At 58.1% G+C, this 57,671-nt stretch carries 48 protein-coding genes and 1 pseudogene; 37 read left to right on the top strand and 12 right to left on the bottom strand.

Annotation, left to right across the window (positions count from 1 at the left end; translation table 11 throughout):
• Window positions 1-536: 536 nt before the first annotated feature.
• From H6B30_RS11295 to H6B30_RS11265, 7 genes are all read left to right on the top strand, one after another.
• Window positions 537-1,049 carry an RNA polymerase sigma factor gene (locus H6B30_RS11295; RefSeq protein ID WP_205110668.1) on the top strand — a complete coding sequence of 171 codons (513 nt, stop codon included), beginning with the start codon at window positions 537-539 and terminating at the stop codon, window positions 1,047-1,049.
• 153 nt (window positions 1,050-1,202) lie between these two features.
• A complete protein-coding gene (map, locus tag H6B30_RS11290) occupies window positions 1,203-2,063 on the top strand; it encodes a type I methionyl aminopeptidase (RefSeq protein WP_239483916.1) in 861 nt (286 codons plus the stop codon).
• Between the two features lie 11 nt (window positions 2,064-2,074).
• Window positions 2,075-3,109 carry a tRNA (adenosine(37)-N6)-threonylcarbamoyltransferase complex transferase subunit TsaD gene (gene tsaD, locus H6B30_RS11285; RefSeq protein ID WP_205110666.1) on the top strand — a complete coding sequence of 345 codons (1,035 nt, stop codon included), beginning with the start codon at window positions 2,075-2,077 and terminating at the stop codon, window positions 3,107-3,109.
• Window positions 3,110-3,151: 42 nt separating this feature from the next.
• Complete coding sequence (locus H6B30_RS11280) at window positions 3,152-3,682, top strand: CinA family protein (protein WP_205110664.1); 531 nt, start codon at window positions 3,152-3,154, stop codon at window positions 3,680-3,682.
• Between the two features lie 201 nt (window positions 3,683-3,883).
• Window positions 3,884-4,147 (top strand): 50S ribosomal protein L28, encoded by a 264-nt coding sequence (gene rpmB / locus H6B30_RS11275; RefSeq protein ID WP_205110662.1) that lies wholly within the window; start codon window positions 3,884-3,886, stop codon window positions 4,145-4,147.
• Between the two features lie 6 nt (window positions 4,148-4,153).
• Window positions 4,154-4,342: a 50S ribosomal protein L33 gene (rpmG, locus tag H6B30_RS11270; protein ID WP_205110661.1), complete on the top strand. Its 189-nt coding sequence runs from the start codon at window positions 4,154-4,156 to the stop codon at window positions 4,340-4,342.
• Between the two features lie 21 nt (window positions 4,343-4,363).
• Complete coding sequence (locus H6B30_RS11265) at window positions 4,364-4,522, top strand: DUF4295 domain-containing protein (RefSeq protein ID WP_205110659.1); 159 nt, start codon at window positions 4,364-4,366, stop codon at window positions 4,520-4,522.
• 7 nt (window positions 4,523-4,529) lie between these two features.
• Here the strand turns inward: H6B30_RS11265 and H6B30_RS11260 are convergent, their stop codons facing one another.
• Complete coding sequence (locus H6B30_RS11260) at window positions 4,530-4,724, bottom strand: hypothetical protein (protein ID WP_205110657.1); 195 nt, start codon at window positions 4,722-4,724, stop codon at window positions 4,530-4,532.
• 115 nt (window positions 4,725-4,839) lie between these two features.
• On the opposite strand from H6B30_RS11260, the gene ftsY reads away from it, so the two are divergent.
• From ftsY to H6B30_RS11170, 18 genes are all read left to right on the top strand, one after another.
• Window positions 4,840-5,796, top strand: a complete 957-nt coding sequence (gene ftsY, locus H6B30_RS11255) for a signal recognition particle-docking protein FtsY (protein WP_205110656.1) — start codon at window positions 4,840-4,842, stop codon at window positions 5,794-5,796.
• Between the two features lie 2 nt (window positions 5,797-5,798).
• Window positions 5,799-7,103 (top strand): 30S ribosomal protein S12 methylthiotransferase RimO, encoded by a 1,305-nt coding sequence (rimO, locus tag H6B30_RS11250; protein ID WP_205110654.1) that lies wholly within the window; start codon window positions 5,799-5,801, stop codon window positions 7,101-7,103.
• Window positions 7,104-7,114: 11 nt separating this feature from the next.
• Entirely contained in the window at window positions 7,115-7,399 is a 285-nt protein-coding gene (locus H6B30_RS11245; protein ID WP_205110652.1) for an HU family DNA-binding protein, read from the top strand.
• Window positions 7,400-7,410: 11 nt separating this feature from the next.
• Window positions 7,411-8,928, top strand: coding sequence for an HU family DNA-binding protein (locus tag H6B30_RS11240; RefSeq protein ID WP_205110650.1), 1,518 nt, complete (start codon window positions 7,411-7,413; stop codon window positions 8,926-8,928).
• A gap of 381 nt (window positions 8,929-9,309) precedes the next feature.
• Window positions 9,310-10,305 (top strand): AAA family ATPase, encoded by a 996-nt coding sequence (locus tag H6B30_RS11235; protein ID WP_205110648.1) that lies wholly within the window; start codon window positions 9,310-9,312, stop codon window positions 10,303-10,305.
• Between the two features lie 2 nt (window positions 10,306-10,307).
• Window positions 10,308-11,177, top strand: coding sequence for a DUF58 domain-containing protein (locus tag H6B30_RS11230; RefSeq protein WP_205110715.1), 870 nt, complete (start codon window positions 10,308-10,310; stop codon window positions 11,175-11,177).
• A 57-nt stretch (window positions 11,178-11,234) separates the two neighbouring features.
• On the top strand, window positions 11,235-12,305 hold the full coding sequence (locus H6B30_RS11225) for a BatD family protein (protein WP_205110646.1): 1,071 nt from the start codon (window positions 11,235-11,237) through the stop codon (window positions 12,303-12,305).
• A gap of 47 nt (window positions 12,306-12,352) precedes the next feature.
• Complete coding sequence (locus H6B30_RS11220; protein ID WP_205110644.1) at window positions 12,353-13,351, top strand: vWA domain-containing protein; 999 nt, start codon at window positions 12,353-12,355, stop codon at window positions 13,349-13,351.
• A 33-nt stretch (window positions 13,352-13,384) separates the two neighbouring features.
• Window positions 13,385-15,076, top strand: a complete 1,692-nt coding sequence (locus H6B30_RS11215) for a VWA domain-containing protein (RefSeq protein ID WP_205110642.1) — start codon at window positions 13,385-13,387, stop codon at window positions 15,074-15,076.
• Window positions 15,077-15,088: 12 nt separating this feature from the next.
• On the top strand, window positions 15,089-17,659 hold the full coding sequence (locus H6B30_RS11210; RefSeq protein ID WP_205110639.1) for a BatD family protein: 2,571 nt from the start codon (window positions 15,089-15,091) through the stop codon (window positions 17,657-17,659).
• A 13-nt stretch (window positions 17,660-17,672) separates the two neighbouring features.
• Entirely contained in the window at window positions 17,673-18,371 is a 699-nt protein-coding gene (locus tag H6B30_RS11205; protein ID WP_205110637.1) for a phosphatase PAP2 family protein, read from the top strand.
• Between the two features lie 125 nt (window positions 18,372-18,496).
• Window positions 18,497-19,711, top strand: a complete 1,215-nt coding sequence (locus H6B30_RS11200; protein WP_205110635.1) for an S-adenosylmethionine:tRNA ribosyltransferase-isomerase — start codon at window positions 18,497-18,499, stop codon at window positions 19,709-19,711.
• A 19-nt stretch (window positions 19,712-19,730) separates the two neighbouring features.
• Complete coding sequence (locus H6B30_RS11195) at window positions 19,731-20,810, top strand: DUF2027 domain-containing protein (RefSeq protein WP_205110633.1); 1,080 nt, start codon at window positions 19,731-19,733, stop codon at window positions 20,808-20,810.
• 7 nt (window positions 20,811-20,817) lie between these two features.
• Complete coding sequence (locus tag H6B30_RS11190) at window positions 20,818-22,758, top strand: NAD(+) synthase (protein WP_205110631.1); 1,941 nt, start codon at window positions 20,818-20,820, stop codon at window positions 22,756-22,758.
• Window positions 22,759-23,050: 292 nt separating this feature from the next.
• Complete coding sequence (locus H6B30_RS11185) at window positions 23,051-23,755, top strand: sigma-70 family RNA polymerase sigma factor (RefSeq protein WP_205110629.1); 705 nt, start codon at window positions 23,051-23,053, stop codon at window positions 23,753-23,755.
• The gene (locus H6B30_RS11180; RefSeq protein ID WP_205110722.1) at window positions 23,748-23,945 is read left to right on the top strand and encodes a hypothetical protein; all 198 of its coding nucleotides are present in this window, start codon (window positions 23,748-23,750) and stop codon (window positions 23,943-23,945) included. The genes H6B30_RS11185 and H6B30_RS11180 overlap by 8 nt, the downstream gene beginning before the upstream one ends.
• A gap of 19 nt (window positions 23,946-23,964) precedes the next feature.
• On the top strand, window positions 23,965-24,363 hold the full coding sequence (locus tag H6B30_RS11175) for a rhodanese-like domain-containing protein (RefSeq protein ID WP_205110627.1): 399 nt from the start codon (window positions 23,965-23,967) through the stop codon (window positions 24,361-24,363).
• Window positions 24,360-24,674, top strand: a complete 315-nt coding sequence (locus H6B30_RS11170) for a nitrous oxide-stimulated promoter family protein (protein ID WP_205110625.1) — start codon at window positions 24,360-24,362, stop codon at window positions 24,672-24,674. Before H6B30_RS11175 ends, H6B30_RS11170 begins: the two co-directional genes overlap by 4 nt.
• Window positions 24,675-25,367: 693 nt before the next feature.
• On the opposite strand, the gene H6B30_RS16680 is transcribed toward H6B30_RS11170, so the two are convergent.
• Both H6B30_RS16680 and H6B30_RS11160 read right to left on the bottom strand, forming a co-directional pair.
• Window positions 25,368-25,790, bottom strand: coding sequence for a DUF3127 domain-containing protein (locus H6B30_RS16680; RefSeq protein ID WP_205110623.1), 423 nt, complete (start codon window positions 25,788-25,790; stop codon window positions 25,368-25,370).
• Between the two features lie 50 nt (window positions 25,791-25,840).
• The gene (locus H6B30_RS11160) at window positions 25,841-26,242 is read right to left on the bottom strand and encodes a DUF3127 domain-containing protein (RefSeq protein ID WP_205110621.1); all 402 of its coding nucleotides are present in this window, start codon (window positions 26,240-26,242) and stop codon (window positions 25,841-25,843) included.
• Window positions 26,243-26,413: 171 nt separating this feature from the next.
• Here H6B30_RS11160 and dnaN point away from each other — a divergent pair, with 171 nt between their 5' ends.
• From dnaN to H6B30_RS11130, 6 genes are read left to right on the top strand one after another with little or no spacing between them, the layout of a single operon-like run.
• Window positions 26,414-27,535 (top strand): DNA polymerase III subunit beta, encoded by a 1,122-nt coding sequence (gene dnaN / locus H6B30_RS11155; protein ID WP_205110619.1) that lies wholly within the window; start codon window positions 26,414-26,416, stop codon window positions 27,533-27,535.
• Window positions 27,536-27,548: 13 nt separating this feature from the next.
• Entirely contained in the window at window positions 27,549-28,403 is an 855-nt protein-coding gene (locus tag H6B30_RS11150) for a 3'-5' exonuclease (RefSeq protein WP_205110617.1), read from the top strand.
• Window positions 28,404-28,412: 9 nt separating this feature from the next.
• A complete protein-coding gene (coaBC, locus tag H6B30_RS11145; RefSeq protein WP_205110615.1) occupies window positions 28,413-29,606 on the top strand; it encodes a bifunctional phosphopantothenoylcysteine decarboxylase/phosphopantothenate--cysteine ligase CoaBC in 1,194 nt (397 codons plus the stop codon).
• Window positions 29,607-29,619: 13 nt separating this feature from the next.
• Window positions 29,620-30,528 (top strand): type IX secretion system protein PorD, encoded by a 909-nt coding sequence (porD, locus tag H6B30_RS11140; RefSeq protein ID WP_205110613.1) that lies wholly within the window; start codon window positions 29,620-29,622, stop codon window positions 30,526-30,528.
• Between the two features lie 3 nt (window positions 30,529-30,531).
• Complete coding sequence (gene recN / locus H6B30_RS11135; protein WP_205110611.1) at window positions 30,532-32,190, top strand: DNA repair protein RecN; 1,659 nt, start codon at window positions 30,532-30,534, stop codon at window positions 32,188-32,190.
• Window positions 32,187-33,860 carry a trypsin-like peptidase domain-containing protein gene (locus H6B30_RS11130; RefSeq protein ID WP_205110609.1) on the top strand — a complete coding sequence of 558 codons (1,674 nt, stop codon included), beginning with the start codon at window positions 32,187-32,189 and terminating at the stop codon, window positions 33,858-33,860. The genes recN and H6B30_RS11130 overlap by 4 nt, the downstream gene beginning before the upstream one ends.
• Before the next feature lie 561 nt (window positions 33,861-34,421).
• On the opposite strand, the gene H6B30_RS11125 is transcribed toward H6B30_RS11130, so the two are convergent.
• A complete protein-coding gene (locus tag H6B30_RS11125) occupies window positions 34,422-35,426 on the bottom strand; it encodes an NAD-dependent epimerase/dehydratase family protein (protein WP_205110607.1) in 1,005 nt (334 codons plus the stop codon).
• Window positions 35,427-35,571: 145 nt separating this feature from the next.
• Here H6B30_RS11125 and kbl point away from each other — a divergent pair, with 145 nt between their 5' ends.
• Window positions 35,572-36,762: a glycine C-acetyltransferase gene (gene kbl / locus H6B30_RS11120; RefSeq protein ID WP_205110605.1), complete on the top strand. Its 1,191-nt coding sequence runs from the start codon at window positions 35,572-35,574 to the stop codon at window positions 36,760-36,762.
• A 503-nt stretch (window positions 36,763-37,265) separates the two neighbouring features.
• Here kbl and dnaB read toward each other — a convergent pair.
• From dnaB to H6B30_RS11085, 7 genes are all read right to left on the bottom strand, one after another.
• On the bottom strand, window positions 37,266-38,813 hold the full coding sequence (gene dnaB, locus H6B30_RS11115; protein ID WP_205110603.1) for a replicative DNA helicase: 1,548 nt from the start codon (window positions 38,811-38,813) through the stop codon (window positions 37,266-37,268).
• A 282-nt stretch (window positions 38,814-39,095) separates the two neighbouring features.
• Window positions 39,096-39,734, bottom strand: a complete 639-nt coding sequence (locus H6B30_RS11110) for a nitroreductase family protein (RefSeq protein ID WP_205110601.1) — start codon at window positions 39,732-39,734, stop codon at window positions 39,096-39,098.
• Window positions 39,735-40,002: 268 nt separating this feature from the next.
• The gene (gene feoB, locus H6B30_RS11105; protein ID WP_205110599.1) at window positions 40,003-42,555 is read right to left on the bottom strand and encodes a ferrous iron transport protein B; all 2,553 of its coding nucleotides are present in this window, start codon (window positions 42,553-42,555) and stop codon (window positions 40,003-40,005) included.
• 97 nt (window positions 42,556-42,652) lie between these two features.
• Window positions 42,653-43,393, bottom strand: a complete 741-nt coding sequence (locus tag H6B30_RS11100; protein ID WP_205110597.1) for an ABC transporter ATP-binding protein — start codon at window positions 43,391-43,393, stop codon at window positions 42,653-42,655.
• 137 nt (window positions 43,394-43,530) lie between these two features.
• Window positions 43,531-46,872 (bottom strand): preprotein translocase subunit SecA, encoded by a 3,342-nt coding sequence (gene secA / locus H6B30_RS11095; protein WP_205110595.1) that lies wholly within the window; start codon window positions 46,870-46,872, stop codon window positions 43,531-43,533.
• A 531-nt stretch (window positions 46,873-47,403) separates the two neighbouring features.
• Window positions 47,404-48,978: an alkaline phosphatase family protein gene (locus tag H6B30_RS11090; protein ID WP_205110593.1), complete on the bottom strand. Its 1,575-nt coding sequence runs from the start codon at window positions 48,976-48,978 to the stop codon at window positions 47,404-47,406.
• On the bottom strand, window positions 48,975-50,183 hold the full coding sequence (locus H6B30_RS11085; RefSeq protein ID WP_338088983.1) for an Lnb N-terminal periplasmic domain-containing protein: 1,209 nt from the start codon (window positions 50,181-50,183) through the stop codon (window positions 48,975-48,977). Before H6B30_RS11085 ends, H6B30_RS11090 begins: the two co-directional genes overlap by 4 nt.
• A gap of 91 nt (window positions 50,184-50,274) precedes the next feature.
• Between H6B30_RS11085 and H6B30_RS11080 the strand changes: the two genes are divergently transcribed.
• The 4 genes from H6B30_RS11080 to H6B30_RS11065 all read left to right on the top strand — a co-directional run bounded on the left by H6B30_RS11080 (window position 50,275) and on the right by H6B30_RS11065 (window position 55,811).
• On the top strand, window positions 50,275-51,033 hold the full coding sequence (locus H6B30_RS11080) for a type III pantothenate kinase (protein WP_205110591.1): 759 nt from the start codon (window positions 50,275-50,277) through the stop codon (window positions 51,031-51,033).
• Window positions 51,011-52,297: a BamG family beta-barrel-assembly machinery protein gene (bamG, locus tag H6B30_RS11075; RefSeq protein WP_205110589.1), complete on the top strand. Its 1,287-nt coding sequence runs from the start codon at window positions 51,011-51,013 to the stop codon at window positions 52,295-52,297. Before H6B30_RS11080 ends, bamG begins: the two co-directional genes overlap by 23 nt.
• Window positions 52,298-52,338: 41 nt before the next feature.
• The gene (gene lptC / locus H6B30_RS11070; RefSeq protein WP_205110587.1) at window positions 52,339-53,001 is read left to right on the top strand and encodes an LPS export ABC transporter periplasmic protein LptC; all 663 of its coding nucleotides are present in this window, start codon (window positions 52,339-52,341) and stop codon (window positions 52,999-53,001) included.
• A 668-nt stretch (window positions 53,002-53,669) separates the two neighbouring features.
• Window positions 53,670-55,811, top strand: coding sequence for a peptidylprolyl isomerase (locus H6B30_RS11065; protein WP_205110585.1), 2,142 nt, complete (start codon window positions 53,670-53,672; stop codon window positions 55,809-55,811).
• Window positions 55,812-55,949: 138 nt separating this feature from the next.
• Here H6B30_RS11065 and H6B30_RS11060 read toward each other — a convergent pair whose 3' ends face one another.
• Entirely contained in the window at window positions 55,950-57,464 is a 1,515-nt protein-coding gene (locus H6B30_RS11060; protein WP_205110583.1) for a TlpA family protein disulfide reductase, read from the bottom strand.
• A 118-nt stretch (window positions 57,465-57,582) separates the two neighbouring features.
• Here H6B30_RS11060 and H6B30_RS16825 point away from each other — a divergent pair.
• Window positions 57,583-57,671 (top strand): annotated as a pseudogene (locus H6B30_RS16825) (transposase); the annotation flags it as partial.

Genomic DNA, 57,671 nt, shown 5'->3' with positions numbered 1-57,671 from the left:
CGTCGGCAGGCTGCTTGCCGCTTGCTTGTTCACACGGTGTGCCAGGCCGGCATGAAGGCGGGCGGCAGGTGGTTGTCGGGCCACGAGGCTGACGGCTGCCGCCGTGGCCCGAATCGGTTTCCGGGTGCCTCGGCCGGGGTGGGTCGGTGCCCGGGCAGCCGCCCCGCGGCGGCCGGTGCCGTATGGCCGGTCGATGGGGGCCGGACGGCCTTCACGTATGGCCCTTGCCGCGTTGCGGTTCGGCCCGTGCCGTGGCGCGTGGGTGGCTTGGTTGTCGCCGGGGGTGGTGTTTTTTCCGTCTGGAAAAGGGGAATTTTTGTTTTCTGCACAATTTTCCCCCGCCATTATTTGCATCTTGTCGTCTTTATGTGTTATCTTTGCAATAGATAATCAGCACCCGGGCAACCATGGGCCAGGCCCCCTTGGCGCCCGCTTGCGTTATCCACGCAAAAACAACGCCGGAAGCCTCGGCCGCCCGGCGCGTCCCGCTCCTGCGCGGCGGGGCATTACTGAAAAACTAAAACTATAACGAACCAATGACAGAAACCTCCAAGAACCTGATAGCCGAATACTACGCGCTCCATCTCGGCGAGTTAAGGGCCTTCGTGGCCAAGTGCACCGGCAGTCCCGCCGACAGCGAGGACATGGTGCAGACAATATTCCTGCGGCTGCTGCAGACCGACAAGATGATATCGGCCGTCACGCTGCCGTGCCTGGTCTACTCGGCGGCACGCAACATCGTGGCCGACTACTGGCGCCACCGCAAGTCGGTGGAGCGGCACGAGACTTACGTGAAGAGCCACTGCGACTGTGGCACCGACAGCGGGCCGGCATCGGTGTATGCGCCGGCCGAGATAATGCAACTGCTCGAGAGGGGCATGGCACGGCTGTCGCCCAAGTCGAGGCGCATCTACACAATGAGCGTGGTGGGCGGCATGCGGGTGTCTGAGATATCCGACACGCTCGGCGTGGCCTACAAGAGCGTTGAAAACAGGCTCGGGGCCGCCCGCAAGGAGATGAGGCGGTATATGAGCCGTATGCTTGCCTGAGGCATGCCCCCGGCGAGGGGCGCGGCCAGCGCCGGCAGTCGCCCCAAGGCCGGAAATATTGACCGGCAGGCAAAGAAATGGGCGAATGATGCCGCGGTTTGGCGGAAAAGTTGTACTTTTGCATTGTTTTAACGCTTTAGGACAACACAGATTATGTTTTCAAAGAAAAAAAGATGGCACGCCCTGCCCGGGCAGGAGCTCACCGAGCTTGACAAGCAGGTGATGTACTGGGAGAAGAAAGGCAAGCTCGTGCCAACGCGCGACCTGGTGAAGACGCCCGAGCAGATAGAGGGCATACGCCGCAGCGGCGTGGTCAACACGGGCGTGCTCGACGAGGTGGCCCGCCGGATTCACGCCGGCATGACCACGCTCGAGATAGACCGTATTTGCCACGACTATTGCGTGGGCCATGGCGGGGTGCCGGCATGCCTCGGCTACGAGGGATTCCCCAAGAGCGTTTGCGTGAGCATCAACGAGGTGGTGTGCCACGGCATACCCAAGGACACCGTGGTGCTCAAGGAGGGCGACATCGTCAACGTTGACTTCACAACCATACTCGACGGCTACTACGCCGACGCTTCACGCATGTATGTCATCGGAAAGACAACACCCGAGAAGGAGCAGCTCGTCAGGGTGGCCCGGGAGTGCCTCGAGATAGGGGCCGAGGCCGCCAAGCCTTACTGCTTCGTGGGCGACATAGGCCACGCCATACAGAAGCACGCCGAGAAATACCACTACGGGGTGGTGCGCGACCTGTGCGGCCACGGCGTGGGGCTTCAGTTCCACGAGGAGCCCGAGGTGGTGCACTTCGGCCACCGCGGCACGGGCATGCTGCTCGTGCCGGGCATGGTGTTCACCATAGAGCCCATGATCAACATGGGCACGTGGAAGGTGTTCATCGACGCCGACGACGAGTACGGCTGGGAGGTGATCACGGGCGACGAGAAGCCCAGCGCCCAGTGGGAGCACACTTTCCTCATGACCGAGCACGGGGTTGAGATACTGTCATACTGATTACGGATGCTATGGAAAAGAACAAAGACATATATATATTAGGCATAGAGAGCAGCTGCGACGACACCTCGGCTGCCGTGCTGCGCGACGGGGTGCTGCTGAGCAACGTCACCGCCAGCCAGGATGTGCACAAGGCCTACGGTGGCGTGGTGCCCGAGCTGGCCTCGAGGGCCCACCAGCAAAACGTGGTGCCGGTGGTCGACCAGGCCCTCAAGCGGGCGGGCATCACCAAAGACCGGCTGTCGGCCGTGGCCTTCACCCGCGGGCCGGGGCTCATGGGCTCACTGCTCGTGGGCGTGAGCTTCGCCAAGGGGTTCGCGCGCTCGCTGGGCATACCGCTCATCGATGTCAACCACCTGCAGGGCCATGTCATGGCGCATTTCATCAAAGAGAGCGACGACGACACTTCGGCGCCGCCGCTGCCATTCATCTGCCTGCTCGTGAGCGGGGGCAACTCGCAGATTGTCAGGGTCAACGCCTACAACGACATGGAGGTGCTGGGCCAGACCATCGACGACGCCGCAGGCGAGGCCATCGACAAGTGCTCGAAGGTGATGGGACTGGGATACCCCGGGGGGCCAATCATCGACAGGCTCGCAAGGCAGGGCAACCCGCAGGCTTACAAGTTTGCCGAACCGCAGATACCGGGCCTCGACTACAGCTTCAGCGGCCTCAAGACGTCGTTCCTCTACTCGCTGCGCGACTGGGTGGCGGCAGAGCCCGACTTCATAGAGCGCCACAAGGAAGACCTGGCCGCAAGCCTTGAGCACACCATAGTAGACATACTCATGAAGAAACTGCGCAAGGCTGTCAAGCAGACCGGGATAAAGCACGTGGCCGTGGCCGGAGGGGTGAGCGCCAACAACGGGCTCAGGGCCGCCTTCCGCGACCATGCCGAACGGTACGGCTGGACCATATACATACCAAAGTTCAGCTACACCACCGACAACGCCGCAATGATTGCCATCACGGGCTACTACAAGTACCTCGACGGGGTGCATTGCAGCATCGACGCACCGGCGTTCTCGAAGGTGACGTTCCAATAGACAAACAAACTTACTACACTCATACATACACAAAAGCACATCATGGAGTTTGAAAGCAAGATAATAAGCAGGGAGATAAGCCAGCTGCTTTGGGAGAGGGAGCAGACGCTCGGCACAGCCGAGAGCTGCACCGGCGGGCGCATAGCCGAGGCCATCATTTCGGTGCCCGGGGCGTCGAAGTATTTCAAGGGGGGCATCATTTCTTACGCCAACGAGATAAAGGAGCGCATGCTCGGGGTGCCCCACGAACTCATCGAAGAGAAGACGGCCGTTTGCGAAGAGGTGGCCGTGGCAATGGTCGAGGGGGCTTGCAGGGCCCTGTGCACCGACTTCGCCATAGCCGCAACCGGACTGGCCGGGCCCACAGGTGGGTCGAAGGAGATACCCGTAGGCACCATCTGGGTGGCGTGCGGATCGCCGGGCAGCGTCAGGACGCTCAAGGTCGAAGAGGACCACGGGCGTGACATCAACCTGGCCATAGCCACAAAGAAGTCCATGCAACTGTTCCTCGACTTCCTGCGGGAAGAAGATGCAGAGCAGGCCGGCGACAACGGCGGAGGGGCAGACGAGTGACCGCGCCGAGCCGCGGGCAGCACGGCAAACAATGGCTGCCGACACAACGCCAGCAAGGCCGGTACATGGTGACAGCGAAAGAAAAAAATCATTAAAACGCTGATTTTTAGGGCAAATATTTTGTTTTTAGAAAAAAATGCCGTACCTTTGCAACCTGTTTGGAATAAGTTACTAAAAAGAACAAAGAAAACTTAGATAGAAATGTCGAAGATTTGTCAGATTACGGGTAAGAAGGCACAGATAGGCAACCATGTGTCTCACTCAAAGCACCGCACAAAGCGCAGCTTTGACGTTAACCTTTTCAGAAAGAAGTTCTACTATGTTGAGGAGAACTGCTGGATAAGCTTGAAGATCAGCGCTGCAGGCCTCCGCTTGATTAACAAGGTAGGGCTCGACGCTGCATTGAAGCAAGCCGTCTCCAAAGGATACTGCGACTGGAAGGAAATAAAAGTGATAGGAGACTAATTCATTATGGCAAAGAAAGTTAAAGGCAACCGCGTACAGGTTATACTGGAGTGCACTGAGATGAAGAACAGTGGACTGCCCGGCACAAGCCGCTATGTCACCACGAAGAACCGCAAGAACACTCCCGACAGGATGGAGCTCATGAAGTACAACCCCATCCTCAAGAAGATGACTCTCCACAAAGAGATTAAATAATTTTTTTAAGGCACTTTACACATGGCAAAGAAAACCGTCGCAACCCTCCACGAAGGCTCAAAGGATGGTCGCGCTTACTCAAAAGTGATAAGGATGGTCAAGAGCCCGAAGACGGGTGCTTACATCTTTGATGAGCAGATGGTTCCCAACGAGGCCGTAAAGGACTTCTTCAAGAACTAAGATACTTTTATTCATAACATCCGGCAGGCCACCCCACGACAGGGTGGCCTGCTTGCTGTTTTGTATGGTGGCTGTCTCTCAGCTCTCCCAGCTCTCCCAGCCCTCCCAGCTCTCCCAGCTCTCCCAGCTCTCCCAGTCCTCCCAGCCCTCTCAGCTCTCCCAGCTCTCCCAACTTCCGGTATACCCCCTGTTTTATCCCCATAATCTTTCCGACTCTCGGTTTTTATTCGTATCTTTGCAGATGATAAGTGCATACCGGCGCCCAAGGGCCCGTGCCCCGCGCCGGCCGGCATTGTCTCAGCACAAAATATCGCGATATGGGAATATTCGGCTTTTTCAACAAAAACAAGAAAGAAACGCTCGACAAAGGTCTTGAGAAGACCAAGACAAGCGTCTTCGACAAACTGGCCCGTGCAGTGGCCGGCAAGTCGAAGGTTGACGACGATGTGCTCGACAACCTCGAGGAGGTGCTCATCACGAGCGACGTCGGAGTGGACACCACCCTCAAGATCATCAAGCGCATCGAAGAGCGCGTGGCGCGTGACAAGTACATCAGCACATCAGAGCTCAACGGCATACTCCGCGACGAGATATCGGCGCTGCTGGCCGAGAACAACTCCGACGACAACGACAACTGGGAACTGCCCGCCGACCATTCGCCATACGTGATACTCGTGGTAGGCGTCAACGGGGTGGGCAAGACCACCACCATAGGCAAGCTGGCTTACCAGTTCAAGAAAGCCGGCAAGAAAGTATACCTCGGCGCTGCCGACACCTTCCGTGCCGCAGCCGTAGAGCAACTGTGCATATGGGGTGAGCGCGTCGGCGTGCCCGTCATCAAGCAGCAGATGGGCAGCGACCCCGCGTCGGTGGCATTCGACACGCTCAGCAGCGCCAAGGCCAACGGGGCCGACGTGGTGCTCATCGATACCGCCGGCCGACTGCACAACAAGGTTGGCCTGATGAACGAGCTTAAGAAAATCAAGGACGTCATGAAGAAGGTGCTGCCACAGGCACCCGACGAGGTGATGCTCGTGCTCGACGGTAGCACAGGGCAGAACGCCTTCGAGCAGGCCAAGCAATTCTCGGCCGTCACCCAGATCACATCGCTGGCCATCACCAAGCTCGACGGAACAGCCAAGGGCGGGGTGGTCATAGGCATCAGCGACCAGCTCAAGGTGCCTGTCAAGTACATCGGACTGGGCGAGGGCATGGAAGACCTCCAGCTCTTCAGCAAGCGCCAGTTTGTGGATTCATTATTCAAGAAAGACTGACAGTGAAGAAGCCAACGGTAGACATCATAACCATGGGGTGCTCCAAGAACCTCGTGGACAGCGAGACGCTCATGGGGCTCTTCGAGGCCAACGGATACAGCTGCACGCACGACAGCGACACGCCCGAAGGCGACATAGTGGTTATCAACACGTGCGGATTCATCGAAGACGCCAAGCAGGAAAGCATCGACACCATTCTCGAGTTCGCCCAGGCCAAGGAAGAGGGGCGCATCAGCCGCCTCTATGTGATGGGGTGCCTGTCGCAGCGTTACAAGGCGGAGCTCGAGGCAGAGATACCACAGGTAGACAAGTATTACGGCAAGTTTGACTACAAGCAGCTCATTGCCGACATGGGCAACCCGGGCACCGAGGTGTGCGGCGCCACGCGCCATGTCACCACGCCCCGCCATTACGCTTACCTGAAGATCAGCGAGGGCTGCGACCGCACATGCGCCTACTGCGCAATACCCATCATGACCGGAAGGCATGCCAGCCGCCCCGTCGACGAGATAGTGGCCGAGGTGGAACAGCTCGTGGCCGGGGGCACCACAGAGTTCCAGGTGATAGCCCAGGAACTGACATACTACGGCGTCGACATCGACGGCAGGCAGCACATTGCCGAGCTCGTCGACAGGATAGCGTCGGTGCCGGGCGTGCAATGGGTGAGGCTGCACTACGCCTACCCGGCGCATTTCCCTTGGGATTTGCTCAAGGTCATGGCCGAAAGGCCCAATGTGTGCCGTTACCTCGACATTGCCCTGCAGCACATCTCTGACAACATGCTGTCGAGAATGCGCCGCAACGTCACCAAGGACGAGACATACAGGCTCGTCGAGCGACTGCGCGCCGAGGTGCCGGGCATACACATCAGGACAACGCTCATGGTGGGATTCCCGGGCGAGACCGACGACGACTTCGACCAGCTGATGGACTTTGTGCGCTGGGCACGGTTCGAGCGCATGGGAGCCTTTGCTTATTCAGAGGAAGACGGCACTTACTCTGCAGAACACTACGCCGACGACGTGCCGCCCGAGGTGAAGCAGCGGCGGCTCGACAGGCTCATGGCGCTGCAACAGGAAATCAGCGCCGAGGTGGAGGCTGCAAAGGTGGGCAGTGTCATGAAGGTGGTCATTGACCGCCGTGAGGGCGACTACTACGTGGGCCGCACGGAGTTCTGCTCGCCGGAGGTCGACCCCGAGGTGCTGCTGCCCGCAGCCGAGCGGAAACTGGCCGTGGGCCACTATTACGATGCCAAGATAACAGGTGCGGAGGAATTTGACCTCTATGCCACAACAATATTCGACTGACTCTGTTTCTCATGAACAACAAGGATTTTATAGCCGAACTGTCGCGGCGCACAGGATACACCGCAGCCGCAACTCAGAAGATGGTCAACACCATCGTCGACGCGCTCGGCGATGCTTTCCAGGACGGCACCGCGGTGGCCATCGACGACTTCGGAACCTTCGACGTGCGCAAGAAGATGGAGCGCATAATGGTCAACCCGAGCACGCAGCAGCGGATGCTCGTGCCCCCGAAGCTGGTGCTGGGCTTCAGGCCCGTAGACGACTGGAAAGACAAGGTTAAGACACAATTGCAATGACACTGCCGCCCATGAACATGATTACTGTGCAGGAGCTGGCCCGTGTGCTGGCCGAGAGAAAGAAGCTCGAGGAGAGCGTGGCACGCTCGTTCGTGTCAACGATGTTCGACGTGGTGCGTGTTGCCCTCGAACGTGACAAGCTGGTCAAGGTGAAGGGGCTGGGCACGTTCAAGCTCATCGAGGTGAGCGCAAGGGAAAGCGTCAACGTTAACAGTGGCGAGCGCATGCTCATTGGCAGTTACGGAAAGATTACATTCACGCCCGACTCCATAATGAAGGAGATTGTCAACAAGCCCTTCTCGCAGTTTGAGACCGTGGTGCTCAACGATGGGGTGGAGTTCGACGACATAGAGCAGCAGGGGGGGGAACCCGTGCCGGAACCGGCCGTAGAGACTGATGGCGACATTTCCGAAGGCTATGCCGACTCGGATGCCGAGCAAGAGGCTGAACCGGCGGCCGAAATCGATACCGAACCCGATGCCGGCGATGGCAGTGGCATGAACGGCAATGCTGCCAATGGCCATGGGCAGGAGGGCTTGTCTCGTGAGCCGGATGGTGGTCTTGCCGGGCCCGCCGCTGGCAACGGTGGCTCTTCCGGCCCAGACGCCGCAGATGCGGAGGCCGGGCCGGAAGCTACGGGCGCCACGTCCGTGGCCGGGCCTTCTGTCGGGGCTGTGACCGATGCCGGCGACAAACATGCCGCAGCTGTGTCTTTGGAAAACCACGCGCAACCTGCTGCCGTCAGCGTGGCTGGCCCCGATGCGGGGCAGTCTTCGGCTTCGGATGCCGAAGCCCAGGCAGAGGCAGACGCTGGCGAGACTGTCATTCCGGCCGTTGACCGTGTGGAAGAGAGCGCCGGCAGGACTGGCATTTCCCCTTCTTCGCCAACAGCTTGTGCGGAAAAGGCAGACGATGGCGAGGCAGTGCCCGAGCCGGAGGCCGGAGCCCGGGGGCGCGGCGTGCGCGCGGCTATGCTCAGCCTGCTGGTTGTGGTGCTCATGGCTGCATCGGCTTACGGCGGCTATCTGTTCGGGCTCTACAAAGCCTACGGCCCGGCCTTGGCCAAGGACGGCGGCCGCGGGCAGACCGCTACGCAGGCAAAGCCGGCGGTACAGCCGGTAAAGAGTGTGCAGCCTGCCGCAACAGCCGACTCGGCCGCGGCGAAGGCTGCACCTGCCGATACCGCCACGGCGGTGCCACCCGCTGGCAAGGCCGCTGCCCCCGCGGAGAAAGCAGCAGGCAATGATGAAGGTGGCAAGGCCCGGCCTACCGAGGCCAAGGCGTTCGACCCGGCAAAGTATGACGCCATGGACAGCAGGGTGCGCACAGGTGCATACCGCATAGTGGGCACCGACCGCGTGGTAAGAGTGAAGCAGGGCGAGAGCCTGCAGCGCATCAGCGACCGCATGCTCGGCCCGGGCATGGAGTGCTACATAGAAGTTTACAACGGCCTGCCTGCCAATGCCGACCTCAAGGAGGGGCAGGCGCTGAAGATACCCAAGCTTGAACTGCGCAAGAAACGGCGTTAGGGCCGCGGCGGTTTCCGGCAGTACAACACGGTTGGGTGTTGGCGGAAACCGCGCTCTGGTCACAGGCGCCGTTGTTAACAGACACAGGGCGGAACCGGCCGACTTGGGCATAAAGCCCGCCTGCGGAGCCCACGGGCGCCGTTGGCGGGCCTGAGTTGTGCCGGGGCGGTGCTACCGTTGCCGCATGGCTGCCGGCCACAGCCTTATTGCCCGTGTCTGACGCGCATTTTGCCTATTCTGAAAAGTTTCTTAAAATGTAGTGTCTGAAAAACGTTTTTAATATAATTTAGATAGCTATATTCCGTTTTCACCCACTTATTGAGTATTTTTGCACCTACTTTTAAGCAGCATAGAACATAAACAACAAATAGACACATAATTATGGCAGAAGCTATTGATATCCGCGAACTTAACCTGCGGATAGAACAACAAAGCGCGTTTGTTACCAACCTCACCTCCGGCATGGATAGGGTGATAGTGGGCCAGAAGCACCTGGTGGACACCTTGCTCATTGGTTTGCTCAGCGATGGGCACATACTGCTCGAAGGCGTGCCCGGACTGGCCAAGACGTTGGCAATCAAAACATTGGCCCAACTTATTGATGCCGACTACAACCGAATCCAGTTTACACCCGATTTGTTGCCTGCCGACGTAATCGGAACGATGATATACTCTCAGAAAGAAGAGAAGTTCCAGGTGAAGAAAGGCCCTGTGTTTGCCAACTTCGTGCTTGCCGACGAAATAAACCGCGCCCCGGCCAAGGTGCAGAGCGCGCTGCTCGAGTCGATGCAGGAGAAGCAGGTGACCATAGGCAGCGAGACGTTCGGGCTGCCCGAGCTGTTCCTTGTCATGGCCACGCAGAACCCCATCGAGCAGGAAGGCACCTACCCGCTGCCCGAGGCCCAGGTTGACCGCTTCATGCTGAAGGTGGTGATAAGCTATCCCACGATAGACGAAGAAAAGAAAATCATACGCGAGAACATTGCCGGCAGCCTGCCAAAGGTGATGCCCGTGACCACGGCCGCCGAGATACTGCAGGCGCGCAGCGTGGTGCGCGAGGTGTACATCGACGAGAAGATAGAGCAGTACATTGCCGACATCGTGTTTGCCACGCGCTACCCCGACCGCTACGGGCTCAAGGAGCTCAAGGACATGATAGCCTTTGGCGGCAGCCCGCGTGCCAGCATCAGCCTTGCAAAGGCGTCGAGGGCATACGCGTTTATCAAGCGCCGCGGCTACGTGGTGCCCGAAGACGTGCGCGCCATAGCCCACGACGTGCTCCGCCACCGCATCGGCCTGACCTACGAGGCCGAGGCCAGCAGCGTGACAAGCGAGGAAATCATCAGCCGGATAATAAATAAGGTTGAAGTGCCTTGACGATGGAAGCCCAGGAGATTATAAAGAAAGTACGCAAAATCGAGATCAAGGCCCGCGGGCTGAGCTCGAACATCTTCGCCGGGCAGTACCACACGGCGTTCAAGGGCCGTGGCATGGCTTTCAGCGAGGTGCGCGACTACCAGTTTGGCGACGACGTGCGCGACATCGACTGGAATGTCACCGCCCGCTTCCACCGCCCCTATGTCAAGGTGTTCGAGGAGGAGCGTGAGCTTACGGTGATGCTTCTCATCGACGTGAGCGGCTCGCTCGACTTCGGCACGCGCCGCCAGATGAAGCGCGACATGGTGACGGAGATTGCCGCCACGCTGGCTTTCAGCGCCATACAGAACAATGACAAGACCGGGGTGATATTCTTCTCAGACAAGATAGAGAAGTACATACCGCCCAAAAAAGGGCGCAGGCACATACTCTACATCATCCGCGAGATGCTCGATTTCAAGGGCGAGAGCCGGCGTACCGACATCAACGTGGCGCTGCAGTTCCTCTCGAGCGTCATCAAGAGGCGTTGTACCGCCTTCGTGCTCAGCGATTTCTACGTGCGCGACAGTTTCTCACAGTCGCTCACCATCTGCAACCGCAAGCACGACATCGCTGCCATACAGGTTTACGACCCCTTTGCCAAGGAGCTGCCCGATGTGGGCCTGCTCAAGGTGGTCGACGCCGAGACAGGCTTCGAGCAGTACATCGACACGGGCAGCAGGCGCCTGCGCCAGGCCCACCGCCAGTACTGGCTCAACCGCCAGGCCATGCTTCAGGATGCGTTCAACAAGAGCAACGTCGACAACATATCAATATCCACCGACGAAGATTTCGTCAAGTCGCTGCTGCTGCTCTTCAAGAAGCGCGGCTGACGGCTTTAGTCGTGGCGCCGCCATGGCTGCCATGAATGCAAACAAAGACACTCATTGATGAAGAAGATTGTAGCTTTTATATTACTGATGGCCACTGTGTTGCCGCTCTCGGCACAAGTGTCGGTAGAGGCCCGCATAGACTCTATCGAGATGTTCATCGGCGAGCAGGTGCACGTCACGCTGACGGTGACGGCCGGCGACAAGGCCAACGTGGCCTTCCCCGTGTTCAAGCCGCAGCAGATGGTCACGCCCGGGGTCGAGGTGCTCAGCTCGACCGAGACAGGCAAGGAGCCGCTCGACAACGGCATGGCCTCATACAGCCGCATATACACACTGACCTCGTTTGACGGAAAGCTGTATTACCTGCCACCGTTTGCCGTGACCGTCGACGGAAAGCAGTACAAGAGCAAGAGCCTTGCGCTGAAGGTAATCGAGGTGCCGGTAGACACGGCCAACGTCGACAAGTTCTTCGGGCCCAAGGGCGTGCAGGACAACCCGTTCTCATGGGGCGACTGGAGCCTGCCGTTCTGGCTCAGCGTGCTCATGCTCGTGCTCGGCGCGTTGGGCTATTACCTCTATGTGCGGCTGCGCACGGGCAAGCCCGTCATAGCCTCGATAAAGGTGGTGAAGCGACTGCTGCCCCACCAGAAGGCCATGAAGGCCATCGAGCACATCAAGGAGGAGAAGATGGTGCAGTCGGAAAACCAGAAGGAATACTACACACGGCTCACCGACACGCTCCGCAAGTACATAGAGGAGCGCTACGGCTTCAGTGCCATGGAGATGACCAGCAGCGAGATTATAGATCGGCTGATGGCCGTGGCCGACGACAAGTCGCTCGACGAGTTGCGCGCGCTCTTCCGTACGGCCGACCTTGTGAAGTTTGCCAAGTACTCCACGCTCATCAACGAGAATGACATGAACCTTGTCAATGCCATTGAGTTCATCAACCAGACCAAGCTCGAGAACATGCCCGCCGAAGAGGTGGTGCGCCCCCAGCTCACCACAGAGCAGGTGCGCACGGTCAAGACGAGGCGCGTGCTGCGCGTGGCAGTGTGGCTGCTGGCCGCCGCCTGCGCCGCCATACTTGTCTACGTGGTCTACGCCATGTACAGGCTGATGGCTTGAACGCCCGCGGGCATAGGCTGACATAAAGATAAAGAGGATACCGAAAGATGGAATTTGCCAATAAAGAATACCTTTTCCTGCTGCTGCTCGTCATACCCTACCTGCTGTGGTACCTGATGTACAGGAAGAAGAGCGAGCCCACGATGCGCGTGGCCGACACGTTTGCCTACAGGTTTGCCCCGAAGAGCTGGAAGGTGCGGCTCATGCCGCTGCAGATGCTGCTTCGCGTGGTGGCTTTCGTAATGCTGGTCATTGTGCTGGCTCGCCCGCAGACGCAGAACTCGTGGAAGAACAAGACCGTCGAGGGCATCGACATCATGCTCGCCATCGACGTCTCCACCAGCATGCTGGCCGAAGACCTCAAGCCCAACCGCCTCGAGGCTGCCAAGCAGGTGGCCGCCGAGTTCATATCGGGACGGCCCGACGACAACATTGGCCTTACCATTTTCGCTGGCGAGGCCTTCACGCAGTGCCCCATGACCACCGACCACTCGTCGTTGCTCAACCTGCTGCAGAACGTGCGCACCGACATAGCCGCGCGCGGCCTCATACAAGACGGTACGGCCATAGGCATGGGCCTGGCCAGCGCCGTGAGCCGACTCAAGGACTCTAAGGCAAAGAGCAAGGTGGTAATACTGCTCACCGACGGAAGCAACAACATGGGCGACCTGTCGCCAATGACCTCGGCCGAGATAGCTAAGAGCCTCGGCATAAGGGTCTACACCATCGGCGTGGGCACCAACAAGGTGGCGCCTTACCCGATGCCGGTGGCCGGAGGGGTGCAGTATGTCAACGTGCCGGTCGAGATAGACACGCGTACGCTCAGCGACATCGCCGCCACCACCAACGCCGACTTCTACAGGGCAACCAACACGGGCGAGCTGCACGAGATATACAAGGAGATTGACAAGCTCGAGAAGTCGAAGCTCAGCGTAACGCAGTTCAGCAAGCGCTACGACGCCTACCAGCCGTTTGCGGCCGCTGCAGCCCTGGCGCTGCTGCTGGAGCTGTTGCTGCGCATCACCGTCTTCAGGAGAATACCGTAACCTAATCAAGGATAAAGAAAACAGTGAGTAATCATGTTCAGATTTGAAGATCCCGCATACCTGTATCTTTTGGCCGCCGTGCCGGTGCTGGCGCTCATACGCTTCGTGCTTGCCCGCAGGCAGCGCAGGCGCTTGCGCAGGTTTGGCGACCCGGCGCTGCTGCGCCAGCTCATGCCAGGCGTGTCGCGCTGGCGGCCCGATGCCAAGTTCTGGCTTCTCGAAGCCGTGCTGGCGCTGCTCGTGGTCATGCTCGCGCGGCCGCAGATGGGAACCAAGATAAGCCACGAGAAGCGCACCGGAATAGAAACCATCATTGCCATGGACATAAGCAACTCCATGTTTGCCGAAGACGTGGAGCCGAGCCGCCTTGACAGGAGCAAGATGATGGTCGAGAACCTTGTCGACAACTTCACCGACGACAAGGTTGGCCTGATAGTCTTCGCCGGCGACGCTTTCGTCCAGCTGCCCATCACCAGCGACTATGTGTCGGCAAAGATGTTTCTCAGCGACATATCGCCATCGATGATAGCCACACAGGGCACCGACGTGGCAAGGGCCATCGAGATGGCCACCCACAGCTTCACCCAGCAGCAAGGCATAGGCAAGGCTATCATCGTCATCACCGACGGCGAAGACCATGAGGGTGGGGCCGTCGAGGCTGCCGAGGCCGCCCGCAAGAAGGGCATGCGCGTCTATGTGCTAGGTGTGGGCTCGCCCAAGGGTTCGCCCATACGCATGCCCGACACCGGCGACTACATAAAGGACAATGCGGGCAACACCGTCATGTCGGCGCTCAATGAAGACATGTGCAAGCAGGTAGCCGAAGCTGGAGGCGGGGCATACATCCACGTCGACAACAACAGCAACGCCCAGGAGCAGCTCAACTCTGAGCTCGACAAGCTGGCAAAGAAAGAGACATCGAGCACTATTTACAGTGACTACGACGAGCAGTTCCAGGCCTTCGGGCTCATAGCCCTGCTGCTGCTCATCATCGAGACATGCCTGCTCGACAGGAAGAACCCGCTGTTCCGCAACGTAAGGCTCTTTGCCCGCCGCAAGAAGGCCGTAGCCATGGCGGCGCTGCTCATCGCGTCAACGGCCACGGCCATGGCGCAGTCCGACCGCCAGTACATACGCGACGGCAACCGCCTCTTCCGTGCCGGCGACTATGCCGGGGCCGAGGTGGCCTACCGCAAGGCCATCGAGAAGAACCCGCGCAACCCGCAGGCTGAGTTCAACCTGGGCAACGCCCTGCTCGCACAGAAGAAAGACTCGGCGGCCATCACCTCGTTTGAGGCGGCCACGAAGCTCGAGTCAAACTCTTTGCGAAAGGCGCAGGCTTACCACAACATCGGAGTGGTGTGCCAGGGCCACAAGCTCTATGCCGAGGCCATCGAGGCCTACAAGGCTGCCCTGCGCCTAAACCCTAAGGACGACACCACCCGCTACAACCTCGAGCTGTGCAAGCGGCAGCAGCGCAAGCAGCAGCAACAGCAGCAGAACAAGCCCAAGGAAGACAAGGACAACAAGCAAGACGGGCAAGACAAGAACAAGAAAGACAAGGACAACAAGCAGCAGCAGCAAAAGCAAGACCCGGAGAAGATGAGCAAGGAGAACGCCGAGCAGCTGCTCAACGCTGCCGTGCAGCAGGAGAAGAGCACGCAGGAGCGGATGAAGAAAGCCATGCAGCAGCCGCGTTCGCGCAAGTTGCAGAAAAACTGGTGATAGAGTAACGTTATGAGAAGAGCATCTGTATTATTCGCATTTATCATGGCCGTGATTGTGGCAGCGGCACAGAGGCTGGTGGCCGACGCCCCGGCCGAGGTGGCCGTCGGCGAGCAGTTCCGCCTTACATATACCGTCAACACGCAAAACGTCAACGGCTTCCGCGTGGGCACCATACCGGCAGAGCTGGAGGTGCTCATGGGGCCGAGCACGTCGTCGCAGTCGAGCTTCCAGATGGTTAACGGGCACACCAGCTCATCGTCGTCAATCACTTACACATATATAATATGCGCCAACAAGGCCGGCACCTACTCGATACCTGCCGCCCACATCAGCGTAGGGGGCAAGACCATTGCCTCAAACCAGCTCCGCATCAAGGTTAGCGGAACCTCGAGGCAGGGGGCGCAGGGCCAGCAGGGCCAGGGCGAGGGCGGTTTGCGGCCGGCAGGCTCGCGCATCAGCGGTTCCGACCTGTTCATAAAGGTCAGCGCCAACAAGCGCAGGGTGCACGAGCAAGAGCCCATACTGCTTACGTACAAGGTCTACACGCTCGTCGACCTGACGTCGCTCAAGGGCAACATGCCCGACCTCAAGGGCTTCCACACCCAGGAGGTGCAGCTGCCGCAGCAGAAGAGCTACAAGATAGAGACTGTCAACGGGCGCCCATACCGCACGGTGACATGGAGCCAGTATGTGATGTTCCCACAGATTACCGGCAAGCTCGAGATACCGAGCATCACCTTCGACGGCATAGTGATACAGCAAAACCGCGATGTCGACCCGTTCGAGGCGTTTTTCAACGGAGGCTCGGGCTATGTCGAGGTGAAGAAGAAGATAAAGGCTCCGGGCCTCACCATACAAGTCGACCCGCTGCCGGCGCGCCCCGCAGGGTTCTCCGGCGGAGTGGGCAGCTTCACCATCTCGGCCCAGCTCAACAAGACCGACATCAAGGCCAACAACCCCGTCACGCTGCGTGTCATAGTCAGCGGCAGGGGCAACCTCAAGCTGATAAAGAAGCCCGAGGTGAAGTTCCCCAAGGACTTCGACACCTACGACGCCAAGGTGACCGACAAGACCAAGCTCACGAGCAACGGCGTGGAGGGCAACATGGTTTACGACTTCCTTGCCGTGCCGCGCAACCAGGGCAAGTATGAGATACCGCCCATAGAGTTTGTTTATTACGACACTGAGGCCAACGCCTATAAGACTGTAAAGACGCAGGCCTTCACCCTGAACGTGGCCAAGGGCTCGGGCAGTGCCAGCGTGAGCGACTATACTGGCGATGCTGCCGACGACCAGCTCAACAAAGACATACGAGGCATCAAGACAGGCGATGCCGACGTTCACGACATCGGCGACTTCTTCTTCGGCTCTACAGCCTACTGGGTGGCCATGTGCGTGCTCGCTGCCATCTTCGTGTCGCTGTTCGTCGTCTTCCGCCACCGCGCCATAGCCAACGCCAACATCGACCGCATGCGTGGCAAGAAAGCCAACAAGGTGGCCACAAAGCGCCTGAAGAAGGCCAACCGCCTGATGTTGGATGGCAAGGCTTCGCTGTTCTACGACGAAGTGCTGCGCGCCCTGTGGGGATATGTGGGCGACAAGCTCAGCATACCCGTCGAGAAACTGTCGCGCGAAAACATCAGCCAGCGGCTCGCCGAGCGCAGCGTGGGCGACGAGACCATAGCCCTGTTCATCGGGGCGCTCGACGAGTGTGAGTTTGAGCGCTACGCCCCGGGCGACGTCAAGGGCAACATGAGCAAGACGTTCGAAGCTGCCATGACAGCAATAATGAGAATAGAGGAGACAATGAAGAAACGCAAGAAGAGCGCCGCAGCCACGGCCACGGTGCTGCTGCTCGCCCTCATGGCGTGGCTGCCGTCTGACGCCGGGGCCATAACCAAGGCCAACGCCGACAGCGCCTACGCCCGACAGCAGTACCAGCAGGCCATCAAAGACTACGAGGAACTGCTGCACGACGGCGTCAGCGCCGAGCTTTACTACAACCTGGGCAACGCCTACTACCGCACCGACAACATCACCCGGGCCGTGCTCAACTACGAGCGAGCCCTGTTGCTCTCGCCCGGCGACGGCGACATACGGTTCAACCTGCAGATGGCACGCAGCAAGACCATCGACAAGATAACTCCCGAGTCGGAGATGTTTTTCGTGACATGGTACCACGCGCTGGTCAACATCATGAGCGTCGACGGGTGGGCGCGGACGGCGCTCGTCTCGTTTGCGCTGGCCATAGTGCTCGCGCTGGCCTACCTTTTTTCGGCCCGAATATGGGTGCGCAAGGTGGGCTTCTTCGGCGGGCTGGCCTTCATAGCCGTGTTCATATTGGCCAACCTCTTCGCCTACCAGCAGCGACAGGAACTCGTCAACCGCACAGGCGCCATCATCATCTCGTCGGCCGTGCCAGTAAAGAGCACGCCCTCGAAGAGCGGCACCGACCTGTTCATACTGCACGAGGGCACCAAGGTCGAGATAACCGACGGCACCATGCGCGGCTGGAAGGAGATACGTGTGGCCGACGGCAAGGAAGGCTGGATTGAGACTTCAAAGATTGAAATAATATAAATGACATCCGCTGATGGATTTTGAGCCGATAATACAGTTCGACAAGCAGCTGCTGCTGGCGCTCAACGGCAGCGACTCTCTATTTCTCGACGGCTTGGCCATGGCCCTGACCACGGCATCCACGTGGGTGCCGCTATATGTGGCGCTGTTCTACCTTGTGCTCAAGAACAACGAGAACGTGCGCCAGATACTGCTTGTGGTGGCCTGCGCGGCAGCCTGCGTGCTCCTTGCCGGCACCGTCGACGACACCCTCGTCAAGCCGCTTGTTGCCCGCTGGCGGCCCACCCACGACCCGCAGATAGGCATCCTGGTCGATGTGGTCGACGGCTACCGTGGCGGCAAATACGGTTTCTTTTCGGCTCATGCGGCCAACACGTTCAGCGTGGCCGTGTTCTTCTGCCTGCTCGTGCGTAGCAGGGCTCTCTCGGTGGCCCTGGTGGCGTGGTCGCTCACCAACTGCTGGACCCGCGTATACCTCGGGGTTCACTATCCCGGCGACATACTCTGCGGACTGCTGTGGGGCGGCCTTGTGGGCTTTGCCGTCTATTGGGCCTACTGCCGCATCTACGTGCGCATGAAGGTGGGCAAGGGCTTCATCTCTTCGCAGTACACATCCACCGGCTATCAGCATTCCGACATCAACGTAGTGCTGTCGGTGCTGGCCTTCACGCTGGTCTACTGCATCTTCCGCGGCTGCCTCACCCTGGCTTAGCCTGCCTGCAGGCCGCCGGCGGGGCACATGGCCCGGGCCCCGGCAAGGCCCCGGCGACCGTCATGCCACAGGCTTAGGCCGTATGTCGCGCCGTGCGGCGCGGCCATCATTAATTGACAAACAACATGGATACAAAACACATACGCATAAGCGATTACGACTATCCGCTGCCCGACGGGCGCATTGCAAAGTTCCCGTTGGCCGAGCGCGACCACTCTAAACTGCTCGTCTACGACCACGGGAGCATAGGCGACGACATTTTCTGCAACCTCCCCTCACATCTGCCCGCAGGGGCATTGATGGTTTTCAACAACACCAAGGTGATTCAGGCCCGCATACATTTCCGCAAGGACACGGGTGCGCTCATCGAGGTCTTCCTGCTCGAGCCAGCGGCCCCGGCCGACTATGAGCAGATGTTCCAGGCCACGGGCTGTTGCTCGTGGCTGTGCCTTGTGGGCAACCTCAAGAAATGGAAGGAGGGCCGGCTCAGCCGCAGCTTCACCGTCAGGGGGCACAACGTGACCCTGAGCGTGGAGCGTGGCCCCGAGCACCACACCAGCCACCGCATTGACTTCAGCTGGGATTGCCCCGAGGTGACCTTTGCCGACATTCTCGATGCCGTGGGCGAGCTGCCCATACCGCCATACCTCAACCGCAAGACCGAAGAGAGCGACAAGACCACCTACCAGACGGTGTACTCGAAGATAAAGGGCAGCGTGGCTGCGCCGACGGCGGGGCTGCACTTCACCGACAGGGTGCTCAAGGCCATCGACGAGCGAGGCATCGAGCGCGAGGAGCTCACGCTGCATGTGGGCGCCGGCACGTTCAAGCCTGTGAAGAGCGCCGAAATCGAGGGCCACGAGATGCACACCGAATATATATGCGTCCACCGCCACACCATAGAGCGGCTCATTGCCCACGGGGCGCAGGCCATTGCCGTGGGCACCACCAGCGTGCGCACGCTCGAGAGCCTCTACTACATGGGGCTGAAGCTGGCCGCAAACCCCGACCTGGGCGAGGAGCAGCTGCACGTGGGCCAGTGGGAGCCCTATGAGACCGACGCGGCCCTGACACCTGTCGAGGCGCTGGGCCACATACTCAGGTTTCTCGACCGCCACGGGCTGGGTTCGCTGCACTCGAGCACGCAGATAATAATTGCCCCGGGCTACAAATACAAGATAGTGAAGATGCTCGTCACCAATTTCCACCAGCCGCAGAGCACGCTGCTGTTGCTTGTCAGTGCATTTGTCAACGGCGACTGGAGGCGCATCTACGACTATGCTCTGGCCCACGACTTCAGGTTCCTGAGCTATGGCGACAGTTCACTGCTTATACCCTGACACGATAAAGAACAGATTTATGAAGATAGGAGACAAAGTACGCTTTTTGAGCGAAGTCGGCGGCGGGCGTGTCGCCGGTTTCCAAGGCAAGGACGTCGTCTTGGTCGAAGACGAAGACGGCTTCCAGATACCCACTGCCGTGGCCGACGTGGTTGTGGTCGACGACGATGACTACAGCACGCGCCGCATCGTTGAGAACAAGATGAAGCCGGCTGCCACCGTGGCCGACGACGACAGCGATTACGACCCGGCCGACAGGCCCGTCACCTTCAAGGCCCCCGCCGAGGAGCGCAAGGGTGGCGACATGCTCAGTGCCTACCTGGCCTTCGTGCCTGTCGACGTGAAGGCCATCACGTCGTCGCGTTTCGAGACATATTTCGTCAACGACAGCAATTACTACATGCACTACGTCTACTCTGTGGCCGAAGGCGCCGGGTGGCAGTTGCGCTCAACGGGCGAGGTGGAACCCAACACCAAGCTGTTCATAGAGGAGTTTGGCCGCGATGAGCTGGGCACCATGGAGCGCGTTTGCGTACAGCTGGTGGCCTACAAGCGCGACAAACCGTTTCTGATGAAGCCGGCGGTCGACGTGCAGCTGCGCATCGACCCGGTAAAGTTCTATAAGCTGCACACTTTCTGCGAGAACGATTTCTTCGAGCAGCCGGCGCTCGTGCTTGCCATCATTGAAAACGACAAGCCCGCGCGCCCGCTGGTGATCGACGCCAAGCGCCTCAAGCAGGAGATGATGGGCAAGGCGGCTGCCGACTCGCAGCCATCCCGTCCGCAGCCAAAGCATGCCGGGGCCGACGGCAAGGACGATCCGCTCGTGGTCGACCTGCATGCCGGCGAACTGCTTGAGACCACTGCTGGCATGTCGGCCGCCGACATACTGAACTATCAGCTGGAGACATTCCGCAACACCATCAGGCAGTATGAGAAGCAGAAGGGAAAGAAGATTGTGTTCATCCACGGCAAGGGCGAGGGCGTGTTGCGCCACGCCTTGGTCAACGAACTGCGCTACCGCTTCAAGAGCTGCCAGTATCAGGACGCCTCGTTTCAGGAGTATGGCTACGGGGCCACACAGGTTACAATAAAGTGATGGCATCATGAGACATGGTTTCGTTACAGTGGCCGCTGCCGTGCCATCGGTGCGCGTGGCCGACACCGACTTCAACCTGCGCGCCATAGAGTGCCAGATAGCCCGCGCCGAGGGCATGGGCGTCGAGGTGCTGTGCTTTCCCGAGCTCAGCCTCACGGGCTACACCTGCCAAGATTTGTTCCGCTCGCAGCTCCTCGTCGACAAGGCCGAGGAAGCCCTGCTGCAGTTGCTCGACTTCACCCGCAAGCTCGACGTCATATCCATTGTGGGCCTTCCGGTGGCCGTGGGCGGACTGCTGCTCAACTGCGCCGCTGTGGTGCAGAAGGGGTGCCTGCTCGGCATAGTGCCCAAGACATATCTGCCCAACTACAACGAGTTCTACGAGAAGCGCTGGTTTGCCTCGTCGCGCGACCTGCGCCCCACCGAGATTTACCTTGCCGGCAGTTCGGTTGTGCTGTCGCCCGACCCAAAAGTGTTTGTCACCGTCGACGGCACAAGGTTTGGCATCGAGATTTGCGAAGACGTGTGGGCACCCGTTCCGCCGAGCAACAACCTCGCACTGGCCGGAGCCGACATCGTGTTCAACCTCTCGGCCAGCAACGAGCTGATAGGCAAGCACGCCTACCTCAAGTCGCTGCTGGCACAGCAGAGCGCCCGCACCATCAGCGGCTATGTGTATGCAGGCAGCGGTTTCGGCGAGAGCACGCAAGACGTGGTCTACGGGGGCAATGCCCTTGTCTATGAAAACGGAGCCCTGCTGTGCGAGGGCGACCGCTTCTCGCTCGAGCCCCAGTTGCTGGTGGCGCAGGTCGATGTAGACAGGCTGCGCTCCGAGCGCCGCTCCAACACCACGTTTGTCAACGCCTCGCGTACGGCCGGTGCCACGGTGGTGCAGGCCAAGCCCGTTGAGGCCCGCGACTTCATGCTGTTGCGCGACGTCGAACCGTGGCCCTTTGTGCCGCAGGGCAGCGACAGCGAGGCAGCCCTCAACGAGGTGCTCGACATACAGACGCTGGGCCTCGCCCAGCGACTGGCCCACACCAAGTGCCGCCAGGTGGTGGTGGGCATCAGCGGCGGGCTCGACTCCACGCTCGCCCTGCTCGTATGCGTTAGGGCCTTCGACAGGCTGAAGATAGACCGACGCGGCATCGTCGGCGTTACCATGCCCGGCTTCGGCACCACCGACCGCACCCACGACAATGCCGTGGCGCTCATGCAGTCGCTGGGCGTGTCGTCGCGCGAGATAAGCATCAAGGCCAGTGTGGAGCGGCATTTCATGGACATAGGCCACGACATGGGCGTTCACGACGTGACCTACGAGAACAGCCAGGCGCGCGAGCGCACACAGATACTGATGGACCTGGCCAACGAACTGGGCGGATTCGTCGTCGGCACGGGCGACCTCAGCGAGCTCGCCCTTGGGTGGGCCACATACAACGGCGACCACATATCTATGTACGGCGTCAACGCCGGGGTACCGAAGACGCTCATACGCCACCTCGTGAAGCACATAGCCATGACGGAGGTCGACGGGACGTCGCGCGACACCTTGCTCGACATCATCGACACGCCCATCAGCCCGGAGCTGATACCGGCCGACGAGCAGGGCAACATAAGCCAGAAGACCGAGAGCCTGGTGGGCCCCTACGAGCTCCACGACTTCTTCCTCTACTATTTCGTGCGCTTCGGCTTCCGCCCGGCCAAGATTTACATGCTGGCCCGCCGCGCCTTCAACGGCTCGCACCCCGAGGCAGGCCACTTTGACGACGAGACCATACGCTACTGGCTCACTACTTTTTTCAGGAGGTTCTTCAGCCAGCAGTTCAAGCGCTCCTGCCTGCCCGACGGGCCAAAGGTGGGCAGCGTGAGCCTCAGTCCGCGCGGCGACTGGCGCATGGCCAGCGACGCTTCGGCCGACATTTGGCTCAAAGAGTGCTCCGAGCTGTAGGCCGGTAGGATGGTCACATGTTTTGCTTTTGCCGCCGTGCGGCCTGCACCACGTTTGTCGTGCAGGCCGTGCGGCGGCTTCCGTTGTGGCCGTATGTGTTGCCTGCCTGCCCGGCAACAGGGTCAGGCGGGATATGGATATGATGGAATAATGGGTTAAAAAGACTTAAAGCAATGCCGTTTTTTACTCAGCATGGCTCCGTGTTACAGTAAAAACCATTAACTTTACTCCCGTGTTGCGGGCGCCCCCGGCGTTGCAAGGGTGGCACCCACAGGTAAACCAAGAAAAAACTATGCAAGATAACGACAGAAATTCACTCGACAGGTATATCGAGGAGATATGCCGCGAGCAGGTGCTCACGGCCGACGAGGAGCGCGAGCTGGCCGGGCGCATAGCCCGGGGCGACGGCAAGGCCGCCGAGAAGCTCGTCACGGCCAACCTGCGTTTCGTCATTTCAATGGCCAACAAGTACCGCGGGCGCGGGGTCGAGGTTGAAGACCTCGTGAGCGAGGGCAACATTGCCCTGATGAATGCGGCCGCCAGGTTTGACGCTTCGCGCAGCCGTTTCGTGTCGTATGCCGTGCCGATGGTGCGCCGTGCCATGGAGCAGGCCGTAGAGTCGCAGGGCGCGCTCTACCGTGTGCCGCGTGGCGAGGCCACCGCAGCCGAGAAGCGCCGCAGCCGTGCGCTGTCGGTCGACGCCCCGCTTGGCGGCAGGGAAAACATCAACCTGCTCAGCCTGCTGGTCAATCCCAACGCCCCGGAGGCCGACGCCATGTTTGACGACAGTCCGCACGGCAGCCTTTTGGCCGATGCCCTCGGCGTGCTCGACGAGCGCGAGCGCAGGGTGGTGGCCGCCGTCTTCGGCATAGGCTGCGAGCGGCTCACCATGGCCGAGGCCGCTGCCGAGATGGGGCTGAAGCGCGAGCGTGTGCGCCAGATACGCGACAAGGCCGTGAGAAAACTGTCGAAGCAACTGAAGGCCCCCCATGGATAGTAATTCACCCAAGCGCCGACAGGGCGCCATGGCCTCAGGAAGCGGGCGCGTGAGCGAGACCGACAGTTACAGGCGCGACCACCTGATACGTGTCATCGAGCGTTGCGTTGAGGGCATGACGCTCAAAGAGCTCGAAGCCATGAGCTACGATATGTTCACCAAGGGATATATCGAGGCCGAAGATTTATGACCTTTCAAATCATTATGTTATGAATAAATTGTTTGTATGCATTGTGGTGCTGGCCGTTGTTGCCTTTGCCGCAGTGCTTCACGGGCAGTCGTCGCGCGAGCCGTTCTCTACGGTGGGCGTCGACGGTTTTGCGGCCCTGGCCGACTCGTCGGGCGTTCAGCTTGTCGACGTGCGCACCGATGCCGAGTATTCAGAGGGCCATCTGCCCGGGGCGATGCTCATCGACGTAAAGTCTGCCGGCTTTGACAGCGTGGCCACTGCCAGGCTCGACCGCAGCCGCGTGGTGGCAGTGTATTGCCGCAGTGGCAGGCGCAGTGCCGACGCCGCGCGCAGGCTGGCTGCATCGGGCTACCGGGTGGTAAACCTCGACGGTGGCATCATGGCGTGGCAGAAGGCAGCGCGCCCCGTGGTGAAATGAGGCTCCAATCCGGTGGGCGCAGCCGCATAGAGCGCGACAAGGCCACCGTGCGCCGCATGATTGAGCTGTATTGTCGCCGCAAGCTGGGGTTGCCCGGCATAGTAGGCGAGTATGCCGAACTGGCCGACTACGCCATGCGCAGGCTCGAGCGCTGCCGCTTTGGCGAGGGCAAGCCGGCTTGCAAGAACTGCCCCGTACACTGTTACTCGCCGGCCAGGCGCACGCAGATACGCCGAATCATGCGGTGGGCCGGGCCGCGCATGCTCATCTACGCCCCGTTGGAGGCGTTGCGCCACCTGCTGTCGCGCTGAGGCGCAAGCGGGCACCCAATAAACATGGGGGCATTTTAGGAGTTCAGGAGTACAGGAGTTCAGGAGTACAGACAATAGTTTTTGTTTGTAATGGAGTTGGAGGGAGGTAGAAGGAGTTACAAGGAGTTAGAGGACGATAGCATAGACTATCATCGCGCAGCCCTTTCTTAATTCTTAATTCTTTGCTCGGAGTACAGACAATAGTTTTGTGAGCAAGGGAACCCTTGGGGCATGGGGAAGTGTTGCAGAAAGAGATAGTCAATGCTATTGTGTTGCAGGAAGAGATAGCCAATGCTATTGTGTTACAGGAAGAGATAGTCAATGCTATTGTCCTCTAACTCCTTGTAACTCCTTCTAACTCCTCTACCTCCCTTTCCATTATACACAAAAACGTGAGGTTGCATGTGTGCTGCCGTTTTGCAGCGCAGTACGGCCTGTTCCGCCCTGCCGCATGGCCCTTCCTGGCCTTTGTTTCGGCCCGTGCCGTGTGGGCGTGAGGCCCGGCGTTGCATTTAGGTGCGCCGAGCCATGCATTTTTTACGACAAATCCGTTTTCCGCCGCGTGCCGGGGCCATTGCCAAGGCAGTGTTTGCTTGGCAGCTGCCATGACGCAACAGGTGCGCCCTCCGCGGAACTGTCCACGGCAGGCGCACCTGTTGCGCATCGCGTCTGCTTGTTTGTCGTTGCAGGGCGTCAGAAGGGCAGGTCGTCGGCGCTGGTGTCGCCGGCTGCCGAGTCGGATGCAAACGGGTCGTCGCCGACTGCGGCATTCTGTGCCGGCGGGAACGGTGCCTGTGCCACACCTGCGGCGGCTGCGCCCATGGCTGCTGTCGGCTGCTGCTGTGCCACTCGGTTGACGGCCCATGCCCTGAAGCTGTTGAACCATCGGTCGCGCCACTGTCGTGCGTCGATGTCGAACGACACGGTGAGCTCTTCGCCCATCTGTATGTTGAACTGCGATATCTTGTCGGCCCCAAATACCTCGAAGCACATCTTGCGGGGGTATTGGTCATGGTTCTCGATTACGTATTCTTGTGCCTTCCACTCGTTGCCCGTGCTTTTCGACGTGCCCGTCTTCGGGTTGAGTATGGCTATTATCTTTCCTGTAAAATCCATTTGCGTGTGTTGAGTTTGTTGTTAAACGGTTGTAGAGCTGCACCGCCCGTTCAGCTGAACGGCAGGTCGTCGGTGTTTGAGCCGGCGGCGAACGGGTCGTCGGAGGCAGCACCGGGCTGTGCCGGCGGGAACGGGGCAGCAGTGGCAAAGTCGGTGGCGGCCGTTGCTGCCGGCTGCATGGCGTTGCGGTTGACGGCCCACACCCTGACACTGTTGAACCAGCGGTCTTGCCACTGGCGCGCGTCGATGTCGAACGACACGGTGAGCTCTTCGCCCATCTGTATGTTGAACTGTGCTATCTTGTCGGTGCCGAACACCTCGAAGCACATCTTCTTGGGATACTGGTCGTGGCTCTCGATGACATACTCCTGCACCTTCCACTCGTTGCCCGTGCTTTTGGATGTGCCGGTCCTTGGTGGCATGACGGCGATTATTTTTCCGGTGAATTCCATAAGTTGCTGTAGTTTTTATTGTACAATGCTTTTAAGCGATTGCGAAATTACAAAAATAGTTTTAAATTGGGCAACTTTTCGTGCGATAATTTTGCTTTTCACATTGTTATTTTGTATTTTTGTAGACATTTTAATCAAAGGATAGATAACTAATTAAAGAAATAAGCACACATGAGATTTACTTTGTCGAGCACTGCGCTAAGCAGCAAACTCATTGCCCTGTCGAGGGTTATCAACAGCAAGAACTCATTGCCCATACTGTCAGACTTCGTGTTCGAGGTAGAGGGCAACACGCTGAAGCTGACCGCATCAGACAGCGAGAACATGATAAAGACGTCGGTGGAGCTCAACGAGAGCGACGAGGACGGCAGCTTTGCCATTGGCAACCATGACCTGCTCGAGGCCGTGAAAGGCTTTTCGGAGCAACCTCTGACATTCGAGGTGGACCGCAGCAGCAACCTGGCCAAGATTGTCTACCAGAACGGGCAGTTCTCGCTGTCTATTGAGAGCGCCGACGAGTTTCCGCAGGCATTGCAGGTGGGCGAGGGCGCAAGCACGATAACCATAGGCAGCGACCTGCTCGGCGACTGCATCAACCGCTCCATCTTCGCCACGGCCCAGGGCGAGCTGCGCCCCGTGATGAACGGCCTTTACTTCGACCTCACGCCCGAGTGCCTGTCGATAGTGGCCACCGACAGCCAGCGGCTCGTGCGCAACAAGGTGTTCGCCGTGAGCAGCGATGTGCCCGCGTCGTTCATCCTGCCCAAGAAGCCGGCCACGCTGCTCAAGAACATGCTCGGCAAAGACGTGAGCGAAGTGACCATAAGATTTGACGAGCGCAACGCCGAGATAACCTTCGACGACTGCATCATCATCTGCAGGCTCATCGAGGGCCGCTACCCCAACTACAACGCCGTGATACCGCTCAACAACCCCAACCACCTGACCGTTGACAGGGTGGCGCTGCTGAGCGCCCTGCGCCGTGTGCAGCCTTTTGCCAGCTCGAGCAACCTTGTGCGGTTCCACATAGAGAACAGCGTGCTGCAGCTCGACGCCGAGGACTACGACTTCTCGAAGACAGCCACCGAGAGGATGGCGTGCGACTACAACGGGCTGCCCATGAGCATCGGGTTCAACGGCTCTTCGTTCATCGACATGCTCAGCAACTTTGAGTGCCAGGACATAGTGATACAGCTGGCCGACCCGAGCCGGTCGGGCGTCTTGGTGCCGTCGGAGCAGCCCGAAGGCCAGGATGTGCTCATGCTGCTTATGCCAATGCTTTTAAACGAATAACAACGCTGGCAGGATGAGACTAAACCTTAACAAGCCCCTCGTGGTGTTCGACCTCGAAACCACGGGTCTGGATTTGGTGAAAGACCGGATCATACAGCTGTCTTACATAAAGGTGAGCCCCGACGGGCAGGAGAAGCGCGTCAACCTGATAGTGAACCCCGGCAAGCCCATACCGGCCGAAGTGACTGCGCTAACGGGCATCAGCGATGCCGACGTGGCCGGAAAGCCGTTGTTCAAGGAGATTGCGGCCAGGCTCTGCGAGGAGTTCCGCGGGTGCGACTTCGCCGGGTTCAACTCAAACCACTTTGACATACCCATGCTCGCAGAGGAGTTCCTGCGCGCCGGCATCGACTTCGACTTCTCAAAGTGCCACCTCATAGACGCCCAGACCATATTCCACAAGATGGAGAGGCGCAACCTGGCAGCGGCATACAAGTTTTACTGCGGGCGAGCAATGGAAGACGACTTCGAGGCACACAGGGCCGACCAAGACACCGAGGCCACCTACAGGGTGCTGATGGGCGAGCTCGACAAGTACAGTCCAGAGACCGAGCCCGACCCGGAGCGGCAGTTGCAGAACGACGTTGCCTTCCTGGCCGACTTCTCGCGGCAGAACAACAACGTAGACTTTGCCGGGCGTGTGGTCTGGGCCGACATGAAGGACGCGCAAGGCAATGTGGTGACAGGGCCCGACGGCAAGCCCCGCCAGGTGGAGGTGTTCAACTTCGGCAAGCACAAGGGAGAGCCCGTGGCGCAGGTGTTGCGCTACGACCCCGGCTATTACAGCTGGATACTCTCGGGCGACTTCACTTACAACACTAAACAGGTGCTCACCCGCATACGTCTGCGCGAGAGCAAATTAGGCTGACAACGAAATATGCTGAAAGGTAAAAAGATAGTGCTGGGCATCACCGGCTCGATAGCGGCCTACAAGGCTTGCTACATCATACGCGCCCTGGTGAAGGCCGGGGCCGAGGTGCAGGTGGTGATAACACCTGCCGGCAAGGAGTTCATAACGCCGATCACGCTGTCGGCACTGACGCAGAAACCCGTCATCAGCGACTTCTTCTCACAACGCGACGGCACATGGCACAGCCACGTGGCGCTCGGGCTGTGGGCCGACGCCATGGTCATCGCGCCGTGCACGGCATCGACCCTGGGCAAGATGGCGGGCGGGGTGGCCGACAATATGCTGGTAACCACGTATCTGTCGATGAAGGCCCCGGTGTTCATAGCCCCGGCCATGGACCTCGACATGTATGCCCACCCCTCAACACAGGCCAATCTCGAGAGGCTGCGCTCATACGGCAACCACATCATTGAGCCGCAGAGCGGATATCTCGCCAGCGGCCTTGAAGGCAAGGGGCGCATGGAAGAGCCCGAGGCAATTGTCAAGGCCGTCGACGACTATTTCCGCGGCAACACCGGGCAATTGGCCGGCAAGCGCATCATGATAACCGCCGGGCCTACCTTCGAGCGCATAGACCCGGTGAGGTTTGTGGGCAATTACTCCAGCGGCAAGATGGGGTTTGCCCTTGCAGGCGAGTGCGCCCGGCGCGGGGCCGACGTGACTCTCATTGCAGGGCCGGTGGCCCTGAAGGAGGGCAGGGGCATAAGGCGCATCGACGTTGAGAGCTGCGACCAGATGTACAGGGCCGCCGTGAGCGAGTTTGGGGGCTGCGACGCCGCCATACTCTGTGCCGCCGTGGCCGACTTCCGGCCCGACAGCGTGGCCGACAGCAAGATAAAGCGCGGCGACAGCGACCTGGTGCTGAGGCTCAAGCCCACCCACGACATTGCCTCGGAGCTCGGGCGGATGAAAAAGCCAGGCCAGAGGCTCGTGGGATTCGCGCTCGAGACCGACGACGAACAGGCCCACGCCATGGGCAAGCTGGAGCGCAAGAACCTCGATTTCATTGTGCTCAACTCGCTGCGCAACAAGGGAACGTGCTTCCGCTCCGACGAAAACCAGGTGTGCATACTGACACGCGAGGGGATGACCGAATACCCTAAGAAAAGCAAGGAGGGCGTGGCCGAGGACATCATAGGCAGGCTGGCCGAGATAATGTAAACCTAAAAATACAATGGACGCCAAGAGATTGTTGCTTGCGGCTGTGGCCGCTTTCATCGTGACGGCCTCGCACGGGCAGGAGCTGCAGGCCAAGATAAACATCAACCACAGCAAGGTGGGAGTGACAGACGTCAGCGTTTTCGACAACCTGCAGCAGACGCTGGAGCAGTTTGTAAACGACAGGCAGTGGACAGACCTGCAGTTTCAGAAGAACGAGCGCATTGTCTGCAATTTCAACATCACGGTAAACAAGTACGACAAGACCAACAACACCTTTGAGTGTACGGCCACGATACAGGCCAACCGCCCCGTGTACAACTCGCAGTACAACTCGACGCTCTACAACAACCAGGACGCAAACTTCAACTTTCAGTTCGCTCAGTTCGACCAGCTCAACTTCAACGAGGATGTCATCGACAACCAGCTGACGGCCCTCTTCGCCTATTACGCATACCTGATAATAGGCATCAACCTCGACAGCTTTGCCCCCATGGGCGGCACCGACGTGTTGCAGAGGTGCCTCAACCTTGTAAACAACGCGCAGAACCTTGAGTTTACTGGCTGGAAATCGTTTGAGGACAGCAAGAACAGGTTTGCCATCATCAACGACTACCTCGACGAAGCCATGAAGCCTTTCCGCCAGCTGCAGTACGACTACTACCGCACGGGCCTCGACGAGATGGCCTCGAACGTGGAGCGCGGGCGCACCAACATAACAGCCGCGCTCGAAAACGACTTGAAGAAGGCTCACGAAGACAAGCCGTTGAGCATGCTGCCGCAGATATGGACCGACTATAAGCGCGACGAACTGGCCAACATTTACAAGGGCAAAGGCACGCAGAAGGAAAAAGAGAGCGTTTACAACATTCTCTTCGGCATCAATGCCTCGCAAAGCAATTCGTGGAACAAAATCAAGGAATGAACAATGCTTAAGCAACTAATCATAAAGAACTTCACCCTCATCGACACGCTCGACATAAGGTTCAACCCCGGCTTCTCGGTCATTACGGGCGAGACGGGCGCCGGAAAGAGCATCATACTCGGTGCCATTGGTCTGCTGCTCGGTCAGCGGGCCGACACCAAGGCCATCAAGGCAGGGGCGTCGAAGTGTGTCATCGAGGCCCATTTCGACCTCTCGCGCTACGACATGGAGGAGTTTTTCAGCCAAAACGACATAGAGTACGACCCCGACGACTGCATAGTAAGGCGCGAGCTGGCCGCATCGGGCAAGAGCCGGGCTTTCATCAACGACACCCCGGCGCCACTGGCCCTGCTCAAGGAACTGGGCGAGAGACTCATCGACGTGCACAGCCAGCACCAGAACCTGCTGCTCGGCAAGCAGGACTTCCAGCTCGAGGTGGTGGACATCATTGCCGACGACGCCGCTGAGCTGGCCCTTTACCGCGAGGCTTTCTCGGAATACACCGACTCGGTGAAGGCCCTCGGCGAGCTTAATGAGAAGATAGAGCGCGACAGGGCCAACGCCGACTTCATAAGGTTCCAGTACGACGAGCTCGACTCGGCCAGGCTCGCGGAAGGCGAGCAGCAGGAGCTCGAGCAGAAAGCGTCGACCATGAGCCATTCGGAGGAAATAAAAAGCGCGCTCTACGAGGCCGACAACATGCTGGCTGCCGAAGGCGCCGGGGCCGTGGGCAACCTGCGCTCGGCCGGCGGTGCCATGGAGGCCGTGGCAAGCATGCTGCCCCAGGCCGCCGAACTGGCAGAGCGGCTCAACAGCGCATACATAGAGCTCAAGGATGTGTCGCAGGAGATAAGCCGCCTGCTTGAAAGCATAGACTTCGACCCTGTCGAGCTCGACGCCATCAACGACCGCCTTGACACCATCTACAGCCTCGAGAAGAAATATCACTGCGAAAGCGTCGAGGGGCTCTTGGCGCGGCGCAACGAGCTGCGTGAACAGATAGACAACATAGACAACAGCGACGAGGCGCTGGCCGAACTGCAGGCCAAGGTTGACGCCGCACGGCAGCATTGCCTCGACTGTGGGGCGCGGCTCACTGCCTTGCGCACCGACGCCGCACGGCGCATTGAGGGCGAGATGCAGCAGAGGCTTGTGCCGCTGGGCATGCCGAGCGTGCGCTTCAGCGTGGCCGTCGACGCCGAGCAACCGTCGCGCAACGGGTGCGATCGTGTGGCCTTCCTGTTCAGCGCCAACCGCAGCACGCCCATGCAGCCTGTGTCGCAGGTGGCGTCGGGCGGCGAGATAGCCCGCGTAATGCTCTCGCTGAAGGCTATGATAAGCGGGGCCGTGAAGCTGCCCACCATCATCTTCGACGAGATTGACACCGGTGTCAGCGGCAAGATAGCCGAGAAGATGGCGCTGATAATGCAACAGATGGGGCGCAGCGACCGCCAGGTGATAAGCATAACCCACCTGCCGCAGATTGCAGCAGTGGGGCAGACGCACTATAAGGTATACAAGGAGGAGACCGACAGCGGTACGACAAGCCGCATGATACTGCTCGACGGCGATGCCCGGGTGAGGGAAATCGCACAGATGCTGAGCGGAAGCGACGTGTCGGAGGCCGCCATTAACAACGCAAAGGAACTACTTAGGAAATGAGACGTACACTTATTTGCATTATGGCCGCGCTCGCATTGTGTGCGGCACAGGCCCAGCCGAGCTGGGTGAAGAAGGCCGCAAAGGCTGTGTTCACCCTCAAGACATTCGATGCCGACGGCAATCTTATTGCCAGTTCCAACGGGTTTTTCGTTGGCGAGCAGGGGGAGGCCCTGAGCAGCTTCGCGCCTTTCAAGGGGGCCGCGAGGGCTGTAGTCATCGACACGAAGGGCAACGAGATGCCCGTGGCGAGCATCATCGGGGCAAACAGCACGTATGATGTGGCCAAGTTCAGGGTCGAGGCTAAGTCGACCGCCCCCTTGGCCATAGCTGCAGCCAATGCCGCAGAGGGCAGCGCTGTGTGGCTCTTGCCATACAGCACGAAGAAGTCGCCTGATTGCATCGAGGGCCGGGTGAGCAAGATTGAGACGTTCCAGGGCTCTTATGCTTACTACACCGTCGGCATGAAGGGCATAGAGAATTCCGTCAGCTGCCCGCTGTTCAACGCCAATGGCGAGGTGATTGGACTGATGCAGCAGCCGGTAGACGCCAAGGACACTACCAACTATGCCGTCAGCGCGGCCTTCGCCAACTCTCTGAAGACCAACGGGCTGAGCATAAACGACGCCACGCTCAACTCTACTTCCATAAAGAAGGAGTTGCCCGACGAGCTCAACCAGGCCGTGCTTACGCTCTATGTGGCCGGCTCGGTGCTCGACTCCGCGGCATACGCCGCCACCGTCAACGACTTCATTGCCAAGTTTCCGAACGCGGCCGACGGCTACATCTCGCGCGCGCAGCTGTCGGTGGGGGCGCAGGACTACGCCGCCGCCGATGCCGACATGCAGCAGGCGATAAAGGTGGCCGACAAGAAAGACGACGCTCACTTCAACTATGCCAAGCTGATGTACCAGAAGTTGATGTTTGCTGATGCCAAGCCTTACGACAAGTGGACATTCGACGCCGCTGCCGCCGAGGCCCGCGCAGCCTACGATATAAACAAGGTGAGCCTGTACCGGCAGTTGGAGGCGCAGATACGCTTTGCCCAGAAACGATACGACGAGGCATATTCCATATACTCCGAGCTGCTGGGCGGCGACATGCGCAATGCCGAAACGTACTTCGCGGCGGCGCGCTGCAAGGAGATGATGAGCGATACGACAGCCATGCTGGCATTGCTCGACAGCGCCGTCAACACCTTCAGCAAGCCTTACCTCAAGTCGGCGGCGCCTTACATCCTTGCCCGGGCGCAGGCACTGCTCAGCATGAAGGAGTACCGCAAGGCAGTGGTCGACTTCAACGAGTATGAGAAGCTGATGCCTACCGAGGTCAACGCCAACTTCTACTACATACGGGCGAGGGCCGAAATAGACGGGCACATATACCAGGCCGCCCTCAACGACTTGGCAACAGCCATTGGCAAAGACCCCAAGAACACGCTTTACTATTGCGAGAAAGCGTCGCTCGAGATACGTGTCAACCTGTTCGACGATGCCATAAAGACGGCCGGGCAGTGCATTGCCGTCGACCCTAAGCTCGGCGAGGGCTACATGTTTCTTGGTCTGGCGCAGTGCCTTAAGGGCGACAAGGCCACCGGAAGGCAGAACCTGCAGAAGGCAAAGGACTTGGGCGACACCCAGGCCCAGGAGTTGATAGACAAGTATGCCAATTGACGGCGCCCGCACGGCAATGGGACGGCGGCGGGAGGGCATGCCCCGTAGGCTTGCGCCAATACGGCGCTTTGCCTGCGGGGCATGTCTGTCTTGCCTGTTCTATTTCGCTACATTTTCTCTGATAATGATGTTTCCCCTCATCCATACATTCTGGCCACAATTGTCCGTCGGGCTGCCCGATGCAGTAATGGCATCCATTCCATTCGCCACAAAACTCTTTCCCCGCTCCCGTCGGCGCCAACTCTGCCGCGTTGTTGCTGCATAGGGCGCTATGCCTGCTGCAAAGACTGCAGGCAATTTGCAGGGGATTGGATGATGCGGCTTGCACTCTGACTGCCTGTTGCGGGCAAATGAAAAGGATACGTGATGCACATCCATCCCGTATCCTTATATGTCTTGAATATAGTTATAGGCTGTCTTTGTATTATCAGCGGCCGGTTTGAGCTGTTTTTCTTAGGCGGCTTGTGTGTTTGCCTTGTGGCATGGCTGCCTATGTGGCGAAACAAACGGGCAGGCACTATCGGAGAGACACTCAGGTCGGCTTGGTAGATAAGGCTGCTTCTATAGCGTCAATACACTTTCCTGGCACTGGTTGCATGCGCTTGGCGCGTCCGATTTGCCAAAGCGGATTCTCAGTTTCTCAATCATGTCTTTGGTCATCGCGTCCAAGTCGTACTCGGGTTTCCAGCCCCACTCCTGGCGTGCACAAGTGTCATCCAGTGAGTTTGGCCAAGATTCGGCTATGGCCTGGCGTAGCGGGTCAACCTCGTAAACCATTTTGAATTCAGGTATATACTCCTTTATTTTATTGTATATGGTATCTGGCTCGAAACTCATGGAGGCAATGTTGAACGAGTTGCGGTGGACAAATTTGTCGGGGTCGGCTTCCATTATCTCAATTGCGGCGCGCAGGGCGTCGGGCATGTACATCATGTCCATGTAGGTGCCTGCGGCAATGGGGCACTTGAACGTCTCACCTTTCACTGCCGAATAATATATGTCAACGGCGTAATCGGTGGTGCCGCCACCCGGGGGCGTCACATACGAGATAAGTCCGGGGAAGCGAACCGAGCGAGTGTCTACCCCAAAGCGGTTGTGGTAATAGTCGCTCAGCAACTCTCCCGACACCTTGGTAACGCCATACATGGTGCGTGGGTTGCGGATGGTGTCTTGCGGGGTCTTGTCTTTTGGTGTATCGTCGCCAAACACGCCTATTGAACTGGGGGTGAAGACCGCACAGTGCATCGTGCGTGCCACCTCTAAAACGTTGAACAGCCCGCCCATGCCAATCTTCCAAGCCATCTGCGGCTTTGACTCGGCAACGGCAGACAGTAATGCCGCCAGGTTGTAGATAGTGTCGATTTTGTACTTGGAAACGGCTTCTGCAATCTGCTGCTCATTGGTGACATCTACGATGGCGCTCGGACCCGACTCTTTCAGCTCACCTGTAGGTTCTGCACCCGGGATGTAGCCGGCAACGATGTTGCCGTTGTACAGCCCTCTCAATTTCATGGTCAACTCTGAACCAATCTGGCCGGTTGAACCGATAATCAATACATTTTTCATGCTTTGTCGTTTCTTTATATCTAAATTTTAAGATGTACAAAGATAGTACATTATTCTTAATTGTTTCAGAGAATATTCAAGAGATTTTATTTGTTATATCAAAAAAAATTGAGACCTTTGCATAAGAATCCTAAAACTTACATGTATGTACGGTAAATTTCAAGACTTTTTGGCTAATGAACTCTCTGGCATAGAGGCTGCCGGCCTGTACAAAAGAGAGCGTGTGATAACAACTCCACAGAGTGCAGACATCAAGGTCAATGCCGGGGAGCGTGTGCTTAACTTTTGCGCAAACAACTATTTGGGCCTTTCTGACAACAAGAGGCTGATTGATGCAGCAAAGCAGGCCATGGACAGCCATGGCTACGGTATGTCGTCGGTGCGGTTCATTTGTGGCACACAGGATTTGCACAAACAACTCGAAGAGGCTGTCTCCGACTATTTCCACACGGAAGACACCATTCTTTATGCTGCCTGCTTCGATGCAAACGGCGGATTGTTCGAGCCTCTTTTTACTGAGGAAGACGCCATCATCTCCGACTCGCTGAACCATGCCTCAATAATCGACGGCGTGCGTCTGTGCAAGGCCAAGCGATATCGCTATGCCAATGCCGACATGGCCGACTTGGAGCGCTGCCTGCAGGAGGCCCAGGCCCAGCGCTTCCGCATCATTGCCACAGACGGTGTGTTCTCAATGGACGGCAACGTGGCGCCGATGGACAAGATATGCGACCTGGCCGAGAAATACGACGCGTTGGTAATGGTTGACGAGTCGCACTCTGCCGGCGTGGTAGGCCCGACCGGCCGTGGCGTGGCTGAGCAGTTCAATGTCTACGGTCGGATAGACATCTTTACAGGTACCCTTGGCAAGGCTTTCGGTGGTGCCATGGGAGGATTCACAACAGGAAGGAAGGAAATAATTGACATGCTGCGCCAGCGCTCGCGCCCCTACCTGTTCTCTAACTCGGTGGCCCCGGCCATAGTGGGGGCGAGCATAGAGATGTTCAAGATGCTCAAGGAAAGCAATGCGCTGCACGACAAGCTGGTGGAGAACGTAAACTATTTCCGTGACAAGATGATTGCCGCCGGCTTCGACATAAAGCCTACGCAGAGTGCCATTTGCGCCGTGATGCTTTACGATGCAAAGCTCTCGCAGGAGTTTGCTGCAAAGATGCAGGACGAGGGTATTTATGTTACAGGTTTCTATTATCCTGTCGTTCCAAAGGGGCAGGCCCGCATCCGCGTACAGCTGTCGGCCGGGCACGAGCGTGAGCACCTTGACAGGGCCATCGCTGCGTTTGTGAAGGTAGGCAAGGAACTTGACGTCATCAAGTGACTCCGCTTCAGGCAAACCGGGCTTGCATCAGCCCGGTTTGTTTGAAACGTTGGCAACATCCCCAATACATTCCATCCTGTTGTCGCCACGACGCCTGCTCGCAATGGCTGGGCCAAATGTGCAGGCCCGTATGCCAGGCAACAGGATGGAACTGCATTTTGCCGTGTCGACAGGGTAGGGGAAAAAGCATACAGGTTGTTGTCGTTTCCGGTTGGCGCAAGGCGGTTCAAGGCAGCTGGCTCGCTTTGGGTTCGTTTCATGAAATGGCCGGATGGATAGCTGATAGTCATGTTATGATGTTTCCCCTTTCAAATAAGCATAAATGGGAAAGGCCCGTGCCACCGGCAGTTGGTGTCGTTTAGCTCGTTCATGTCAATTCTTTTGGCCATTCGGCGTAAATGGCCCTTTCGGTGTGTCTTGGCCAAAGAGCGATACACCGTGATGAGGACAGTTGCAGGATGAGAGTTCCGTGGTGCCCATCGTGCAACTGCCCCGTTTTTATGTCAGAACGCCGGTCCCTCGCCCGGTGGCAGCATTCCGCCGAACGGGTCGTAGTCGTTGGGCAGTTCGGGTGCAGGGCCGAGGTCGCCGTTGATGCGCGACCCCAGTATCTCGCCTCCGGCCGCCGGCGTCGACTTGCCCAGGCGTGTGTCCTCAGGGTTCTCGAATCGTGTGAACTCTCCGCGGAATGTGAGCAGCACGTCGCCCGTGGCACCCTTACGGTGCTTGGCTATGATGATTTGCGCCATGCCGTGCAGGTCGCGCCCGTTTTCGTCTTCGTAGATGTGATAGTATTCCGGCCTGTGTACGAAGAGCACCATGTCGGCGTCTTGCTCGATGGCTCCCGACTCGCGCAGGTCGCTCAGTTGCGGGCGCTTGCCCTCCAGTCCCTCGCGCGACTCCACGCCACGGTTCAGCTGCGACAGTGCCAGTATTGGTATGTCGAGCTCTTTGGCCAGTCCTTTCAGCGAACGCGAGATGGTAGAAACCTCTTCCTGTCGGCTGCTGAACCGCATGCCGTTGGCGTTCATCAGCTGCAGGTAGTCAATCATGATGAGCTTCACTCCGTGCTCGCGCACCAGTCGGCGGGCCTTTGTTCGCAGCTCGAATACCGACAGGCCCGGTGTGTCGTCCACATAGAGCGGTGCTCCTATCAGGTTGTTCATGCGCTTGTCGAGCCGGTCCCACTCGTCGGGCTGCAGCTGTCCGTTTAGTATTTTGCTTCCCTGTATCTCGCAGCAGTTGGATATCAGTCGGTTTACGAGCTGCACGTTGCTCATTTCGAGCGAGAAGAAAGCCATCGGAACCTTGTAGTCGGCGGCAATGTTCTTGGCCATCGACAGGGCGAACGACGTCTTTCCCATGGCCGGGCGCCCGGCAATGATGACAAGGTCGCTGGCCTGCCATCCGCTGGTTATGTCGTCCAGCTTGTGGTATCCGGTGGGCACGCCCGTCAGTCCGTCCTTGTTGGCGGCCGCTTTCTGTATCACCTCGACAGCGTTCTTTATCACAGGGTCTATCTGCGTATAGTCTTTCTTCATGTTGCGCTGCGAGAGCTCAAACAGCGAACCCTCGGCCTCCTGCATCAGGTCGTCGATGTCGGTGGTGTCGTCGAAGGCCTTGGTCTCTATGACGCTGGCAAACGATATGAGCTGCCTGGCAAGGTATTTCTGGGCGATGATGCGAGCGTGATACTCGATGTTGGCCGACGAGGCCACGCGCGAGCTCAGCTCGGCCACATATACCGGGCCGCCCACTTCGTCGAGGTCGCCGTTCTTGGCCAGCTGTTCGGTGACGGTGAGCACGTCGACCGGGCGCTCGGCCATGCTCAGGTCGCGCACGGCGGCATACACCTTCTGGTTGCGCGGCTCATAGAAACTCTCTGGGTAGAGCATCTCGCAGACCACCGCGTAGGCGTCTTTGTCAATCATTAGTGCCCCGAGCACAGCCTTCTCCACGTCGGTGGCCTGTGGTTGCAGGTGGCCGTAGGTATTGTCGACGGCCGCCGGTTTTCGTTGCCGTCGCGGCCTGTTGTTGTCTTGTTCTGCCATTGTTTTTTTCGGTTTTGGCTGCAAAGGTACAAAAAAGCGCGCAATGTGCCCAGCGTAGGTGCCTAAAAAACACCTGCGGCAGGTTGCCTCGCCGGCAGGCTGGCTTGCCGCCGTGGTGACGGCAATGCCGGGGTGGCTTTTTGTCTGGAAGGATATGTAGACAAGCTGGTTGACCTGCTGCTGCCCAGCAGGCAGTTTTTTCTGAAAAGACTCCACCCGCCGGGGAGCCCCGAATGGACTGTCCCGGCGGGTGGAACGGCATGTCTTGCAGTATGAAACGGCCTATTCGGCAATGCCGACAGGCATGCAGATGAGCGGTTTCAGCTCGGCCTTTATCCCGAGGAACTTCTGCATGGCCGTCACGTCGTCGCCCGCATAGCAGCACACCGTGGCCAGCCCGTTGGCAGCGCAGTGCAGGTAGACGTTCTGCATCACGGCGCCGGCGTCGATGCCGCATATGGCCATGTTGCCGCCTTGCAGCGAAGTGTCTGAGGCAATGACTATCACCACGGGCGCCGTCTTGATGAAGGCGTTGCGCTTGGCTGCCTCGCCCCTGAGGTCGCCGTTGCCAATCTTCACGAGCTTGTTGCCCTTGGCGTCGTAGCGGTAGGTGCCGTCGGCCTTGCCCACATATACAGTTATGTCTTGCTTGTTGCGTGCCGATGGCACGGTGAGGTGGCCGTCGGGCCTGTTCACCCCGCAGGCAGCCCACAGCAAGTCGGCCAGCTGCTGGTCGGTTAGCGTCTTGTCGCTGAACTTGCGCACCGACTTGCGGTCTTGCAGTGCCTTGCTCAGCGAGCCTTCGGTGGTGCTTTTCTGTGGTGCGGGCAATACGGTCTCCTGCGCGCACGATGTGGCCGAGAATGCCGTCAGCCCCACGATGGTGGAGAATATGACGGCTGCGAGATTGTTCTTTTTCATGTTCTTGTAGATTTAAATGTAGTCCGCCTGATAATGCAATCGGCCCTGATGCAAGCTGGCCTGACCATTACCGCGTGCGGCTTGAATATTGCAAAGATACGGAAATGACTTTGAAAACATGAAAAAGCGCAGCCTTTTTTGCTTTTGTTAGGCAATTTTGGCATTGGTGCGCAGTGGGGCGTCAGTGTGCCCCGGCCCATGTAGCCTGCAGGCCTCGGTCCGTGGTTGCTGTCACGGGCTGAGGCCTGCTGCGGGGGGTGTCGGGCGCCTACACGAACAGGCGGCCTATCTGGTATATCAGTGCCGACACAATCCATGCCAGCGCGGTGGTGTAGACGGCTGTGAACGCAGCCCATTTCCACGAGCCGCTTTCGCTCTTGACGGCTGCAATGGTGGCCAGGCATGGGAAGTATAGCAGCACAAACGTCAGGTAGGCAAAGGCTATCAGCGGCGTTATGCCGTCGGCTGTCATCTTGTCGTACAGGTTGGCATACTTCGGCGTGTTGTCGTCGGCCGTGTCGTCGGCCACGCTCTCGTCGCCGCTGTAGAGCACACCCATTGTCGAGGCCACAATCTCCTTGGCCCCTACGCCGGCCACGAGGCCCACGTCGAGCTTCCAGTCGAAGCCCTGGGCGCGGAACGCTGGCTCTATGGCCTTGCCTATGCGCCCTATGTAGCTTTGTTCCTGTTGTTGCTGCTGGCTGAGGCTGTCGTCGTGGGGGAAGTAGCCCAGCGCCCACACCACAATGCTTGCAAAGAGAATGATGCCTCCCATCTTCTTCAGATATTGCTTGCCTTTCTCCCATGTGTGGCGGCCAATGGCCTTGGCCGTTGGAAAGCGGTAGGGCGGCAGCTCCATCACGAAGGGCGTGTCTTCGCCCCTTATGAGCCACCGGCTGAGCACCCGGCTCACCACCACGGCCATGACGATGCCTATGGCGTAGAGCGATATCATGATGAGGCTTTGGTATTTAACGGCGAAAAACGTGCCGGTGATCATTATGTAGATGGGCAGCCGCGCCGAGCAGCTCATCATCGGCAGTATGAGCATGGTGATGAGTCGCGAGCGTCGGCTCTCGATGGTGCGTGTGGCCATGACGGCCGGCACGTTGCATCCGAAGCCCATGATGAGCGGTATGAACGACTTGCCGTGCAGCCCCATCTTGTGCATCAGCTTGTCCATGATGAAGGCGGCGCGCGCCATGTAGCCCGAGTCTTCCATGAACGATATGAAGCAGTAGAGTATGAGTATCTGCGGCAGGAACACAATGACCGCCCCCACGCCGCCTATGATGCCGTCGGCAATCATGGCCTTGAGGGGCCCGTCGGGCAGGGTGGCGCTTACCCACTCGCCAATCATGCCCACGCCGGCCTCAATCCAGTCCATGGGATACTGCCCCAAGGTGAATGTCACCTCGAACATCACGTAGAGCAGCAGGAAGAAGATGGGGAAGCCGGCATACTTGTTGGTTATTATCTTGTCGATGAAGTGCGTCAGCTGGTATGTGTCCTGCTTGTTGCCGGGCTCGTAGCCGGCCTCTTGCAGTGCACCGTGTATCAGTCCGTACTTGGCGTCCATGATGGCCGTCTCGGAGTCTTCCTTGGTCTCTTCGAGTATCTTGCGCGCCTCGCGGTCGCGCACTTCCATTATTTCTTTTGCGTTGGGCAGCCTCTCTACGGCCTGCTCGGTGTCCTTGTCCATCTCGAGCAGCTTGATGGCCAGGTAGCGGGTGGAGTATTTGTGGCGTATCTGCTCGTCTTTCTGCACCTCGCGCTTTATGGCCTCGATGCTCTCTTCGAGCGTCTTTCCGTGGTTGAGGTGTACGTGGCGGAACACGCTGTTGTTGGGCCTGGCGCCGTGGGCGAAGTCTTCCGTGTGGTCGGTTTCGTGCGAGCCCTCATACCGCTTGTGCCAGTTTTGTATCTCGGCGGCCACCTCGGGGTTGATGTTTCCGTCCTTGTCGATGAAGTCGACGCCCTCGTACATGTTGATGATGATGTGGAAGAGCAGGTCGACGCCTTTGCCCGTCTTGAACACCGTGGGTATCATCGGCACGCCGAACAGCTGACCGAGCTTGTTGTAGTCGAGCTTGTCGCCTCGCTCCTCAAACTCGTCGAACATGTTTAGCGCGCAAACCATGCGCAGGTTCATGTCGACGAGCTGCGTGGTGAGGTAGAGGTTGCGCTCAAGGTTGCTCGAGTCGATGACGTTGATTACCACGTCGGGGGTCTTGTCTATTATCTGCCGTCGAACATACAGTTCCTCGGGGCTGTAGGCCGACAGCGAGTATGTGCCGGGCAGGTCGACCAGGTTGAATGTGTAACCCTCAAACTCGGCGTGGCCCTCCTTGGCATCCACAGTCACGCCCGAGTAGTTGCCCACGCGCTCGTGGGCTCCCGAGGCAAAGTTGAACAGCGACGTCTTTCCGCAGTTGGGGTTGCCCACCAGCGCCACGTTGATGGTACGGCGTTTTTTCATGGCGGCATCGTGCAGCTGCTTGTCGGTGAGCTGCGTTGCACCGCCCTCGTTTTCGGTGGATATCTCCGGTTTGTTGAAGTCGGGTTCTGAGTTTTCTTTTTCAAGTAGCTTGACCTCTTCGGGTGATATGATTTCTATCATCTCGGCCTCGTTGTGGCGTAACGAGACCTCATATCCCATTATCTTGTATTTCACGGGATCCTGGAGCGGGGCGTTGAGCAGCACCTCTACCACCTTGCCCTTGATGAACCCCATCTCTACTATGCGCTTGCGGAAGCCGCCATGTCCGAGGACTTTGACGATGACTCCGTATTCTCCTGTCTTTAGTTCTGAAAGTCTCATTTTTCTGCTAATATGATGCAAAATTACAAATTAGCGGCAAGAAACACGAAAGGTAGCCCCCCATTTTTGCCAAAATACCTATAAATGGCCATCGCTGTCAGTCGGCACTGAAATAATTTTCAATCTCGCGTGCCGCAGAGTCACCATTATTAGGTATGTCGGATATCACGCGTCCGTGCTCGAGCAGTATGATTCGCGTGCTGATGTTGATTGTGTGCGCAAGGTTGTGGCTGCTTATCAGTATGGTGGCGCCTTTCTCGCGGTTGTATTCTTCGACCACCCTCTTCAGCCTGTTCTGGCTTTGCGGGTCGAGATAGTTGAACGGTTCGTCGAGTATGGCCACGCTTGGCGATGTGGCGAATGCGGCCATGATTCCCGCCTTCTGTCGGTTGCCGGCCGACAGGTCGCGTATGAGCTTGTGTTGCCCGAGCACCTCGCCGGCGTCGAATGCCTCAAAGCGCTCCAGGTTGCGCTTCATCTCGTCGGTGCCCAGCCCTGATATCTTTGCCAGGAACGCAAAGTATTCATCGGGCGTAAGGTAGTCTATGAGGAAGCTCTCGTTGAGGTATGCCCCGGTGAACAGCTTCCACTCCTCGCTGCCGGCCACGTCGACAGGCCCTTGCGCGGCGCATGCCGTCGGGTGGTGGGGTGGTGGTGTGGTGGTGACGTGCCCCGTGTCGGGTTTGGCCAGGTCGAGCATGAGCCTGAACAGGGTGGTCTTGCCGGCACCGTTGTTGCCCACAATGCCCACTATCTCGCCGTCGGCAATGTCCAATGACTCAATGTCGCAAGCCGTGGTCCGTCCGTACGACTTCTTAAGGTTTGCTATGCTTATCATCGTTCCATGGTTTTTTGCCATGCCCTTTGGCGCTGCCGGTGCCCTTGCGGGCGCCGCGCCGCGGGGGCGTGGCATGGGTTGGGGTGATGAAAAAAGCGTTTGGAGCGGCATTGCTCCAAACGCTTTTTGGCGTGCCGTCAGACGAGTCCGCGTCCGTGGCAGTTCTTAAACTTCTTTCCGCTGCCGCAAGGGCAAGGGTCGTTGCGTCCCGGCAACTTGTCCTTTACTATGGGCTCGCGCTGCTGCTGGGCCCTCGTGTCTTGCGCTGCAGCCGCTGCCTGGTTGGGGTCGGTGAGCTGTTCCTCGTCGAGGTTGCGCTTGGTCTCGGTATACCGTGGCTGCTGCGGCTTCTCGTCGGGCTCGGCTTCCTTCACGCTCTGCTGCATTTCGGGTATGGCGCTGCGCATAAGTATGCTCGTGATGCGGTTGTTCATCGTGTTGACCATGCTGTCGAATAGCTTCACGCTTTCCAGCTTGAAGATGAGCAGCGGGTCTTTCTGCTCGTAGGATGCGTTCTGCACGCTGTGCTTCAGCTCGTCGAGCTCGCGCAGGTTCTCCTTCCAGCAGTCGTCGATGATGTGGAGCAGTATCACCTTTTCAAACTGTTTCACCACGCTCTTGCACTCGGTGTCGTAGGCTTCCTTGAGGTCGCAGGGTATGTTGTACATCCTGCGGCCGTCGGTTATGGGCACCATGATGCGCTCATACAAAGAGCCTTGCGTTTCATACACCTGCTTTATTATGGGCCATGCCACGGCCTGGATGCGCTCGGTCTTGCGCTTGAAGTCGGCCATGGCCACCTGGAAGGCGTTCTCGGCCAGGTCTTCGCGCTTCTCGTTGGCCAGTTGCTCGTCGGTGAACGGCACTTCCATGGCGAGAATCTTGAGGAACTCTTCTTTGCAGCCCTCGTAGTCGTTTTGCTCTATGATGTTCACCACGCGGTCCCAGATGATGTTGGATATGTCCATGCCGATGCGTTCGCCCATCAGAGCGTGGCGGCGTTTCTCGTAGACCACTGTTCGCTGCTTGTTCATCACGTCGTCGTATTCGAGCAGCCGCTTGCGTATGCCGAAGTTGTTTTCCTCTACCTTCTTCTGCGCGCGCTCGATGCTGCGCGATATCATCGGGCTGTCAATCATGTCGCCCTCCTTGAACCCGAGCTTGTCCATCACCTTGGCAATGCGCTCAGAGGCAAATAGGCGCATGAGCTTGTCTTCGAGCGACACGTAGAACACCGACGAGCCGGGGTCGCCCTGGCGGCCTGCACGTCCGCGCAACTGGCGGTCTACGCGGCGGCTTTCGTGGCGCTCGGTTCCGATGATGGCCAGTCCGCCTGCGGCTTTCACCTCGGGCGAGAGCTTGATGTCGGTACCGCGTCCGGCCATGTTGGTGGCAATGGTCACGGCTCCGAGGCCGTTGGTGCTTTGTCCGGCCTGCGCCACGATGTCGGCTTCCTTTTGGTGGAGCTTGGCGTTGAGCACCTGGTGTGGTATCTTGCGCATGCTGAGCATCTTGGAGAGCAGCTCGGAAATCTCTACCGACGTGGTGCCGACGAGGGTGGGGCGCCCGCTGTTGCGCATCTTCTCAATCTCTTCGATCACGGCGTTGTACTTCTCGCGTGCCGTCTTGTAGACGCGGTCGTCCATGTCCTTGCGTATCACGGGGCGGTTGGTGGGTATCTCCACCACGTCGAGCTTGTAGATGTCCCAGAACTCGCCGGCCTCGGTCGAGGCCGTACCCGTCATTCCCGCCAGCTTGTGGTACATGCGGAAGTAGTTCTGCAGGGTGATGGTGGCGAAGGTCTGTGTGGCGGCTTCCACCTTGACGTGCTCCTTGGCTTCGATGGCCTGGTGCAGTCCGTCGCTCCAGCGGCGTCCTTCCATGATGCGGCCCGTCTGCTCGTCGACAATCTTCACCTCGCCGTCGATTACCACATACTCGTCGTCTTTGTTGAACATGGTGTAGGCCTTGAGCAGCTGCTGCAGCGTGTGCACGCGCTCGCTCTGCACGGCGTAGTGGTTGAGCAGCGCGTCTTTCTTGTCGAGCCTTTCCTGGTCGGTAAGGCCGGTCTCGGTCTCAAGCTCCGAGAGCTGCGACGCGATGTCGGGCAGCACGAACAGCGTGTTGTCGTTGACCTGCCTTGCAAGCCATTCCGTACCCTTGTCGGTGAGGTCGCACGAGTTGAGTTTCTCCTCTACCACGAAGTAGAGCGGCTCAACGGCCTCGGGCATGCGGCGGTTGTTGTTCTCCATGTATATCTCCTCTGTCTTGAGCATGCCGGCCTTGATTCCTTCTTCCGAGAGATACTTGATGAGCGGCTTGTTCTTTGGCAGGGCCTTGTGCGAGCGGTAGAGCGAGAGGAAACCCTCGTCGACGAGCTTCTGGTCGTTTTTCTCGCGGCCTTCGCTTATCTTCTGCTTGGCGTCGGCCAGGTATTGCGTGGCCAGCTTGCGCTGCACGTCGACGAGCCTTTCTACCAGCGGCTGGTATTCTTCAAACATCTGGTCGTCGCCCTTGGGCACGGGGCCAGAGATGATGAGCGGCGTGCGGGCGTCGTCGATGAGCACCGAGTCGACCTCGTCGACGATGGCGTAGTTGTGGGCGCGCTGCACGAGGTCGGCCGGCGATATTGCCATGTTGTCGCGCAGGTAGTCGAAGCCGAACTCATTGTTGGTGCCGAAGGTGATGTCGGCCTGGTATGCCTTGCGCCTGGCCGGCGAGTTGGGCTGGTGCTTGTCGATGCAGTCTACCGACAGTCCGTGGAACTCGTAGAGCGGGCCCATCCACTCGGAGTCGCGCTTGGCCAGGTAGTCGTTGACCGTCACCACGTGCACGCCGTTGCCCGTGAGGGCGTTGAGGAACACCGGCAGCGTGGCCACGAGCGTCTTTCCCTCACCTGTGGCCATCTCGGCAATCTTGCCTTGGTGCAGCACCACGCCTCCGAAGAGCTGCACGTCGTAGTGCACCATCTCCCACTTGAGGTCGTTGCCTCCTGCCGTCCAGTGGTTGTGGTATATGGCTTTGTCGCCGTCTATGGTGATGAAGTCCTTGCGGGGGTCGGCGGCCAGTTCGCGGTCGAAGTCGGTGGCCGTTACCACCGTCTGCTCGTTCTGGGCGAAGCGGCGAGCCGTTTCCTTCACGATGGCAAACACTTCGGGCATCACCTCGTTGAGCTTCTGCTCGTAGATGTCGAGTATTTCCTTTTCGAGCTTGTCTACCTGGTTGAAGATGCCCTCGCGCTCGTCGATGGGCGTGTCCTCAATCTTCGATTTGAGCTCGGCAATCTGGTCTCTCTGGCTTTGCGCAGAGCTTTGCACCCTGTGCCTGATTTCTTGCGTCCGGGCCCTGAGCGAGTCGTTGTCAAGCTTCTCTACCTCGGGGTAAACGGCCTTGACTTTCTCTACAAGGGGTTGGATGAGCTTCATGTCGCGTGTCGACTTGTCACCGAACAGCGACTTAAGGATACTGTTGAAATTCATTTTATGTCGTTTTTTTATTTTCGTCTTGTTGGCGTTTAGGCTGTCGCCTGCAAATTTACGCTTTTTTTGTTAATTATTGGCAATTAGCCTTGTAAATTGGAGTGTGAGTTTGGCGTGGCGGCGTTATTTTTGTGTTTGCGGTGCCGTTTCGGCCTCTGCGTGCCGCCATTGCCTTGGTTTGTGGCGTGGTGCCACAGCCGTTTGCAGATTCTGTTGTAAGCATGTTTCACCCGTCGGGCTGTTGTGCCAGGATGCCTGTGCCTCGGCCTTATGCGGCTTACTTCCAGGCGGTTGTGCACCTGTGCTCGGTTTGCGGTCCGAAACGGCCTGTATCGCTTGGCCTTTCGGGGCGTTCCGTACGCCGAAACGGCCCGTTTTGCGGGCCTTTCGGCGCCGTGGCGTAGTGCCATGCTGTGTTTTGTAAAAAAAGAATCCTTGCTGGTTGTGCCACCACTGCGGCCCCGTTGGCGCTTTGCCTGTGTCTGTAGGTTTGCGTCATGCTGTGCGCGCTGTCTCACGCAGGCATGACTGTCAGAACAGCGGGGCCGATGAGCAGGCGTTGGGTGCCCTAATGCGTATGGCCTTGGCAATGGTTGGGGCTATACGGTCGATGGTGACGTGGTCGGAAAGGCGTTCGGCCTTTGTGCCCGCGCCATATATTATGATGGGGAATTGTGTGAACGAGGCCCGTTGCAGCTGGCTCTCAAGGTTGTTTTCGTTGTACAGCCTCCAGCCCGGGGCCACTTCTATGAGTATGTCGCCGCAGCGCTCCGGGTGGAAGCCGTTGCGGGTCTTGTAAATGTTCTCGTCGCCGCTCGAGAGCAGTTGCAGCGATGTGTATACGTTGCGCACGCCCGATATCTGGGCCAGGAACTCCTTGGCGCGTATCGTAGCTTCCGAGAAGCTCACGCGCTTTTGCTCAAACAGGTTGTGGTTTAGGAATATCTGCGTTCCGAAGCATGTCTCGACATATTGCGCGGGGCCCCACAGTGCCCCGAAATACATGTTGAGCAGGTTGGCCGTGCGGTTGATGTTGAATGTGCCCGACGGTATGTTGTATTTGGCGTAGTCGGCGTTTTCCTCGTCGCTGTAGCCCGTGCTCGTTATGACAAACAGCACCTGCTGTGCGCCCACCCTGCGCTCGAGCTCCCTTATTAGCCGGCCTAATTCCTTGTCGAGCCTAACGTATGTGTCTTGGAGCTCCATCTGACATTCTGTCACAGTCTTGTGGTCGAAGTTGCCGGCATAGTATGTCACGTTGAGCAGGTCGGTCACATTGTCGATGCCCATGGCGTTGGTGCTGGCGCATTGCAGCGCCATGTCGGTGACGCGTTGGTTGACAAGGCCGCTGGCCTTGAACTCCCTGTAGCGGCGTTCGCCGTCGAAGGTGTGCTTGAACGGCTTTTGCACGCCGCCGTTCATGAAGTAGCTGAAGTTGCCCGACAGCATGTTGACAGGCTCCCATGTCTTGTTGTCGATGCTGTTCGAGTGTATGTTGTTGTACGCCTGTATCCATGACGGCGTGGTCTTGAAGTAATAGTTCGACGAGCACCAATAGCCGTTGTTGTTGTCTATCCACAGGGCTCCGTCGGCGGCATGGCCGGCCGAGAGCACGGCGGCGTCGCGGAACGGGGCCACGGAATATACCACGGCACCGCCGTTGGTGGCCACTTTCAGTTCGTCGCCAATGGTAGATGTGCCCAGGTTCTTGGGCGACGAGCAGTCTTGGGTCAGGTATCCGCCGTATTTGCTGTCGTTAACGCAGAACACCGGGCGCAGGGTCTCCTTGTCGAGCCAGCGCGCCCCGATTATGCTGTTGTAGTAGGGGGTGGTGCCCGTGGCTATGGCGGCCACGGCCGATGCCCTGTCTATGGGCGAGAAGGGGTAGGAGGCGTTGGCATAGACCATCCCTTTGGCAAAGAGCATCTTGAAGCCGTCGCTGCCGTAAAGCGGGGCGAAGGCCTCCAGGTAGTCGGTGCGCAGCTGGTCGATGGCTATGTTCACCACCAGCTTGGGGGCCGACTGTATCGTCTGCGGCATCTCTGCCTTGCTTCCGGTGGCGGAGAAGGCGGCGAGCAATGTCAGTGAAATGTATCTATACTTCATCCTTGTTTATGTCTGTTTGGGTGTTGTTTATGTGCTAACGCCAGGTGCACCATGCATCTGGACAGCAAACATAGTGCCACAATTTCCATTCCCTCGGCGTAGTCTTGAAATATTGCCCCGGCCAGGAACAGCACCGACAGTGCCGCAGCCAGCCGCCAGTAGGTGGTCCGGCCCTTCATCACCGATGGCATGAAGAACAGCGGCAGCGGGTTGAGCAGCAGCACCTGGAGGTTGGTGCTCGTGGTCGGGTGCTCGGAGAAGAGCAGTGCCGTGACTATGATGCCTGCCACGCCGGTGCATGTGAGCAGCAGGGCGTCGAAGGCCCTGTATGCCTTTTTCTGCCTCAGTTCTGCGGCTGCAACAGCCAGCGACACTAATAATAATATGGTTGCACACTGGCGTGGAGTGAGCGGAAACGGGCTTTTTGCCTCAGGAAGCACAGTGTCGACGGCCACGCGTGTCTCCTTTACCAGCGGGCGCCGGCCCTCGGTGGTGGCTATGGTGGCCCTGTCGAAGTCGCGCATCAGGTATTCCGGCAGGAACTGCTGTTGCCGGCTGTCGGCGTGCTTGTCGGCTTTGGCGCCGAGGCACAGGTCGTTGCCGAACGTCGCCCAGCGGTGGTTGCCGGCCATGGCGTGTATCATCTGCCTGTAGGTTGTGGCCTCCAAGCTGTCGTTGGGTGCATACTCTATTGTCCCCGCGACGCATCTCTCCACCATGTCGCGTGCCCTTGTCGTGCAGTTGTCATAGAAGAAGTTGTACCTGTATGTGCGGTTTTCAGGGCGGTAGTTGTCGGCCAGCGCATCATAGAGGCGCCTTTTCTCGTCTGCCGACAGGTTGAGCACCTGCTCGGTGACGGCCCGCCCCTCCCTGCGGTATTCCTCGCGGAAGGCGTTGAAGGGCATCACGCCGAGCTCATAGTCGGTTAGCCCGAACACAAAGCGTAGCGCGAAAAACGGCTTCTTGAAGCTGAACACGCCATAGTTGAATGTCCAGTCTTCGCCCGTGCGCAAGTCGTGGTACCTCAGGGCGGTGTGGCCGTAGAGGCTGTAAAGTTCATTGCCGGGGGCACAGGTCAGCAAACTCACCTCGATGGAGTCTGTTCGCCTTGCCTGCTCTTGGGCGGCGGCGGTAATGGGCGTGCCGAAAACGACGGCCATTACGGCGGCCATGAAGGCTTTCAATATGTATGCTGACTGTTTCACGCTGCAAAATTACTTTCTTTTTTCCATTCGCCGTGCCATTATTCCGATTTTTTTCAATAATTTTGCAGGCGGTAAGCGAACGGACAGCACGATGAACCTAACGATAGACATAGGCAACACCTGCACCAAGCTTGTTGCTTTCGACGGCGACGAGCCTGTCGGAGAGATGAGGATGGACGACGGCGAGCTGCACAAGTTCGACGGCTTTTGCGCCGGCTATCCCTTCGAGCGCGGCATCTGTTCGTCGGTGGTCGACGTGCCAGAGGGCTTGCGCCGCAGGCTGGAGGCAGCCCCTTTCCCGGTCATGAGGCTTGTGTCGGGGGTGACGCCCGTGCCTGTAAACAACAGGTATGCCACCCCGCTGACCCTCGGCACCGACAGGCTGGCGGCAGTGGTCGGGGCCCATTTCAAGAGCGGTGGCCGCGATGCGCTGGTAATAGACGTGGGCACGTGCATCACATACGACTTCATCACTGCCGCAGGCGACTATCTCGGGGGCAACATCTCGCCAGGGCCAACAATGCGCCTGAAGGCCCTCGGGGCTTTTGCCGGGGCGCTGCCCGTGGTCGACAGAAAAGGTGACACGCCGCCGATGGGCTACAGCACCGAGACAGCTATCAGAAGTGGAGTGATGCGGGGCGTAACCTACGAAATAGAAAGCTATATTCGTGATTTTATATTAAAATGCCCCGGGCTTTTTGTTTATTTAACGGGTGGAGTGCAACTTGATTTGCATATCCCAGAAAAAAAGTGCATCTTTGCAGACAATTTCATAGTTCCTTACGGTCTCAACCGTATTCTCCTCTACAATGAAGAAATCGCTTTCAATGAAAAGAACAGTTATTTGTAGTATCGCGCTGGGCTTTGTCTCGGTGGCGGCCATGGCGCAGAGTGGTACAAACTCTCCATACAGCCAGTACGGCATAGGTATTCTCTCAGATCAGTCGCAGGGCTTCAACCGCGGCATGAACGGCCTGGCGCTCGGCTTGCGCTATGGCAACCAGGTCAATTCACTTAACCCTGCGTCTTATTCGGCCATCGACTCGCTGAGCATGATATTCGACGTGGGGCTCTCGGGGCAGATTACCAACTTCAAGGAAGGCAACATAAGCCGCAATGCCAAGAACGCCGACTTCGAGTATGCCGTGGCTGCTTTCCGCGCATTCCCCAAGGTGGGCATCAGCGTTGGACTTATTCCGTACACCAACATCGGCTACAACTACGCCAACTCATCAAGGGTGGGAACGTCTGAGACCACCACCACCGAGACGCACTCCGGCTCGGGCGGCATCCACCAGGCTTACATAGGAGTGGGCTGGAACGTGTTCGGTGGGCTGTCGGTGGGAGCAAACTTTTCTTACCTTTGGGGCTCGTACGACAAGACTGTGTCCATTTCGAGCAGCGACAGTTATGTGAACACCATGCAGCGGACGTACAGCGCGAGTGTCAGCAACTACAAGCTTGATTTCGGATTGCAGTGGCAGCAAAAAGTGGCAAAGGCCGACTGGCTTACCCTCGGCGCCACCGTCGGCATCGGCCACAAGCTCAACGCCGACCCGCAGGTGACCACAACGACGTCGAACAGCCAGACGGGGGTGTCGTCAGACTCTACGTTTACGGTGGGCAACGGCCTGGCTGTGCCCATGACCTACGGCGTGGGCTTGGCATGGACCCACTCCGACAGGCTCACAATAGGTGTTGACTACACCCTGCAGCAGTGGGGTTCGGTAGACATACCCGAGACCGATGCGGCCACGGGCGACTACGTCCTGCGCAGCGGCTTGCTCAAAGACCGCCACAAGTTTACCCTCGGCGGCGAGTGGGTGCCCAACACGACGAGCCTCAGGTTCTTCGACAGGGTGCGCTACAGGATAGGCGCCTCGTATGCCACACCTTATATTAAGATTAACGGCATGGACGGCCCGAAAGAGTACAGCGTGAGCGCCGGATTCGGCATACCCATCACCAACTCGTGGGAAAACCGCTCTTTCCTCAACATAAGCGGGCAATGGGTGCGCTCCGAGTCGAAGGCATTCGTCACCGAGAACATGTTCAGGATAAACATAGGCATTACCTTCAATGAGCGCTGGTTCATGAAGTGGAAGGTAGAGTAAATCGTAGTCAGGCAGTGTTTACGTTTGGCAAGAGTGTTGCTATGAGGCTTTGCATGTGGTGCCTGGCGTTGGCTTCGGCATTGCCTGCCATGGTTTCGTGCACCGAAGAGAAGGAGCATCCGGCGCCGGCCATCTACGACCGCGACTCGGTGTCGGTGATGGTAAGCTACGGTGTCAATACGCTCATATCCGACTCTGGTGTCATCAAGTACAGGATTGTCACCGAACGGTGGGATGTGAACCAGGTCAGGCAGCCGTCACGCTGGACTTTCATCAAGGGCTTGTTTCTCGAACAGTTTGACGAGAAGTTCCATGTAGAGGCTTACATACAGGCCGACACAGCCTGGTATTACGACAAGATGAAGCTGTGGGAGCTGCGCGGACGGGTGCGTGTGCGCAATGTCAGGGGTATGATATTCCGCAGCGAGGAGCTTTTCTGGGACGGAATAACCCACGAGATGTACTCCAACAAGTTTTCAAGGCTCGTCACCCCTGAGCGCACGCTTGAGGGAACATACTTCCGCAGCGACGAGCACATGACCCACTACACTGTGTCTAACTCTAAGGGGTCGTTTGTCAAGTCTGACATGGAGAGCGAGCCCGCTGCGCCTGCCGACACGGCAAAGGGCGGCGACACGGCTGTGGCAGCCCCGCCAGTGCGACCTGCCGCCGTGCCCCGGGCGGCCACCAGCAAGCCCAGGTGAGCCTCGTGCCCGGCGCCAGGCCACATTGCGGCGCAATGCCCTTGGCCCAGTGCATTCCGAAGTCACGTGAAGCAGGCTTTGCCCCGGCATCACTGGGGGCGGCGAGCCGCCGGACTTTTTTGCCTGGCCTTGCGCCCCAATGATTCATTTCACCGTCCTGCCATGTCCGGATTGTCAGCTCCGGCAAGGCAGGACGGGCCGTTTCATATTCCCGTCCTGCCCGTTTTGCATTCCCCAACGCCCCGTTTTGCATTCCCGTCCAGCCCGTTTCACACTGCCCGTCGGTAAGTCTTAACCCCGCTGGACACCGGCTGGCGGCCTCCGGGGCCATCGTGGTCGGTGCCTTTCGGCGCCATCGGTGCCGGGTGGCGGTGTCGCCCATGCAGCTGGCAGGGTGCTGCCCGTCTTCAGGCCGCCATGTCTGCCGTTAGGCGTTGGCGGTGTTGACTGTGTTGCCGCTGTGCTTGCGTGGCAGCCCATTATGCTGCTTCTCAACGTGTTTCGATATGCAAGAAAACTTGGTTGAGAGTATTTTTTCCGTAAATTATGTCGCCATTTGGCATAAATTTAGTAATTTTGCCAACTAAAGTGGCTGGGGGCATATTTTACCCTGCCGCAGATGAATCCATAGACTAAAATATAAAACAAAAAATAATAGTAAAAAAGTAATGGCAGCATTAGGAACAATCAGAAAAAGAGGCGTCACCTTGATTATAATAATAGGTCTGGGCCTCTTTGCATTCATTGCCGAAGAGATGTTCCGCTCATGCGAGGCAACAAACAATGAGCGGCGCTTGCAGGTAGGCGAAGTGTTAGGTGAGAAACTCTCTGTGCAGGATTTCCAGAGCCTGATAGACGAATACCAGGAGGTAATCAAGATGACACAGGGGCGCGACAACCTCGGCGAAGACGAGATGAACCAGTTGAAAGACCAGGTTTGGAACAATTATGTGAACAACGCCATCCTCGAGTCGGAGGCCAAGAAGCTGGGCCTTACGGTGACGAGGGAAGAGTTGCAGAACGTGCTGAGGGAAGGAACAAACCCCATTCTCATGCAGACTCCGTTTGTAAACCAGCAGACCGGCCGCTTCGATGCCACGCTCCTGACCAAGTTCCTCGACGACTATAAAAAGATGGAGGGCGGACAGAACCCGCAGATGGCAGAGCAATACAACACTATCTACAAGTATTGGAAGTTCATAGAGAAGTCGCTCCGCCAGCAGACATTGGCCATGAAGTACCAGAACCTGCTGACGGGCTGTCTGCTGTCTAACCCCATCTCTGCCAAGATGGCGTTTGAAGGCCAGACCGATGAGAGCAACATACAGTTGGCATCTATGGCATATTCAACCATCAACGACAACGACGTGAAGGTTAGCGACGCCGACCTCAAGGCCAAGTATGACGAGCAGAAGGAGATGTACAAGCAGTATGTAGAGAGCCGCGACATCAAGTATGTTGAGTTCCAGGTGCTGCCCTCGGCTGCCGACAGGAAGGCCATGATGGCCACCATGACCGAGGCACAGCAGAAACTGCAGGCCGGCAACGAGCCCGCCGAGGTGGTGCGCAAGGCACAGTCGCAGTATGCTTACGTTGGCTTGCCCGTTACCCGCAAGGCATTCCCGCGCGACATAGCAGCCAAGATTGACTCGATGGCCGTTGGGCAGACCACCGCTCCGTTTGAGACCACTGCCGACAACACCCTCAATGTGGTGAAACTCATATCCAAGACACAGCTCCCCGACTCGGTGGAGTATCGACAGATACAGATAGTGGGCGCTACAGTAGAGGCCGGACGCAAGACCGCCGACAGCGTTTATGCTGCCCTGCAGGCCGGAGCTCCCTTCGACTCGATTGCCAAGAAATACAGCCAGACTGGCGCAAAGCAGTGGCTCACCACAGCCATGTATGAGAATTCGCAGACCGTTGACGCCGACTCGAAGATCTATCTTGAGACACTCAACACGCTGGGCGTCAACGAAATCAAGAACATTTCGTTTGCCCAGGGCAACGTCATCGTGCAGGTGCTGAGCCGCAAGGCCATGGTCGACAAGTATGTCGCTGCCGTTGTGAAGCACACCATCGACTTCTCCAAGGCCACATATTCTGCCGCCTACAACAAGTTCAGCCAGTTTGTGAGCGGCAACCAGACCGTTGAGGACATGGAGAAGAATGCCGGCAAGTTTGGCTACAAGGTGCTTGAGCGCAAAGACCTGTTCAACTCTGAGCATACTGTGGCAGGCATAAGCAGCACGGGCGAGGCCATGAAGTGGATATTCGACGCCAAGGCAGGACAGGTTTCGCCCCTGTATGAGTGCGGAGCCAACGACCATCTGCTCGTGGTTGCCATGACAAAGATTCACCCCGTGGGCTACCGTGCCCTCGACGACGTGAAGGACATCGTGAAGGCCGAAGTGGTTCGCGACAAGAAGTACGACATGCTCAAGGGCAAGCTGGCCGGTGCCAAGAGTGTTGCCGACGCCAAGGCCAAGGGCGCCCGCGTAGACACAGTAAGGCAGATAACGTTCAGCGCCCCTGTCTTCGTATCGTCTACAGGTGCCAGCGAGCCTGCTTTGAGCGGTGCCGTTGCAGCCACCAAGAAGGGTGCTTTCTGCCCGAGCGTCATCAAGGGCAACGCCGGAGCATACATGTTCCAAGTTGTTGACAAGAAGCAGCGCCAGGGAGCCAAGTATGACGAGAAGGCCATGGAGATGCAGCTGCGCCAGCAGGCCATGCAGGCTGCAAGCCGTTTCATGAACGAGCTCTACATCAAGGCTGATGTGGTAGACAACCGTTACATGTTCTTCTGAAAGACATAGTGACATTATATGTGGGCGGGGCAGCATATTGATGCTGCCCCGTTCTTTTTGTTACGAATGTTCTGTTGTGCCGCTTTCGGTATGATTGCGTTATGGTGTGGGATTGCTTTTTGGCTGTCAGTGCCGGTGTCAGTTGCCTGATGCGGCCCTGATGCCGTCCATGAACTTGTTGAATGAGTCGAAGTCCTTGAAGTCTCTCAGGTCAAAGTCAGTGTTGATAATGCGTCCGTCGGGAGCTACCAGTTCGTTGTGTGGGATGCCGTTGAACTCAAACAGGCTCATCAGTCTCTTGTAATCGGTGTTAGGTATGCGCAGATTCACCTCTCCCTGCAGGTTTTCCTTTACATATTTGTCGTATGCTGACTGCGGCGACTCGTCCTCGCTGGTGATGAATATCAGTTCGACATCGGCCAGTGTGGCTATTGAGTCGCGCAGTTTGCCGCTGCGTTCGATGGCCATCCTGCACGGGCCGCAGCCTGTAGACCAGAAGTCAATGAGCACATATTTGCCCCTGTACTTGCCTGTGAGGGCCCTGAAAATATCTGTGCCCTGCCCTTCGGGCAACTCGTATGCCGACGCTACAGGCTTCTGCAAACGTTTGATTTGCCCATCCAGCACATGGTGCAGATAGGGCAGGGTGGTCAGTTCGGTGCGCTTGGCCATGCTCTTTGTTGCCTCTTCCGGATTGTCTTGATAAGCCTTGCGGTTGTATTTTGTGTTGGTCCATGTCAGTTGTAAGAATAGCGACGGGCTGTCGGCTCCGAACACGGCCTTGTCGGCGGCAATGGCGGCACTGTCGGTGGCTGGAACGAATTTGCCCTGTGCGGCAGTGTCGTCCATGAAGCAGATCGGGCCGTGATGCTTGTATCGGTTTATGAGGAAGTAGAGACGTGAGGTGCATGGAAGGCAGGCCGTTGCGTCGGTGGGCAGATGCCTCATGAAATGATAGTCATCAGTATTGGTGTCTATGGCAAATCCGTTTATGTATCGGTAGTCAAAGCAGTCGGTGCAGGCGTCTATCATGGTGTAGGCATTTAGCAACTTGCGCTCTTCTGCCGTCAGCCCGTGGCTTCCGGATATGCTGTCAACCATGCCTTTCAGGCTGTCAATCTGCGTTTCCGCCCATGCTGTGAACTCAGCAAACGTAGACTTTTGTGCCATTGCCCGCTTCGCCTTGTGGTTTATCTTCGGCCTTAAGCCCTCGTTGGACATCAGTTCCAGCAACCTCTTGTGGTTCGTCGGCTCCTCGTAGTGTGCCATGCCGGTGCTGTCGATGGTCACGTTGGCTGTGTCACCGGGGCAGGCGTAGAAATACAGAATGTTGTCGCCATGTACCACATAGTCGAATATCGGGTAATCCAAGTCGAGAGATATGCAGAACGACCCGTCGGCGGCCACGTCGTAAGTCGTTGGCTTGCTCTCGCCGGTGACGCCGTTGTATCCGTAGTATTCTATTATCTCGGGGTGATTGCCGGTGAATCGCCCCAGCAGTACACTTCTGCCATGACAAAAGAAACTGTCGGCCACGGCCGTTTGGGCATTGTCTGTGGTTTGGGTCGGCCTGTTGGTATAGCTGTTTGCGCTTCCGGCTGTTCCGGTCATGAGCATCACAGCGGTTAAAATTACAGTCTGTCTTTTGTTCATTTCCTTTTTGGTTTAACGTGAGTTCGATTAATTATAACTATTTGTAAATTTGGTGATTAGCGGAAATTGTTGTAACTTTATAGTGTTCAAGTACAAAGTATTACAAACAATAATCGCTATGATCACCGATGACAAAGTTACAGAATTATTTTGTATGGCGGACGACTTCTGCAAGTTTTTTGATGCAATGATGGAAAAATATACGCT

Source organism: Marseilla massiliensis, assembly GCF_016899955.1.
GTDB classification, from domain to species: domain Bacteria; phylum Bacteroidota; class Bacteroidia; order Bacteroidales; family Bacteroidaceae; genus Prevotella; species Prevotella intestinigallinarum.
This window is presented reverse-complemented; position numbering and strand designations above follow the sequence as displayed.

What these genes read in the sequence shown, in the direction of transcription:
- lptC (WP_205110587.1), top strand. Translation starts at nt 52,339, where the DNA reads ATGAGGCTTTGCATGTGGTGCCTGGCGTTGGCTTCGGCATTGCCTGCC.
- H6B30_RS11195 (WP_205110633.1), top strand. Translation starts at nt 19,731, where the DNA reads ATGAAGATAGGAGACAAAGTACGCTTTTTGAGCGAAGTCGGCGGCGGG.
- coaBC (WP_205110615.1), top strand. Translation starts at nt 28,413, where the DNA reads ATGCTGAAAGGTAAAAAGATAGTGCTGGGCATCACCGGCTCGATAGCG.
- H6B30_RS11295 (WP_205110668.1), top strand. Translation starts at nt 537, where the DNA reads ATGACAGAAACCTCCAAGAACCTGATAGCCGAATACTACGCGCTCCAT.
- H6B30_RS11170 (WP_205110625.1), top strand. Translation starts at nt 24,360, where the DNA reads ATGAGGCTCCAATCCGGTGGGCGCAGCCGCATAGAGCGCGACAAGGCC.
- rpmG (WP_205110661.1), top strand. Translation starts at nt 4,154, where the DNA reads ATGGCAAAGAAAGTTAAAGGCAACCGCGTACAGGTTATACTGGAGTGC.
- H6B30_RS11260 (WP_205110657.1), bottom strand. Translation starts at nt 4,724, where the DNA reads ATGGGGATAAAACAGGGGGTATACCGGAAGTTGGGAGAGCTGGGAGAG.
- H6B30_RS11225 (WP_205110646.1), top strand. Translation starts at nt 11,235, where the DNA reads ATGAAGAAGATTGTAGCTTTTATATTACTGATGGCCACTGTGTTGCCG.
- H6B30_RS11215 (WP_205110642.1), top strand. Translation starts at nt 13,385, where the DNA reads ATGTTCAGATTTGAAGATCCCGCATACCTGTATCTTTTGGCCGCCGTG.
- H6B30_RS11185 (WP_205110629.1), top strand. Translation starts at nt 23,051, where the DNA reads ATGCAAGATAACGACAGAAATTCACTCGACAGGTATATCGAGGAGATA.
- H6B30_RS11180 (WP_205110722.1), top strand. Translation starts at nt 23,748, where the DNA reads ATGGATAGTAATTCACCCAAGCGCCGACAGGGCGCCATGGCCTCAGGA.
- H6B30_RS11060 (WP_205110583.1), bottom strand. Translation starts at nt 57,464, where the DNA reads ATGAACAAAAGACAGACTGTAATTTTAACCGCTGTGATGCTCATGACC.
- H6B30_RS11125 (WP_205110607.1), bottom strand. Translation starts at nt 35,426, where the DNA reads ATGAAAAATGTATTGATTATCGGTTCAACCGGCCAGATTGGTTCAGAG.
- dnaB (WP_205110603.1), bottom strand. Translation starts at nt 38,813, where the DNA reads ATGGCAGAACAAGACAACAACAGGCCGCGACGGCAACGAAAACCGGCG.
- H6B30_RS11240 (WP_205110650.1), top strand. Translation starts at nt 7,411, where the DNA reads ATGAACATGATTACTGTGCAGGAGCTGGCCCGTGTGCTGGCCGAGAGA.
- H6B30_RS11265 (WP_205110659.1), top strand. Translation starts at nt 4,364, where the DNA reads ATGGCAAAGAAAACCGTCGCAACCCTCCACGAAGGCTCAAAGGATGGT.
- H6B30_RS11080 (WP_205110591.1), top strand. Translation starts at nt 50,275, where the DNA reads ATGAACCTAACGATAGACATAGGCAACACCTGCACCAAGCTTGTTGCT.
- rpmB (WP_205110662.1), top strand. Translation starts at nt 3,884, where the DNA reads ATGTCGAAGATTTGTCAGATTACGGGTAAGAAGGCACAGATAGGCAAC.
- secA (WP_205110595.1), bottom strand. Translation starts at nt 46,872, where the DNA reads ATGAATTTCAACAGTATCCTTAAGTCGCTGTTCGGTGACAAGTCGACA.
- H6B30_RS11230 (WP_205110715.1), top strand. Translation starts at nt 10,308, where the DNA reads ATGGAAGCCCAGGAGATTATAAAGAAAGTACGCAAAATCGAGATCAAG.
- H6B30_RS11110 (WP_205110601.1), bottom strand. Translation starts at nt 39,734, where the DNA reads ATGAAAAAGAACAATCTCGCAGCCGTCATATTCTCCACCATCGTGGGG.
- H6B30_RS11245 (WP_205110652.1), top strand. Translation starts at nt 7,115, where the DNA reads ATGAACAACAAGGATTTTATAGCCGAACTGTCGCGGCGCACAGGATAC.
- H6B30_RS11160 (WP_205110621.1), bottom strand. Translation starts at nt 26,242, where the DNA reads ATGGAATTCACCGGAAAAATAATCGCCGTCATGCCACCAAGGACCGGC.
- H6B30_RS11205 (WP_205110637.1), top strand. Translation starts at nt 17,673, where the DNA reads ATGGATTTTGAGCCGATAATACAGTTCGACAAGCAGCTGCTGCTGGCG.
- kbl (WP_205110605.1), top strand. Translation starts at nt 35,572, where the DNA reads ATGTACGGTAAATTTCAAGACTTTTTGGCTAATGAACTCTCTGGCATA.
- H6B30_RS16680 (WP_205110623.1), bottom strand. Translation starts at nt 25,790, where the DNA reads ATGGATTTTACAGGAAAGATAATAGCCATACTCAACCCGAAGACGGGC.
- ftsY (WP_205110656.1), top strand. Translation starts at nt 4,840, where the DNA reads ATGGGAATATTCGGCTTTTTCAACAAAAACAAGAAAGAAACGCTCGAC.
- H6B30_RS11210 (WP_205110639.1), top strand. Translation starts at nt 15,089, where the DNA reads ATGAGAAGAGCATCTGTATTATTCGCATTTATCATGGCCGTGATTGTG.
- H6B30_RS11065 (WP_205110585.1), top strand. Translation starts at nt 53,670, where the DNA reads ATGGCAGCATTAGGAACAATCAGAAAAAGAGGCGTCACCTTGATTATA.
- H6B30_RS11220 (WP_205110644.1), top strand. Translation starts at nt 12,353, where the DNA reads ATGGAATTTGCCAATAAAGAATACCTTTTCCTGCTGCTGCTCGTCATA.
- map (WP_239483916.1), top strand. Translation starts at nt 1,203, where the DNA reads ATGTTTTCAAAGAAAAAAAGATGGCACGCCCTGCCCGGGCAGGAGCTC.
- H6B30_RS11200 (WP_205110635.1), top strand. Translation starts at nt 18,497, where the DNA reads ATGGATACAAAACACATACGCATAAGCGATTACGACTATCCGCTGCCC.
- dnaN (WP_205110619.1), top strand. Translation starts at nt 26,414, where the DNA reads ATGAGATTTACTTTGTCGAGCACTGCGCTAAGCAGCAAACTCATTGCC.
- H6B30_RS11175 (WP_205110627.1), top strand. Translation starts at nt 23,965, where the DNA reads ATGAATAAATTGTTTGTATGCATTGTGGTGCTGGCCGTTGTTGCCTTT.
- bamG (WP_205110589.1), top strand. Translation starts at nt 51,011, where the DNA reads ATGAAAAGAACAGTTATTTGTAGTATCGCGCTGGGCTTTGTCTCGGTG.
- recN (WP_205110611.1), top strand. Translation starts at nt 30,532, where the DNA reads ATGCTTAAGCAACTAATCATAAAGAACTTCACCCTCATCGACACGCTC.
- tsaD (WP_205110666.1), top strand. Translation starts at nt 2,075, where the DNA reads ATGGAAAAGAACAAAGACATATATATATTAGGCATAGAGAGCAGCTGC.
- feoB (WP_205110599.1), bottom strand. Translation starts at nt 42,555, where the DNA reads ATGAGACTTTCAGAACTAAAGACAGGAGAATACGGAGTCATCGTCAAA.
- H6B30_RS11280 (WP_205110664.1), top strand. Translation starts at nt 3,152, where the DNA reads ATGGAGTTTGAAAGCAAGATAATAAGCAGGGAGATAAGCCAGCTGCTT.
- H6B30_RS11235 (WP_205110648.1), top strand. Translation starts at nt 9,310, where the DNA reads ATGGCAGAAGCTATTGATATCCGCGAACTTAACCTGCGGATAGAACAA.
- H6B30_RS11190 (WP_205110631.1), top strand. Translation starts at nt 20,818, where the DNA reads ATGAGACATGGTTTCGTTACAGTGGCCGCTGCCGTGCCATCGGTGCGC.
- H6B30_RS11100 (WP_205110597.1), bottom strand. Translation starts at nt 43,393, where the DNA reads ATGATAAGCATAGCAAACCTTAAGAAGTCGTACGGACGGACCACGGCT.
- H6B30_RS11130 (WP_205110609.1), top strand. Translation starts at nt 32,187, where the DNA reads ATGAGACGTACACTTATTTGCATTATGGCCGCGCTCGCATTGTGTGCG.
- H6B30_RS11090 (WP_205110593.1), bottom strand. Translation starts at nt 48,978, where the DNA reads ATGAAGTATAGATACATTTCACTGACATTGCTCGCCGCCTTCTCCGCC.
- H6B30_RS11150 (WP_205110617.1), top strand. Translation starts at nt 27,549, where the DNA reads ATGAGACTAAACCTTAACAAGCCCCTCGTGGTGTTCGACCTCGAAACC.
- porD (WP_205110613.1), top strand. Translation starts at nt 29,620, where the DNA reads ATGGACGCCAAGAGATTGTTGCTTGCGGCTGTGGCCGCTTTCATCGTG.